Origin of the sequence: Hyphomonas sp., from assembly GCF_036964145.1 — a bacterium.
Lineage (GTDB): Bacteria > Pseudomonadota > Alphaproteobacteria > Caulobacterales > Hyphomonadaceae > Hyphomonas.
Map to the genome: position 1 here is coordinate 598,547 of NZ_JBALUC010000001.1, position 55,166 is coordinate 653,712.

At 61.4% G+C, this 55,166-nt stretch carries 57 protein-coding genes and 1 other RNA gene (2 of these 58 running past the window's edge); 38 read left to right on the plus strand and 20 right to left on the minus strand.

What is annotated here, in order from left to right; genetic code table 11:
• Positions 1-227: the 5' end (the start) of an NUDIX domain-containing protein gene (locus V7660_RS02940; RefSeq protein WP_335601631.1), read on the minus strand. Its footprint begins 247 nt before the window's first position; the window shows 227 of its 474 coding nt (coding positions 1-227); its start codon is at positions 225-227; its stop codon lies off the left edge, out of view.
• Positions 228-488: 261 nt separating this feature from the next.
• On the opposite strand from V7660_RS02940, the gene V7660_RS02945 reads away from it, so the two are divergent.
• From V7660_RS02945 to V7660_RS02960, 4 genes are all read left to right on the plus strand, one after another.
• Positions 489-1,478 (plus strand): calcium/sodium antiporter, encoded by a 990-nt coding sequence (locus V7660_RS02945; RefSeq protein ID WP_335601632.1) that lies wholly within the window; start codon positions 489-491, stop codon positions 1,476-1,478.
• Positions 1,475-2,227 carry an SDR family oxidoreductase gene (locus V7660_RS02950; protein WP_335601633.1) on the plus strand — a complete coding sequence of 251 codons (753 nt, stop codon included), beginning with the start codon at positions 1,475-1,477 and terminating at the stop codon, positions 2,225-2,227. Before V7660_RS02945 ends, V7660_RS02950 begins: the two co-directional genes overlap by 4 nt.
• Positions 2,227-3,249, plus strand: a complete 1,023-nt coding sequence (locus tag V7660_RS02955) for a threonine aldolase family protein (protein WP_335601634.1) — start codon at positions 2,227-2,229, stop codon at positions 3,247-3,249. The genes V7660_RS02950 and V7660_RS02955 overlap by 1 nt, the downstream gene beginning before the upstream one ends.
• A gap of 95 nt (positions 3,250-3,344) precedes the next feature.
• The gene (locus tag V7660_RS02960) at positions 3,345-4,007 is read left to right on the plus strand and encodes a DUF2959 domain-containing protein (protein WP_335601635.1); all 663 of its coding nucleotides are present in this window, start codon (positions 3,345-3,347) and stop codon (positions 4,005-4,007) included.
• Positions 4,008-4,140: 133 nt separating this feature from the next.
• On the opposite strand, the gene V7660_RS02965 is transcribed toward V7660_RS02960, so the two are convergent.
• Positions 4,141-4,533 (minus strand): hypothetical protein, encoded by a 393-nt coding sequence (locus V7660_RS02965; protein WP_335601636.1) that lies wholly within the window; start codon positions 4,531-4,533, stop codon positions 4,141-4,143.
• Positions 4,534-4,715: 182 nt separating this feature from the next.
• On the opposite strand from V7660_RS02965, the gene V7660_RS02970 reads away from it, so the two are divergent.
• Positions 4,716-5,762 (plus strand): DUF4380 domain-containing protein, encoded by a 1,047-nt coding sequence (locus tag V7660_RS02970; protein WP_335601637.1) that lies wholly within the window; start codon positions 4,716-4,718, stop codon positions 5,760-5,762.
• Between the two features lie 105 nt (positions 5,763-5,867).
• Here V7660_RS02970 and rnpB read toward each other — a convergent pair.
• An RNA gene (gene rnpB / locus V7660_RS02975) (RNase P RNA component class A) lies at positions 5,868-6,240 on the minus strand.
• Positions 6,241-6,302: 62 nt separating this feature from the next.
• Positions 6,303-6,929: a TetR/AcrR family transcriptional regulator gene (locus V7660_RS02980; protein WP_335601638.1), complete on the minus strand. Its 627-nt coding sequence runs from the start codon at positions 6,927-6,929 to the stop codon at positions 6,303-6,305.
• Positions 6,930-7,011: 82 nt separating this feature from the next.
• Here V7660_RS02980 and V7660_RS02985 point away from each other — a divergent pair, with 82 nt between their 5' ends.
• The 3 genes from V7660_RS02985 to V7660_RS02995 are packed head-to-tail and all read left to right on the plus strand — an operon-like array spanning position 7,012 to position 10,312.
• Positions 7,012-8,538, plus strand: coding sequence for an amidohydrolase family protein (locus V7660_RS02985; RefSeq protein ID WP_335601639.1), 1,527 nt, complete (start codon positions 7,012-7,014; stop codon positions 8,536-8,538).
• Between the two features lie 57 nt (positions 8,539-8,595).
• Positions 8,596-9,774 carry an acyl-CoA dehydrogenase family protein gene (locus V7660_RS02990; protein ID WP_335601640.1) on the plus strand — a complete coding sequence of 393 codons (1,179 nt, stop codon included), beginning with the start codon at positions 8,596-8,598 and terminating at the stop codon, positions 9,772-9,774.
• A 55-nt stretch (positions 9,775-9,829) separates the two neighbouring features.
• Positions 9,830-10,312 (plus strand): hypothetical protein, encoded by a 483-nt coding sequence (locus V7660_RS02995; protein WP_335601641.1) that lies wholly within the window; start codon positions 9,830-9,832, stop codon positions 10,310-10,312.
• A gap of 13 nt (positions 10,313-10,325) precedes the next feature.
• Here the strand turns inward: V7660_RS02995 and V7660_RS03000 are convergent, their stop codons facing one another.
• Entirely contained in the window at positions 10,326-10,865 is a 540-nt protein-coding gene (locus tag V7660_RS03000; protein WP_335601642.1) for a low molecular weight protein tyrosine phosphatase family protein, read from the minus strand.
• 169 nt (positions 10,866-11,034) lie between these two features.
• On the opposite strand from V7660_RS03000, the gene V7660_RS03005 reads away from it, so the two are divergent.
• Positions 11,035-11,970: a YhjD/YihY/BrkB family envelope integrity protein gene (locus V7660_RS03005; protein ID WP_335601643.1), complete on the plus strand. Its 936-nt coding sequence runs from the start codon at positions 11,035-11,037 to the stop codon at positions 11,968-11,970.
• On the opposite strand, the gene V7660_RS03010 is transcribed toward V7660_RS03005, so the two are convergent.
• Together V7660_RS03010 and V7660_RS03015 are read right to left on the minus strand one after the other, a co-directional pair.
• Positions 11,958-12,707 (minus strand): peptidoglycan recognition protein family protein, encoded by a 750-nt coding sequence (locus tag V7660_RS03010; protein WP_335601644.1) that lies wholly within the window; start codon positions 12,705-12,707, stop codon positions 11,958-11,960. The genes V7660_RS03005 and V7660_RS03010 overlap by 13 nt on opposite strands.
• The gene (locus tag V7660_RS03015) at positions 12,707-13,609 is read right to left on the minus strand and encodes a DMT family transporter (protein WP_335601645.1); all 903 of its coding nucleotides are present in this window, start codon (positions 13,607-13,609) and stop codon (positions 12,707-12,709) included. The genes V7660_RS03010 and V7660_RS03015 overlap by 1 nt, the downstream gene beginning before the upstream one ends.
• A gap of 227 nt (positions 13,610-13,836) precedes the next feature.
• Between V7660_RS03015 and V7660_RS03020 the strand changes: the two genes are divergently transcribed.
• From V7660_RS03020 to V7660_RS03045, 6 genes are all read left to right on the plus strand, one after another.
• Complete coding sequence (locus V7660_RS03020) at positions 13,837-14,556, plus strand: hypothetical protein (RefSeq protein ID WP_335601646.1); 720 nt, start codon at positions 13,837-13,839, stop codon at positions 14,554-14,556.
• Entirely contained in the window at positions 14,553-15,179 is a 627-nt protein-coding gene (locus V7660_RS03025) for a class I SAM-dependent methyltransferase (protein ID WP_335601647.1), read from the plus strand. Before V7660_RS03020 ends, V7660_RS03025 begins: the two co-directional genes overlap by 4 nt.
• A gap of 9 nt (positions 15,180-15,188) precedes the next feature.
• Positions 15,189-16,052, plus strand: a complete 864-nt coding sequence (locus V7660_RS03030; protein ID WP_335601648.1) for a heme-dependent oxidative N-demethylase family protein — start codon at positions 15,189-15,191, stop codon at positions 16,050-16,052.
• Positions 16,049-16,486, plus strand: a complete 438-nt coding sequence (locus V7660_RS03035) for an EVE domain-containing protein (protein WP_335601649.1) — start codon at positions 16,049-16,051, stop codon at positions 16,484-16,486. The genes V7660_RS03030 and V7660_RS03035 overlap by 4 nt, the downstream gene beginning before the upstream one ends.
• 136 nt (positions 16,487-16,622) lie before the next feature.
• Positions 16,623-19,355: a glycoside hydrolase family 3 C-terminal domain-containing protein gene (locus V7660_RS03040; RefSeq protein ID WP_335601650.1), complete on the plus strand. Its 2,733-nt coding sequence runs from the start codon at positions 16,623-16,625 to the stop codon at positions 19,353-19,355.
• A 404-nt stretch (positions 19,356-19,759) separates the two neighbouring features.
• Positions 19,760-20,344, plus strand: a complete 585-nt coding sequence (locus V7660_RS03045) for a TetR/AcrR family transcriptional regulator (RefSeq protein ID WP_335601651.1) — start codon at positions 19,760-19,762, stop codon at positions 20,342-20,344.
• An 18-nt stretch (positions 20,345-20,362) separates the two neighbouring features.
• On the opposite strand, the gene V7660_RS03050 is transcribed toward V7660_RS03045, so the two are convergent.
• Entirely contained in the window at positions 20,363-21,025 is a 663-nt protein-coding gene (locus V7660_RS03050; protein ID WP_335601652.1) for a 2OG-Fe(II) oxygenase, read from the minus strand.
• A 34-nt stretch (positions 21,026-21,059) separates the two neighbouring features.
• Positions 21,060-22,241, minus strand: a complete 1,182-nt coding sequence (carA, locus tag V7660_RS03055) for a glutamine-hydrolyzing carbamoyl-phosphate synthase small subunit (RefSeq protein ID WP_442910010.1) — start codon at positions 22,239-22,241, stop codon at positions 21,060-21,062.
• A 128-nt stretch (positions 22,242-22,369) separates the two neighbouring features.
• Between carA and V7660_RS03060 the strand changes: the two genes are divergently transcribed.
• The 5 genes from V7660_RS03060 to rpoD all read left to right on the plus strand — a co-directional run bounded on the left by V7660_RS03060 (position 22,370) and on the right by rpoD (position 28,153).
• Positions 22,370-22,882, plus strand: coding sequence for a GatB/YqeY domain-containing protein (locus V7660_RS03060; protein WP_335601654.1), 513 nt, complete (start codon positions 22,370-22,372; stop codon positions 22,880-22,882).
• Positions 22,883-22,975: 93 nt separating this feature from the next.
• Entirely contained in the window at positions 22,976-23,758 is a 783-nt protein-coding gene (locus V7660_RS03065) for a PRC-barrel domain-containing protein (RefSeq protein ID WP_335601655.1), read from the plus strand.
• Between the two features lie 121 nt (positions 23,759-23,879).
• Positions 23,880-25,787, plus strand: coding sequence for a DNA primase (gene dnaG / locus V7660_RS03070; RefSeq protein ID WP_335601656.1), 1,908 nt, complete (start codon positions 23,880-23,882; stop codon positions 25,785-25,787).
• 74 nt (positions 25,788-25,861) lie between these two features.
• Entirely contained in the window at positions 25,862-26,131 is a 270-nt protein-coding gene (locus V7660_RS03075) for a hypothetical protein (RefSeq protein ID WP_335601657.1), read from the plus strand.
• Positions 26,132-26,197: 66 nt separating this feature from the next.
• Entirely contained in the window at positions 26,198-28,153 is a 1,956-nt protein-coding gene (gene rpoD, locus V7660_RS03080; RefSeq protein ID WP_335601658.1) for an RNA polymerase sigma factor RpoD, read from the plus strand.
• A gap of 79 nt (positions 28,154-28,232) precedes the next feature.
• Here the strand turns inward: rpoD and V7660_RS03085 are convergent, their stop codons facing one another.
• Both V7660_RS03085 and ypfJ read right to left on the minus strand, forming a co-directional pair.
• Positions 28,233-29,522: an O-acetylhomoserine aminocarboxypropyltransferase/cysteine synthase family protein gene (locus V7660_RS03085; protein ID WP_335601659.1), complete on the minus strand. Its 1,290-nt coding sequence runs from the start codon at positions 29,520-29,522 to the stop codon at positions 28,233-28,235.
• A gap of 58 nt (positions 29,523-29,580) precedes the next feature.
• The gene (gene ypfJ / locus V7660_RS03090) at positions 29,581-30,420 is read right to left on the minus strand and encodes a KPN_02809 family neutral zinc metallopeptidase (protein ID WP_335601660.1); all 840 of its coding nucleotides are present in this window, start codon (positions 30,418-30,420) and stop codon (positions 29,581-29,583) included.
• Between the two features lie 123 nt (positions 30,421-30,543).
• Between ypfJ and V7660_RS03095 the strand changes: the two genes are divergently transcribed.
• On the plus strand, positions 30,544-30,957 hold the full coding sequence (locus V7660_RS03095; protein WP_335601661.1) for a secondary thiamine-phosphate synthase enzyme YjbQ: 414 nt from the start codon (positions 30,544-30,546) through the stop codon (positions 30,955-30,957).
• A gap of 6 nt (positions 30,958-30,963) precedes the next feature.
• Here V7660_RS03095 and V7660_RS03100 read toward each other — a convergent pair whose 3' ends face one another.
• On the minus strand, positions 30,964-32,301 hold the full coding sequence (locus V7660_RS03100) for a hypothetical protein (protein WP_335601662.1): 1,338 nt from the start codon (positions 32,299-32,301) through the stop codon (positions 30,964-30,966).
• Positions 32,302-32,576: 275 nt separating this feature from the next.
• Between V7660_RS03100 and panD the strand changes: the two genes are divergently transcribed.
• Positions 32,577-32,933: an aspartate 1-decarboxylase gene (panD, locus tag V7660_RS03105; protein WP_335601663.1), complete on the plus strand. Its 357-nt coding sequence runs from the start codon at positions 32,577-32,579 to the stop codon at positions 32,931-32,933.
• Positions 32,934-32,959: 26 nt separating this feature from the next.
• Here panD and V7660_RS03110 read toward each other — a convergent pair whose 3' ends face one another.
• From V7660_RS03110 to lgt, 3 genes are all read right to left on the minus strand, one after another.
• Entirely contained in the window at positions 32,960-33,943 is a 984-nt protein-coding gene (locus tag V7660_RS03110; protein WP_442910020.1) for an LLM class flavin-dependent oxidoreductase, read from the minus strand.
• 93 nt (positions 33,944-34,036) lie between these two features.
• Positions 34,037-35,083, minus strand: a complete 1,047-nt coding sequence (locus V7660_RS03115; protein ID WP_335601665.1) for a class I SAM-dependent methyltransferase — start codon at positions 35,081-35,083, stop codon at positions 34,037-34,039.
• A gap of 7 nt (positions 35,084-35,090) precedes the next feature.
• The gene (gene lgt, locus V7660_RS03120; RefSeq protein WP_335601666.1) at positions 35,091-36,047 is read right to left on the minus strand and encodes a prolipoprotein diacylglyceryl transferase; all 957 of its coding nucleotides are present in this window, start codon (positions 36,045-36,047) and stop codon (positions 35,091-35,093) included.
• Positions 36,048-36,131: 84 nt separating this feature from the next.
• Here lgt and V7660_RS03125 point away from each other — a divergent pair, with 84 nt between their 5' ends.
• The 13 genes from V7660_RS03125 to ctrA all read left to right on the plus strand — a co-directional run bounded on the left by V7660_RS03125 (position 36,132) and on the right by ctrA (position 45,299).
• Positions 36,132-36,383 (plus strand): accessory factor UbiK family protein, encoded by a 252-nt coding sequence (locus V7660_RS03125; protein WP_206991251.1) that lies wholly within the window; start codon positions 36,132-36,134, stop codon positions 36,381-36,383.
• A 129-nt stretch (positions 36,384-36,512) separates the two neighbouring features.
• On the plus strand, positions 36,513-37,016 hold the full coding sequence (locus V7660_RS03130; protein ID WP_335601667.1) for a YbjN domain-containing protein: 504 nt from the start codon (positions 36,513-36,515) through the stop codon (positions 37,014-37,016).
• 10 nt (positions 37,017-37,026) lie between these two features.
• The gene (gene proC, locus V7660_RS03135) at positions 37,027-37,836 is read left to right on the plus strand and encodes a pyrroline-5-carboxylate reductase (RefSeq protein WP_335601668.1); all 810 of its coding nucleotides are present in this window, start codon (positions 37,027-37,029) and stop codon (positions 37,834-37,836) included.
• A gap of 14 nt (positions 37,837-37,850) precedes the next feature.
• Positions 37,851-38,489: a hypothetical protein gene (locus V7660_RS03140; protein ID WP_335601669.1), complete on the plus strand. Its 639-nt coding sequence runs from the start codon at positions 37,851-37,853 to the stop codon at positions 38,487-38,489.
• A complete protein-coding gene (locus V7660_RS03145) occupies positions 38,490-39,572 on the plus strand; it encodes a phosphotransferase (RefSeq protein WP_335601670.1) in 1,083 nt (360 codons plus the stop codon).
• 210 nt (positions 39,573-39,782) lie between these two features.
• Positions 39,783-40,055 carry a CtrA inhibitor SciP gene (sciP, locus tag V7660_RS03150; protein WP_335602043.1) on the plus strand — a complete coding sequence of 91 codons (273 nt, stop codon included), beginning with the start codon at positions 39,783-39,785 and terminating at the stop codon, positions 40,053-40,055.
• Positions 40,056-40,161: 106 nt separating this feature from the next.
• Positions 40,162-40,839: a hypothetical protein gene (locus V7660_RS03155; RefSeq protein WP_335601671.1), complete on the plus strand. Its 678-nt coding sequence runs from the start codon at positions 40,162-40,164 to the stop codon at positions 40,837-40,839.
• A complete protein-coding gene (locus V7660_RS03160; protein ID WP_335601672.1) occupies positions 40,836-41,765 on the plus strand; it encodes a FliG C-terminal domain-containing protein in 930 nt (309 codons plus the stop codon). The genes V7660_RS03155 and V7660_RS03160 overlap by 4 nt, the downstream gene beginning before the upstream one ends.
• Positions 41,762-42,166, plus strand: coding sequence for a hypothetical protein (locus tag V7660_RS03165; RefSeq protein ID WP_335601673.1), 405 nt, complete (start codon positions 41,762-41,764; stop codon positions 42,164-42,166). Before V7660_RS03160 ends, V7660_RS03165 begins: the two co-directional genes overlap by 4 nt.
• Positions 42,163-42,429 carry a flagellar motor switch protein FliN gene (fliN, locus tag V7660_RS03170; protein WP_335601674.1) on the plus strand — a complete coding sequence of 89 codons (267 nt, stop codon included), beginning with the start codon at positions 42,163-42,165 and terminating at the stop codon, positions 42,427-42,429. Before V7660_RS03165 ends, fliN begins: the two co-directional genes overlap by 4 nt.
• 172 nt (positions 42,430-42,601) lie before the next feature.
• The gene (locus tag V7660_RS03175) at positions 42,602-43,606 is read left to right on the plus strand and encodes a flagellar biosynthesis protein FlhF-like protein (RefSeq protein ID WP_335601675.1); all 1,005 of its coding nucleotides are present in this window, start codon (positions 42,602-42,604) and stop codon (positions 43,604-43,606) included.
• 4 nt (positions 43,607-43,610) lie between these two features.
• Positions 43,611-44,450: a nucleotide-binding protein gene (locus tag V7660_RS03180; protein WP_335601676.1), complete on the plus strand. Its 840-nt coding sequence runs from the start codon at positions 43,611-43,613 to the stop codon at positions 44,448-44,450.
• A 135-nt stretch (positions 44,451-44,585) separates the two neighbouring features.
• Entirely contained in the window at positions 44,586-45,299 is a 714-nt protein-coding gene (gene ctrA, locus V7660_RS03185) for a response regulator transcription factor CtrA (RefSeq protein WP_335601677.1), read from the plus strand.
• Between the two features lie 67 nt (positions 45,300-45,366).
• Here the strand turns inward: ctrA and V7660_RS03190 are convergent, their stop codons facing one another.
• From V7660_RS03190 to V7660_RS03200, 3 genes are read right to left on the minus strand one after another with little or no spacing between them, the layout of a single operon-like run.
• Positions 45,367-45,777, minus strand: a complete 411-nt coding sequence (locus V7660_RS03190; protein WP_335601678.1) for a GtrA family protein — start codon at positions 45,775-45,777, stop codon at positions 45,367-45,369.
• Positions 45,774-47,270 (minus strand): UbiA family prenyltransferase, encoded by a 1,497-nt coding sequence (locus V7660_RS03195; protein WP_335601679.1) that lies wholly within the window; start codon positions 47,268-47,270, stop codon positions 45,774-45,776. Before V7660_RS03195 ends, V7660_RS03190 begins: the two co-directional genes overlap by 4 nt.
• 31 nt (positions 47,271-47,301) lie before the next feature.
• Entirely contained in the window at positions 47,302-48,984 is a 1,683-nt protein-coding gene (locus tag V7660_RS03200) for a hypothetical protein (RefSeq protein ID WP_335601680.1), read from the minus strand.
• 253 nt (positions 48,985-49,237) lie between these two features.
• On the opposite strand from V7660_RS03200, the gene recR reads away from it, so the two are divergent.
• Positions 49,238-49,843, plus strand: a complete 606-nt coding sequence (gene recR / locus V7660_RS03205) for a recombination mediator RecR (protein WP_335601681.1) — start codon at positions 49,238-49,240, stop codon at positions 49,841-49,843.
• 6 nt (positions 49,844-49,849) lie between these two features.
• On the opposite strand, the gene V7660_RS03210 is transcribed toward recR, so the two are convergent.
• A complete protein-coding gene (locus V7660_RS03210) occupies positions 49,850-50,992 on the minus strand; it encodes a PQQ-dependent sugar dehydrogenase (RefSeq protein WP_335601682.1) in 1,143 nt (380 codons plus the stop codon).
• Between the two features lie 119 nt (positions 50,993-51,111).
• Positions 51,112-54,051: a TonB-dependent receptor gene (locus V7660_RS03215; RefSeq protein ID WP_335601683.1), complete on the minus strand. Its 2,940-nt coding sequence runs from the start codon at positions 54,049-54,051 to the stop codon at positions 51,112-51,114.
• Between the two features lie 213 nt (positions 54,052-54,264).
• On the opposite strand from V7660_RS03215, the gene queC reads away from it, so the two are divergent.
• The gene (gene queC / locus V7660_RS03220; RefSeq protein ID WP_335601684.1) at positions 54,265-54,972 is read left to right on the plus strand and encodes a 7-cyano-7-deazaguanine synthase QueC; all 708 of its coding nucleotides are present in this window, start codon (positions 54,265-54,267) and stop codon (positions 54,970-54,972) included.
• A gap of 131 nt (positions 54,973-55,103) precedes the next feature.
• Positions 55,104-55,166, plus strand: partial view of a 6-carboxytetrahydropterin synthase gene (locus tag V7660_RS03225; RefSeq protein ID WP_335601685.1) — the 5' end (the start) only. 357 nt of this gene lie beyond the right edge of the window; 63 of the gene's 420 nt are visible here — the first part of the coding sequence; it begins with the start codon at positions 55,104-55,106; its stop codon lies beyond the right edge, outside the window.

Genomic DNA, 55,166 nt, shown 5'->3' on the forward strand with positions numbered 1-55,166 from the left:
CCGTTCAGCAGGATCCCGCCTTCTTCCTCCACTTCCCGGCGGAGCGACTCGATGCAGGGCTCGCCCCGCTCCACACCGCCGCCGGGCATGTGCCAGCCGGAGATGTAGGTATGCCGGACCAGCAGGATCTGGCCGTCCGAATTCTCGACAAGGCCGCGCACGCCCAAAGTCATGGGTCGGCGCAGGCGGGCATAGGCGTGGAAAAGCCGGGTTCTGAGGGAAGGCATGCTGCCTCCTAACGTGGCGAGAGGTGGGCGTTCAATCTGAAAATTTCCGCAAATTGACGTCAAACTTCCTGTCGTTTGAGGCTCGCCAAGCCGTGCAACGCGCGCTATGAGCTGTGCAAAGCGTGGAAATGCTCAAGAAAACAACAGCGAGACGGCCTCATGATCCATCCTTCTCTGATTGCCATTGCCGCCATTGTGGTCGTGTTCGGCATCCTGAATTTCATTGAATACAAGCGACTCGACTAGAAGCGAGCCCGGCGAATGCCTGAACTAACCCTGATCGCCGCCCTGATCGGGGGGCTTGTCATTATGGCGTTTGCGGGGGACTTCCTTGTAAACGGCGCAGTCGCCGTGGCCCGGCGCCTTGGCGTCTCCCCTCTCATCGCCGGTATCTTCATTGTCGGGTTCGGCACGTCGGCGCCCGAAATGGTGGTGTCGCTGAATGCGGCGCTGGAAGACCGGGCCGGTCTCGCGCTCGGCAATATTGTCGGCTCCAACATTGCGAACATCTTCCTCGTGCTGGGCATCCCGGCGCTGATCATGCCCTTCGTGGCCGGGGGTCACGGACAGGGCCGCGCGCTGACGGCGATGCTGGTTGCCACGGCGGTGTGGATCGTGCTGACCGGGCTGGGACCGCTCAACACGCTGGGCGGCATTCTCTTCCTCGCCATCCTCGTCGCCTATTGCGTGATCACTTTCTACATGGCCCGCAAGGCGGTGGCGACGGGCGAAGATCCGGGCGTCGAGCTGGAAGAGGCGCCGAAGCTGAGCCTGCCGCGCTCGCTCGCCTATATCGTGCTCGGCATTGGCGGCCTGGTTCTGGGCGCGCATCTGATCATTGCCGGCGGTGTCGGCATCGCGGAATTCTATGGTGTGCCGCAGGAATGGATCGGCCTGACCCTGCTGGCGATCGGCACATCGCTGCCGGAGATCGGCGCGGCCGTGGCCGCGGCCCTGCGCCGGCATGGCGAAGTCGCCATCGGCAATGTCCTCGGCTCCAACGTGTTCAACATTCTCGGCGCGGGCGGCATCATCTCGCTCTTCGGGCCGATTGAGATTGCGCCGACTTTCACCCATTATGACCATTGGGTCATGGCCTTTGCCGCGCTGCTGATCGGCGGGTTCATTCTGACCCGCGCGCGGCTGGGCCGCATGATGGGGATACTGATGCTGCTAATCTATGCCGTCTACATCTACGGACTGGTGAACGGGTTCAATCTGCTCGGCCTGTTCCAGACCGCTCCGGCATGAGGCCGGGCGCGGCGCTCGTCACCGGCGCCGGTGCGCGGCTGGGCCGGGCCATGGCCGAAGCGCTGGGCGCAGATGGCTGGTTGGTCATCGTGCATTACAATTCCTCCGCAGACGGCGCTGAAGAGACCGCCGAAGCCATTCGCGCGGCAGGCGGCGAGGCGATCACGCTGCAGGCCGATCTGTCGGACGAGGCTGCGACGGGCGATCTGATCCTGCATGCCGCCGAGAAAATCGGCCAGCCGGTGACCTTGCTGGTCAATTCCGCCTCCGTCTTCGAAGAGGACAGCGTTACCAGCCATACCCGTGCGAGCTGGGACACGCACATGACTGCCAATCTCCGCGCGCCGGTGCATCTGGCCCAGGCATTCGCGGATGCTCTGCCGAAAGGGGAGAAGGGTCTGGTCGTGAACATGATCGACCAGCGCGTCTGGAAGCTGACGCCGAACTTCTTCACCTACACGCTGTCCAAGGCCGCGCTCTGGCAGGCAACGCAAACACTGGCCCAGGCATTGGCGCCGGACATTCGTGTCAATGGCATCGGGCCCGGTCCGACGCTGCGGTCGAAGCATCAGAGCGAAGACGAGTTTGCCGCCGAAAAGCGCGCAACGCTGACGCAGGAAGGCTCCAGCCCGGACGAGATCGTCAAGGCGCTGCGCTATCTCGTGTCCGCCAGCAGTGTGACCGGTCAGATGATCGCCAGCGATGGCGGCCAGCATCTGATGTGGCAGACCCCGGACACACAGACCTGATGAATTTCTCCTCTGACACATCCGCCCCGGCGCATCCGAAAGTGCTGGAAGCCGTGCTTGCCGCAAATACCGGGCTGGAGGCGAGCTATGGGAATGATGCGATTACACGCCGTCTGCGGACGCATCTGGCTGATGTGTTCGGGACGGAGGATTTCGATTATTGGCTGACTGCGTCCGGCACCGCATCGAATGCGCTGGCGCTGTCCTGCTTCTGCCCACCGACCGGCGCTGTGCTCTGCCATGCCGGAGCGCACATTGCCGTGGATGAGCGCGGCGCGCCGGAATTCTTCTCGGGGGGCGGCAAGCTACAGCTCTTGCGCGGCCCGGATGGCAAGATTGGCGCGGCGCAACTGGACGAGGCTTTGGCGCGCATCAATCATGATTTCGTGCACGAAACGCCGGCGCATGTCCTGTCGCTGACTAACCTCACAGAGAATGGCACGGCCTATAGCGTGGCTGAAGTTACAGATTACGCCGCGAAGGCGCATGCGGCGGGTCTGAGGGTTCATATGGATGGCGCGCGGCTGGGCAATGCGCTGGTTGCGACCGGCGCGAGCGCGGCCGAGATGAGCTGGCAGGCGGGCGTCGATGTGCTGACCTTCGGCCTGACCAAGACCGGCGCGATGGGCTGTGAGATCATCCTCCTGTTCGGCAAGGCCCGTGAAAAGAAGCGTGAGCTGGAAGCGCGGGCCAAGCGTTCCGGCCATATGCCGCCGAAGATGCGCTATCTGGCGGCGCAGGCCGAAGCGATGCTGGCAGGCGGGCTTTGGCTGGAGCTGGCCGCGCACGCAAATGCGATGGCCCGGCGCATGGCCGATGGCCTGCAGGGGCAAGGCGTCGAGCTGGCATTCGAGCCGCAGGGCAATGAAGTCTTTGCGATGCTGAGCGATGCCCAGGCCAAAGCCCTGCGTGCGGCTGGCGCGGTCTTCTATCCCTGGATGGGCGGCAGCCAGCGGCTGGTCTGTTCCTGGGCGACGACGACCGATGAGGTCGATGCCTTTCTGGACGCACTGAAGAGCTAGTTTCAAACCTTTTTGCCCCGGTAACTGGACGCGCCGTGCGACGCACGGCAAAGAAGGGGCGATTGAATTCACGGGGAAGGGGTTTCGTGTCCATCATGTCCAGTCGCATCCGCGCTGCAATGCTTGCAGCAGCTCTCGCCACCTCCACATTGTCAGCCTGCTCGACGGCCTATTATGGCGCGATGGAGCAGTTCGGCTACCAGAAGCGCGACCTGCTGGTGTCCCGCGTCAATGATGCGGCTGAGGCGCAGGACGATGCAAAGGTGCAGTTCACCAGCGCGCTGGAGGCCTTCAGGTCCGTGGTGGCGGTCGATGGCGGGGAACTGGAAGCATCTTACGATTCCCTGTCGCGCGCTTATGAACGCTCCGAGGAAAAAGCCCATCATGTGCGCGAGCGCATCAAGGACATGAAGACTGTTTCCCGCGACCTGTTCGTGGAGTGGCGCAAGGAACTGGAAGAATATTCCGACCCAGGCCTGCGCCGGGCCTCGGCCGAGCAGCTGGAAGCGACGCGCGACCGCTATGCCGTTCTGGTCGAAAAGATGGACCGGGCCGCCGCATCGATGGATCCGGTTCTGGCCGTGTTCAAGGATCGTGTCCTGTTCCTGAAGCACAATCTGAATGCCCGCGCGATTGCGGCGCTGGGCGACGAGACGCGCAATATCGAAACGGATGTGGCCGCGCTGATCGAGGAGATGGAGCGTTCCATCGCCGAAGCCGATGCCTTTATCCAGGAGATGCAGGCCGGCGCGGTCTAGGCGGTTTCGCTTCACATTTCCTGACCGGATGGGCCGGAAAGGCCCCCTGGGTGCATCCTGCAACGAAAGCTGCACGTGCGACGCCGGAAAAGGCGCTTTTTTTGGGAACCGAATTGTGGGGCGCGAGTTCTATTCACGTCTCTGGCAGGGGCAAGCTCACCGAAGTCTGCTCATTCCGGCCTCGGCCGGAATCTGGAATTGAGGGGACAACAAGTTCAATTCCAGGCCTCGGGTGCATCCGGGGCGAGCGGATGCCGGCCGCTGCCGGAGCGATTCCCGACATGGCCATCTGAAATGCGCGCGACGGCGTGAAGGCGAGCGGGTCATGGCCCGCTGCGCCCGGCACATCGCCAATCGCGGCAAGATGGACCTCGCCGGTTGGCGTGATGCGGACCAGCATCTGCCGCGCATCCCGCCGGACATGGCGGACATAGAAGGTCAGCATGACGATCTGCAGCCAGATCCAGACCCGGTAGGGTTGGAGATGCGGCGGCAGGTTTCGCAAGGTGGCGAAGGCGTCATTCATGCCCTCATTATACGCGCCCCTTTGGGGGTGTCGGATAAGTTTTCTCCCGCATCTGTCGTGGCCGCAGGATGCGCCGGGTTTCTTGTGGGATACGCCGCTTGAGATTGTGACCGGCCAGCGCCGCGGCTATACCGGGCGGGCAGCAGGGCATCCGTCCCTGCACTTCGGGAGGCGCATCAGGCATGACCATGAAGCAAACCGTATTGGGCGTGCTCGCACTGGCCCTGACCGGCTGTGCGACGCAGGCGCTCCCAGAGGCGGCTGAGCCCAGCTTCCATACGCTGGAAGCCAGGGGCGTCGCCGCCACCATCACCTCCTCATTCGGTGGACGGGTCGCTGGGTTCGGCCTGGTCGGCAAGGATGATCTCATCAAGTTCGACGCGGCGCTGGCGGCCAGCCAGCCCGCACCCGCACTCGACACCGATCTATCGGCGGCGGCCTATTACGGTCATTCCTTCTGGGCCGGGCCGCAAAGCGAGTGGTGGGTGCATCAGGATCTCTTGCCCGAGATGCGAGGCGAGATGTGGCCGCCGGACCCCTACCTCACCCTGCAGGCCATGAAGGCAGATTCAGGGGCAGGCAGCCTGACCCTGTCGGGCGCAGCGAGCCCGTATACCGGGCTGGCCATGACCCAGCGCTACGACATACTGCCGTCCGGCTGCCTGCGCGTCAGCGCCGAGGCGGTAAATACGCGGGACGAGGCGGTGGCGTGGGACATCTGGTTCAATACGCGCGTCGAGTCGGATTCCTGGGTTGCCGTGCCGGTGGCAGGCGAAGACTCGATCCGGCTGGGCATGGTGGACCTGACCGTGCTTGAGGCGCCGGATATCCGGGTGACGGACGGGATAGCGCTGGCCGATCCGTCCCTCGAAAAAGGGGTTGCAGGGCGCCAGGGCAAAGCCTTCATGGATCCGTCCGAAGGCTGGCTGGCCGCGATCCGGGATGGCCAGGTGTTTGTCATCATGTTCGATCTGTTGCCAGCAGATGCCATCCATCCGGAGCAGGGACAGGTGGAACTCTATTTCACTCAGAAGGCAGAGGATCCCGCCACCAGCATGATCGAGATGGAAACGCATGCGGCCTACAAGACGCTCGCGCCGGGCGAGGCGATGCAGGCCGAGCAATACTGGGCGGCGCTGCCTTATGAGGGCGCGATGGAGGCCGGGGCGGTGTCGGACTTTGTCCGGGACCGGATGCAGGGCGGGAATTTCTGTCTGACGGGGGACTGAGCGGGTCTCTGCTCTAGGGGGGCGAAGCCCTTGCTTGCGCTGCGGGCCTTTTCTTCCTTCATTCGATCCTCGATCGAATGATGACGCGCAGCGTCACCGGAAGAAAAGACCAGACGGCCTGTAAGCCGGGTTCTGTTCGCCGTGTTGCCACGGTCTGGCAGCCATTCCTCTGGGATGCCTGTTGCCAGGCACCTCACGCGACACACCCGGGGCACGGGCGTGAAACAGCCCATATGTGCCCCCTATTCGGTCTTGCTCCGGGCGGGGTTTACCGTGCCAGTCCTGTCGCCAGGCCTGCGGTGGGCTCTTACCCCACCCTTTCACCCTTACCTCTCCCGAAGGGGAGGCGGTTTGCTTTCTGTGGCACTTTCCCTCGGCTCACGCCGGGCGGCCGTTAGCCGTCGCCCTGTTTCCCTGGAGCCCGGACTTTCCTCCAGTACGCAGTTACCCGCGTACCAGCGGCTGCCCGGCCGTCTGGTCTAGGGAGGATATAAGCGTGGAATCCGGAAATAGCCAGTGGGGCGTGGGAGTAGCTGCCGGCTAGCGCCGCACCGAGCGGGCGAGCAGGTCTGTCAGGATCTGGTCGATCTCGGCTTGCGGCATTTCGCTGAAATTCAGAGGGCGGTCGGCCCGGCCTGACACCATGAGGTCAGCCAGCCCGTGGGCCATCGCCCAGGACGCCATGACGTCTTTCATCGCCTCCCGGTCGGCATGGGGGTCGGCGCCGACGAGGCCCTGAACGCCGGTCACCAGCTTGTTGAAGGCCGCAAAGGATGCCCTGGCGAGGTGTTCCGCCGTCCGGTCGGGTTTCTCGGAGGTAAACATCAGGCGGAACAGGGCCGGGTTAGCCAAAGCGAAATCGATATAGCCAAGACCGGCCGCGACCTGGCGGGACAAGGCATCCTCGGCCGCCATCTGCTGGCGTGCCTCCTGCGCCGCAACCAGCCGGTCGAAGCCGGTTGTTGCGAGCGCCGTGAGCAGGCCGCGGGCATCGGTGAAATGATGTGCCGGGGCGCCATGACTGACGCCCGCCCGTTTGGCGACGGCGCGCAAGGAGAAGGCTTCAATGCCGTTTTCCGACAGTTCCAGTTCGGCCGCCCGCAGCAATTCCGAGGCGAGATCGCCATGATGATAGGGTTTGCGGGGAGCTTTTTCGGAAGAGGCCATGCGTCTTGATAGCATAAAACTTGACACCGTCTAGATGTGAGGGCAAAGAGCATGTAGACAGTGACTAGATGGGGCTGGCGAAATGAGAAAATGGATTGTCCGGATTGGATTGGGCGTCGTGGCCGTCATGATGATCGGCGCGGTCTCCTCCTACCTGTTCATCGACCGCGAACTGACGCGGATGTATGGCGGGCTGACCGAACCGGCCAATCCTGTGGTGGCCGATGCTGGCACGCGGGACTATGCGCTGGTCAATGTGAGCGTGCTTGCGCCGGAAGGGGATCGCTTTCTCCCGGACCGGATCGTGGTGATCAGGGACGGACAGATACGCGCGATTGGCAATACGACTACAAGTCCTGGAGAGATTCCAACACTTGATGGGCGCGGCATGTATCTCGTGCCGGGGTTTACGGACTCGCATGTCCATCTCTGGGAAAGCGAGAACGACCTTCTGCTCTATGTCGCCAATGGCGTGACGCAGGTGCGGGACATGAACAGCCTGCCGGTCAATCTGCGCTGGAGGGACGAGATCGAGGAGGGCCGGATCGGGCCGGACATTTTTGCGGTCGCGCCGCAATTTGCGACCTTCGGTCCGATGGAGGGCGCGTTTGTCGGCTGGGTGCAACACAAGACCATTGTGCGGACGGCGGATCAGGTTGATGCTGCGGTAAAGGATTATGTGGCGGAAGGGTATGACGCTCTGAAGGCGAGCAGTTATCTGGACCGCGATGGCTATATCGCGCTCAGCGCCGCCGCAGCGGAGCACAATATCCCGCTGGTCGGGCATTTGCCGATGGCCATCGGTCTGGAGGATCTGTGGGCGTCGAACCAGAGCGAGGTCGCGCATGTCGAGGAATTCGTCAAAGCGCTCGACCGGGAGTTTGGCGGCTACAGCGCTGATACGGCGGAAGACTTCCTGGCCTTTGTCCGGGAACGGAGCGACGGCGTTGCGGATCGCATGATCGCGCACGACATCTCGGTGACGTCCACGCTGGAACTGGTCGACAGTTTCCATCGGCAGAAATTTGACCTGAACACGGAATTGACCGCGGCGAAACTGACCTACGAGAATCCCGGCATTTCCGAAGGCACCATCATCACGTCGCGCGGCATGGGCTGGCTGCCACAGGTCAACATCTATCGCTGGCCGGAGGGGCTGGATGCCGAGCGGCAGGCGCGGAGCCGCCTCTATTGGCAAGCCTATGCCGAGGCGCAGCATATCCTGTTCGAGGCATTCCTTGCGCGCGGAGTGCCGATCCTGGCCGGGACGGATGCCAATGTGCCCGTCCGGGTGCCGGGCTTCTCCCTGCATGAAGAAATGGAGGCCCTGCAGGCGGCTGGCATGAGCCCTGCGGAAATCCTCGCTTCCGCCACAACACTTCCCGCCAAATTCATGGCGTCCGGCACGGGAGAGATTGCCGAGGGCCGCAAGGCCAACCTTGTCCTGCTGCGAGACAATCCGCTGAAAGATATTGGCGCGACGGAGTCCATCGAAATGGTGATTGTCGGGGGCCGCGCTCTGGACCGGCAAGACCTCGATGCGCTGCTGGACTCGGTTAGGACGGCGAACGACAATAGCCGAACCGTGCCGATCCCGGTCGCTGAATGAGGCCATCGCGCCACGTCAGGACTGGGCAAGCGAAGGCGGGCTGGGGTAGCGTGAGCCATGACTGAGATCACGACGTACGAGACCTTGCAGGCGGCGCTGGACGCGCTGGCACCGGAACTGGCCGACCGGGCGGCAGAGATGGAAGACGCGCGGCGGCTGCCGGCGGACCTTGCCGGGAAGATGGCAGCGGCGGGCGCGTTCCGCATGATGACGCCCAAGGCCTATGGCGGGCTGGAACTCACGGCACGGGAATTCGTCGAGGGCGTCGCGCAGGTGGCGGAAGCCAATGCCAGCGCAGGCTGGTGTTCGATGATTGCCTGCACCACGTCGATGAATGCGGCCTATATGGCGCCGGAGGTGGCGGCGGAGATATACAGCGCGCCCCTGACGATCACGGGCGGCGTGTTCGCACCGATGGGCCGGGCTGAGGTGGAGGGCGATGGCTATCGCGTCACCGGGCGCTGGCAATGGGGCTCAGGCTCAGCTAATTGCAGCTGGCTGGCGGGCGGCTGCATGGTGTTCGAGAATGGCGAGCTGAAGCGCCTGCCCTCCGGCGCGCCAGACCAGCGCATGATGGTCTTCCCGGCCAGCGAGGCGACCCTTCACGACACATGGCACGTCATGGGCCTGAAGGGCACGGGCAGCGGCGACATTTCGGTCGAGAACATTCTTGTGCCGCGCGCGCGCTCGGTTTCTCTTATCACGGATGTTCCCCGCGAGGCCGGGCCGCTCTACACCTTCCCGGCCTTTGGCCTGTTGTCGCTTGGCGTCTCGGCCGTGGCGATGGGCAATGCGCGGGCAAGCCTTGACGCGTTCAAGGAACTGGCCTCGGCCAAGAGAAGCCAGGGCAGCAAGAAGACGCTCGCGGAACGTCAGACCATTCAGGCGAATTTTGCCGAAGCCGAAGCGAGCTGGCGCGCGGCGGGGGCCTATCTCCTGGCCGAACTGGACGAGACCTGGGCCATTGCGAACCGCGTGAAGCCGGGCGAGGGCATCCCGGTGGAGCGGCGCGCGGCGCTGCGCATGGCCTGTACGCACATGACGCGGACCGGGGCGGATATCTGCCGTACCCTGTATGATCTTGGCGGCGGGGCGGCCCTGTTTGAGTCCTCTGACCTGCAGCGTCGCTTTCGCGATGCGCATGCGATGACGCAGCATATCGTGACGGCGCCGGCGACATGGGAGTTGACCGGACGGCTCCTGCTCGACCTGCCGACGGATGCGGGCATGGTCTGAGCCGATCAGGCAATCGGGCCGGGGAACCGGGTCGGACGCGGGGCGTTTCGTCGGGATGATGAAACCTGCTGCCGCCTTCGCCCTGTCGCTCGCCCTCGCCACCGCCTGTTCGCCCGCGGACCCGCCGCAAGCAGCGCCGGACCCTGCCGCCGATGAACCGGATATCCGGTTGGAGGCGGTGACGGCGGACAGTGTGAACCAGCTGGAGGGGGAATTGCGCTGCAGTTTCAAATGGGACCATGACAACACGGTATTGTTGATGGCGGCCGCAAATGTTGGCGACATGGCCCAGGCCAGCGCTGCCATTACGCTGGATGGCATGGGACGCAAACTGGCCGGTCGGGGAGAGGGGGGCTTCGGCGCCCTTGAGAAGACCGGCGGCGTGTTTTCCGGCGAGAACGTCACCGTTACGATCACGCCCGGCGAGGAGGTCGCGGGAGAGATGAGCGAGAGCGTTGTTCAGGCCGCCACACTGAACGTGCAGCGGCCCGAAGGCGGCCCACAGACCTATGACGGCGTCTGGACCTGCGGTCCGTAATACTCGGGTGACCTTACGCCCCGAAGATCAGGGGCTCTGCCGCCGTGCGGAGCCGGGTGACCAGATCGTCTGCCATGAATTGGTAGTCGTCCGGGATGCCCAGCACGTGCAGGCGCTTGAAGCGGAGGTCCTGACGGAAATCGGCTTTCAGGCGCGCGGCATGCTTGTCCTCCATGACGAGGATCAGGTCGGCCCAGCGAATGTCTTCCAGCGAGACCTGCCGCCGTGCGCTGCGGGCGGTGCCGGCAGAGCGCGTGGCGACGCCGTCGATTTCAGCAAAGATCGCCTCGCCGGTGGGGCTGCGCCACTGGTTCTTCGAGCAGACGAACAGCACCTTTACCGGGTCGGCCTCGGCCATCAGCTTCTCCCATTCGCGGCGGGGCCACAGCTTGCCGAGCTGTTGTGCGCGGCGAAGTTTCACGCTCCGCCCATAAAGGTGTTTCCATTGCTTCTCAACGCCATAGCGGTCGATCCGCTGGCTGCGGGAAAGGTGGGAGTCCGGGCGCAGGCGATCGATACGCCGACGCGCCCCACGATCCTGTGGGTGTGTCATGATGCTTGGTCCTCATATTCTGCGGGTCAGCAGCCGCGGCAATACGAGGAGTGAGGCGCATATACCCCGGATTGGGGGGTGGCGGCAAGTATTCCGGGCGAATGCCAAAAGGAAATATTGGGTTGGGCGCGCGAATTGCCCCATATAGATAAGGTGCAATGGAGACCGCATGCTGAGTTGGATCAAGAAGCTGCCCGTCCCCCAGCCGGTGCGCCATTGGGTGATCTCGCCGCTCTGGTGCGCCATCGTGCGCCTGTCCAAGCCGGAAGTGAGGATCGTGACCGGGGGCATCAGTTTCTATGCGCTGTTTTCGATCTTCCCGATCATCTATCTGACGCTGACCCTGTTGTTCGCGCTGCTGCCGGCTGATCTCAGCCGCCAGTTGGGTGATACAGTGGACCAGGTTCTGGTCTCGGCTGTGGCGCCGCTCAGCAAGGCGGATCTGGATGTGATCCATGAATCGACGCCGCAGGGCGTGACCTTCCGGGCATTGCTGGCGGTGCTGGTGGTCTTCTACACGGCGAGTTCCGGTGCCAAGGCCGCGATCACCGGCATCCGCATGGTGGCCGGCAGCGAGCGGCGCACGCGGATCATCCGCTTCCAGGGCGTCTCGATCCTGATGACGGCGCTGCTGATCCTGTCAGTCTGGATTCTCGGCGCGTTGCAGATGATCTTGTCGCTGATTACCGAGCGCGAAGGCTATGTTGCCTATGATGTAGCGCAGACGATTTCCGACATTGCCTCGACCCTCTGGCTCGGGAAAGGGATTGCGTGTTTCGCGGTGTTCTACCTGATCATCGCGCTTTCCCTGCATGGCCGCGTCAAGGGGCACCGGGCGAAAGCGATGGGCGCGGCGGCCGGGGCGCTGGCCTGGCTGGTCGCGACCTGGGGCTATCACCTCTACCTGAAATTCAGCGCGCTCGACACATTCTACGGCGCGCTGGCTTCGGTCATCCTCGGTTTCATCTGGTTGTCAGTCTCGGTCTCGGCGCTTCTCTTCGGCGCGGCGCTGGCGGTCGAATGGGCCGCGCGGATGCAGCGCGAGGAAGTGATTGAAGAAGCTGACGAAGAAGAACTGGACGCCGAAGTCACTCAGGCCGTGTAGAGCGCGTGAATGACGCCGATGCGGCGCAGCGTGTCGAGGCCCGCCTGTCCGGTGACGAGGTCCGTCAGCCAGCGGCGCTGGAACGCGGTGACCACTTTCTCGCAGGTCTCGCCATAGATGTCGGTGACGTCAAAACCGTAGCCGATCTCTGACAGCATGGTCTGCATCCGCCAGACGCTGGAGCCGGAGGCACCGCGTTCCAGCCCCTTGCCGATGATCTCCTGTGTCGTACCCTCGATCTGCGGCCAGTGGCCGATGCCGGCGCGGGCGAGCCGTTCCCACGGGAAATGCTCTCCGGGGTCCTGCTTGCGCAGGGGCGCGATGTCGGAATGGCCGAGAATACGTGTGGCCGGAATCTCATGGCGGGAGAGAATGTCGTGGATCAGGTCCAGCAGGGCATGGATCTGAGGGCGCGGATAGGGCGGCAGGCTGCCATCAGGCAGGGGGTAGTCATGCCCGCCATTGACGATCTCGATGCCGATGGAGCGGGAGTTGAGGTCCTGCTGGCTCTGCCAGCTGGAGACGCCCGCATGCCAGGCGCGTTTGTCCTCATCGACCAGCTGCGTGATGCGGCCATCTTCCCAGACCATGTAATGGGCGGAGACTTCGGCGACGGGATCGCACATGCGCTCCAATGCCTCTTCGCCGGTTGCCATGCCGGTATAGTGCAGCACCAGCATGTCGAGCGTGTGCTTGCGCTCATTGAAGTTCGGGCTTTCGGCGCGGGTGATGTCCATCAGCTGCCTCCTGACCCGATCTTCTTGACGATGGCCGCGTCCGGCAGCGTCCGGTTCTGACGCACGGCGATGACGAAAACGCCGGACAGGGAGATCACCGAGCCGAGTATCAGGCGTGCGGTGATGGGTTCATTCAGCAGGGCGATGCCGAAGACCACGCCCCAGACCGGGGTCATCAAGGTGAGCGGCGAAAGTAGGGAAATGTCGTATTTCTTGATCAGCGTATAGAAGCCGCCATGACCGAAGATCGACACGCCGACCACGGCAAACAACCAGGCCACACCCAGCTTCCATCCGCCGTTTGCCAGCGCCTCCAGCTGACCCGTCTCGACCAGGCTGGACGTGATCAGGAGGGGCGCGAAGCTGAACAGGCCAACCCAGGCCTGCAGGCGCAGCGCCTTGATCGGCGCCATACGCTTCATCAGGATGCCGCCCACCGAGCCGACAAAGGCGGCGATCGTGATGTAGATGAGGCCGATGGAGATGGTGAAGCTCGCCGGGTCGAATGCGATCAGCACGACGCCGGCAAAGGACAGCATGATGCCGAGACCGCGCCGCCAGCCAATGGTTTCGCCAAGGAACGCCATGCTCATCAGCGTCGAGAAGGGCGCGCCGAGCTGGCCTGTGATGGAGGCTGCGGACGCTTCTGCGTTCTGCAAGCCCATGAAGAGGAGAGAAAAGTGCACCGCGCCAATGAACATGGCGATCAGGAACAGCATTTTCAGGTCTTCGGGCTTCGGCCTCAGGAATGCGAGCAGCAGCAAGGCGACCCCGGCAAAGCGGATGCCGGCGAAGAAGATCGGCGGCACGCCCAAATCCGCAACCACCCAGCGGGTGATGACAATATTGAGGCCCCAGACAAGGCACACGGCGAACAGAAGGACGAAATCGCGAAAGGACATATCTTCGCCGTTAGCAGGATTTATCCGGGCTGGGCAGGGGCTTTGAACTTTCTCTTGCCACGCAGCCAATCGCAGGGGAAATCGCCTTATTCAGCTTGGGGTCAGATGCGGCCTGCGAGGGAACCGAGTGCTGCGGGATGCGCTAAACAATCGTTAAGAAGCTGTTATAGTCATTAGCAGGTGGAAGGCGGGGCCGATCCGGACCTGTTATCAGGAGGTGTGGTTGTATGGGACTGATCTGGTGGATTTTGCCAGCAATTGCGGCTGTGATCGGCCTGATGCTGCTGTTTGCAGGCTTCGGGAAACTTGCGCGACTGAAAGCCGGTTCCGGCGCGGTGCGGCTAACCTTTGGCGCCGGGTTCCTCGCCCTCGCAGGCGTCGTGGCCTTTGCCGGTCTCAATTTGCAGACCTACAAGCGCCTGACCAAGGAACGCTACGCCGCGAATGTAAAATTCGAAGCGGTTGAGGGCGAAGAGAACGCCTACACGCTGGATCTGACCTTTTCCGATGGTCGCAAGCTGGTCGAAGCCAATGGCGCCCAGCCCGTGTTGCGCGGCAATGAATTCGAGATCGGCGCCCAGGTCATCAAGTTCAAACCTGTGGCCAACATGCTGGGCTATGACTCGATCTACCGGCTCGATTTCATCGAAGGCCGTCTGTCCCGCCGGTTCACGCCGGATGCGGTGACCGAGGCGACGACGAATGGCATCGCGCTGGCGACCAATCCGGGCCTCGACGTGCACCGGCTGGCCCAGGAGCAGGGGGGCCGGTTCGGGATTGATGCGCAATATGGGTCGGCTTCCTACCAGCCCATGGGTGACCGGTTCGAATATGTCGTGAACATCACGCAGGATGCGCTGATCGCCCGGCCAACCGAGGCGACCAAGACTCTGATCCAGAAACAGCGCTATCCGGGATACAGCATGACCGAGGAGCCGGGACAGTGAATCCGTGGGACCGCTACGTCGTACCGCATCTGGTGTCGTGCGCCTGCAGCACCAAGCCGATCATGAAACAGCGCGAGAAAGTCGTTCCGCAAGCGGAAGGGCAGGTGCTGGAGATTGGCGCCGGCTCGGGCACGAATTTCGCCATCTATGATGGCAACAAGGTGGACCATCTCTATGCGCTGGAGCCCTCAGAGGTGATGGTGGGCAAGGCCCGCCGCGAGGCAGGGCGCCTTGGTATCGGCCATCATATCGATTTCCTGCAGACCGGTGCGGAATCCATTCCGCTGGAAGATGATTCCATCGACACCGCCGTGATTACTTTCGTGCTCTGCACCATTCCCGATTGGGAATCCTCGCTGAAGGAAGTGCGCCGTGTGCTGAAGCCCGGCGGAAAGATCCTGTTCTCCGAGCATGGGCTGGCGCCGGATGAAGGTGTCGCCCAATGGCAGCGCCGGATCGAACCGATCTGGAAACCCCTGGCGGGTGGCTGCCATTTGACGCGCGATACCGAAGCGATGTTTGCCTCGGCCGGCTTCCGGCTGGATGAGGCAGAGACGATGTATTTGCCGTCAACGCCCAAAGTGGCTGGCTTTGTCAGCTGGGGTAGCGCGGTTCCGGTCTGACACGCGGCGATGCGGACGCCGCCCTACCTGCCATTCCTTGACGGTCCGCCCGGCATCGCGCCAGGGCTGAAGCCGATTGCGCCGGAGGCGTGGTTGCTGCCGGACACAGAGGCCGCGGCATGGCTGGCCCCCAAGCGCGAGCTGATGCGATCGCGTCGCTCAGACGTCTTTGCAGCCCACGAAGCAGACGCCGAAATGACCGAGGCGGCGACGATTGTATTGGCAGCAACTGGTCCGGCAGTTGGCGAATGGTCCACCCCGCTGGAAGCGGCTTCCGCGATGGTTTCGGATGATCTCTGCATCATGGTGCGCGACGCTGAGGGGCTGTGGAGACTGAAGGCTGCAAGCCTCTGCACGCCAACCTATTGGAGCCTCGCCGAGAAGTTTGGCAAGCCGCTTGGCGGACTTCACGCGCCTGTACCGGGTGGGGACCCTGGCCTTGCGGCGCGTATCTCCCGCATCTTTGATGGGCTTAGGCCCGGGCTCGTGCTGGAACGCTGCAATTGGTCGGTCCAGCCAGGGGATGAGCGGTTCACGCCCAGCTCTGCACCCCTGAAAGCACGCGCGCATGCGATGCAAGAGGCGGACGCGCTGGACCAGCTGCACCTGCGTGTCGAGCGCCAGACGATCCGGAAATTGCCGCAGACTGGCGCGCTGCTCTTTACCATCCGTATCGTGATTGATCCCTTGTCCGCGGGGCTCTCCACGCCGCGTCATGTGGAGGCCTTTGCGGCCGCGTGGCAGGGCGTTGATCCGGCGATGCACCGCTACAAGGGCTGGGCCGCTTATGACCGGCTGGTGGGCGCTGCACTGGACGCGCGCCGGAATCCCGTTACTTCCGAAGGCAGCACAAATACGAGGCAGGATAAATGAAATACTGGCTGTTCAAATCCGAACCCGACGCCTGGAGCTGGGACGAGCAGAAGGCCAAGGGCGATGAAGGCGAGGAATGGTCCGGCATCCGCAACTACCAGGCCCGCAATTTCATGCGCGACATGAAGATCGGTGACCGCGCCTTCTTTTATCACTCCAACAAGGGGCTGGAGGTCGTTGGTGTTGTGGAGGTCTCTGCCGAGAGCGCGCCGGATTCCACGACCGATGATGAACGCTGGGATTGCGTCTACCTGCGCGCGCTGGCGGACATGCCCAAGCCGGTGAAGCTGAAGGATGTGAAGGCCAATCCGAAACTGGAAGAGATGAGCCTTGTCACCTCGTTCCGCCTGTCCGTCCAGCCGGTCAAGCCAAATGAATGGAAGGAAGTCTGCCGCATGGGCGGGCTCGATCCGAAGACGCTGAAGCCGGTCTGATTCCGGGTCAGATTGCCGGGCTCAAAAAAGCCTAAAAAGCGTCTGGCGCAAAAAATGTTAGCGTGCAACAATGCGCCTCAATAGGGGGCGACTGCGCATGATCGCGGCCCCTGAGAAACGTCACAGGGAGAGCGACATGGCTATGCGTCAGCATGGAATTCTGAACAAATTCAACCTATTGGGAGCTGCTGCGTCGGTTGCGCTGCTGGCTGGCTGCGCGAGTTTGCAGGCGGAAGAGGCGCCGGCTGAGCTGGCGGAGGCCACGGCCAATGCCGCGCCGCAGACTCCGCCCTATCTGGACGCGTCCCTGAGCCCCGAAGCGCGCGCGAAAGATCTCGTCAGCCGCATGACGCTGGAAGAGAAAGCCGCGCAAATGTATGACAAGGCCGCCGGCATTCCGCGCCTTGGCATGCACGAATACAATTGGTGGAACGAGGCCCTGCACGGGGTGGCCCGCGCCGGCCATGCGACGGTTTTCCCGCAGGCCATCGGCCTTGCCTCGACCTGGGATGAGGACCTGATGCTGGAGATCGCCACGACGATTTCCGACGAGGGCCGCGCCAAGCATCATTATTACGCCTCCGAAGACGTCTATGCCATGTATGGCGGGCTGACCTTCTGGTCGCCGAACATCAACATCTTCCGCGATCCGCGCTGGGGCAGGGGGCAGGAAACTTATGGCGAGGACCCGTTCCTGACGGGCCGCATGGCGGTGAATTTCGTCAACGGCATCCAGGGCGATGACGACAAATACCTCAAGGCCATCGCGACGGTGAAACACTACGCGGTTCATTCCGGTCCCGAGCCGTCGCGCCACCGCGACGACTATCACGCCACCGATGCCGATCTCTGGGAGACCTATCTGCCGGCCTTCAAGATGGCGTTCGACGAAACCGATGTCGGCTCCGTCATGTGTGCCTATAACGCCGTCTGGGGCGCGCCAGCCTGTGGCAGCGAGCGCCTGATGGTGGATCTGCTGCGGGATGAATTGAAATTCGACGGATATGTCGTCTCCGATTGCGGCGCGATTGGCGATTTCTACTACGATGAAGAGAAAAAGGCCGCAGGCGAAGCGCCTTATGCGGCGCATGATTATGTCGATACGCGCGCCGAAGCCGCGGCCCTGTCTGTGAAGATGGGTACGGACCTCAATTGCGGCGATGGCGAGGGCAACAAGATGGATGCCCTGCCGGACGCCGTGGCGCAGGGCCTGATCGACGAAGCCACCATCGACCAGGCGGTGGAGCGGCTCTACACCGCGCTGTTCCGCCTCGGCATGTATGATGATCCTTCCCTGGTGCCGTGGGCCGATACGCCAATCGACATCGTGGCGAATGACGACCACATCGCCCTGTCCGAACAGGCCGCGCGGCAGTCGCTGGTCCTGTTGAAGAATGACGGCATCCTGCCGCTGGCACCGGAGACCAAGGTCGCCATGATCGGTCCGAATGCCGACAATTGGTGGACGCTGGTGGCAAACTATTATGGCCGCCCGACCCAGCCCGTCACGGCGCTGGAAGGCGTGAAGGCCAAGATCGGCGCGGAGAATGTCACCTATGCGGTCGGCTCGACCATCGCAGGCGACAATTACTCCAATTACAAGCCAATTCCGGCGGCCGCTCTGTTTCATGAGGGTGCCGACGGCACTCTCGTGCCGGGCGTGAAGGCCGCTTACTATCCGAACAAGACACTCGAAGGCGAGCCGACGCTGGAACAGGTCGAAGAGAAGATCGACTTTTACTGGGACCGCACGCCGAGCACGGACGGCCTGAATGACGAATTCAGTGCGACCTGGGATGGTGTGATCGTCCCGGAGACCGATGGCGTCTACCGCTTCCAGCCCTCGCGCTGGAGCGAGGTCGAGATCAATGGCGAGCCCGTTGGCGAGATGGACGGCATCGAGATGCAGGCGGGTGAGGCCTATTCGGTCCATATGGTGCTGAAATTCGACAGCGGCTGGCCGCGCGACCAGCTGGACAAGTACGCCTATCTCAACTGGACCGACGTATCCCGCGACCTGAAGGCCGAAGCCATGACGGCGGCAGAAGATGCAGATGTGATCCTCTTCTTCGGCGGCATTGATGCCAATCTCGAAGGCGAGGAAATGGGCGTTGAACTCGACGGCTTCCTGGGCGGCGATCGTACACACATCAATCTGCCGGAAAGTCAGGAGACGCTGCTGAAAGCGCTGCAGGCCACGGGCAAGCCCGTCGTGATGGTGAACTTCTCCGGCTCGGCCATGGGGCTGAACTGGGAGAATGAGAATTTGCCGGCCATCGTGCAGGCCTTCTATCCCGGCGAACAGGCAGGCAAGGCCATCGCAGACCTGCTCTGGGGCGAATTCAGCCCGTCGGGCCGCCTGCCGGTCACGTTCTACAAGTCAGTCGATGATTTGCCGGACTTTGGCGACTATTCCATGGCGAACCGGACCTACAAATACTATGAGGGCGAACCGCTCTATCCGTTCGGCCACGGCCTCTCCTATACGAGCTTCGCCTATAGCGGCCTGTCAGTGCCGGAGGCGCATGACGCCGCCAAGCCTCTGCCGATCAGCGTGACGGTGACGAATACGGGCGACATGCCGGGCCGGGAAGTGGTGCAGGCCTATATCCAGCACAAAGACCGGGCGCATGCCGCCGTGCCGCGGATCGAACTGGTGGCGTTTGAAGTGGTCGAGCTGGCCCCCGGCGAGCGTCAAACGATTCGTTTTGATCTCTCTCCGGAGCGGATCGGCTATTATGATACGGACGGTAACTTCATGACGCCTGAGGACAGCGAAGCCGTGTTGACCCTGGGCAGTGGTCAGCCGGGTTATGTTGACGAAGATTCGATTGAGGAAAGTAATGTCCGCTTCGTTTCAAGCGAATAATCATATTTCGCAACGCATTACATAGTTAAGCTGGGCCTGCCTTCGAGCAGGCCCATTTTATTTACATGGAATTTGAACGAGGTTTTCTTGAGAATGACTTGCAGGAAATGCGCTGTTCTGTAATGATTACTACAGATTTGGCTTGGGGGCCGTTTGGAGTAGCTGGGAGTTCTGAGTGCGGAAAGTAATCACCTGCGCCCGCAAATGGAAAGACGGTTACGGTGGCTGGCAGTCTGCCCGTCTCCGTAACCGTCTCGCGTCCCACTTTGGCAATGCGGTAATGGAATGCCACCCAGCCTGGTATCTAGTTGGTGGTACCTTTTCAGGAACGAAGCGTTCCCGAATATCCACATTGGTGTTTTTACATACCACTGGTATGTTAGATCGACAACCGAAAAGCTAGCATGGCCAATCGTCGAGCAAAAAAGGCAAGCGAAACCCGAGCCGCGATCCTTCACGCGGCACGGCAGCGCTTTACCCATGAAGGCTTTGAGGCAAGCCTTTCCAGCATTGTGGAAGATGCCGGCATCACCAAGGGCGCCCTGTTCCACCATTTCGAAAACAAGCAGGCCCTCTATCATGAGGTCTGGCAAGAACTTCAAAGCGAAATGAACCGGGATACCCAGCAGGCGGCGCTGGAGGGCCGGTCCCTGGACGATCCGTACGCAGCCATGCTGGCCGGGGCGCGGCAATATCTGGAATGGGCCACGCGGCCCGATTATCAGAGAATTGTCCTGATTGACGGACGGGCAGCACTGGGGATCGACTGGTATGAAGCCGATTTTGCCCTCAGCCAGAGAAGTGTGCGTGTCGGCGTAGAATATCTCGTCCAGAAAGGGCACATCGCCCCGGAAAATGCCGCCTCAGCCGCTGTCATCATGCAGGGCGCGCTCAATGGGGCCGGCGTGGCGCTGAGCCGGAAAGTTCCCGGCGTGTCGGTCGATACCATCTACAAGACAATTGAGCGTCTGTTGCGGAAATTGTCCTGATCCGCCCCCGCGTGCCAATCAGTCAATCGGGATGGCATGTCCGTCAATTGCGGGATTGACCCGCCACCAGCCCGCAATGGCAAAGCGGAGGCAGGCGGTCGGCTGGACTTCGTGCGGAATGGTTTCCGACAGCATGAATACCACGCCGCCGCCTTCAGGCACGATGCTGGCGACGGGGGCATCGCTTGCGGCAGCGCCTTCTGGCCAGACCACCAGCGCCCCGCCATCTTCCGGGCCCCAGTCTTCATTCAGATAGACCACAATGGAGACGATACGGTTGCGGGCCCCCTCAAAACTGTCGAGATGGCGGTCATAGAAGCCGCCTTCGGGATAGACCGCATAACATGCCTCGAATTCGAACAAGCCCAGCAGGAGCGCGCGATTGAGGGATTCCCGCCAGCCTTCGGCCCAGTCCGCGAAGGCGATTTGGGCAGGGCTGGCACCGCTCAGCCAAGTAATGCGGGTCTTGCGGATGGAGCGGTCGACCTGGAAGCCGTCATCCCGGCCAATGCCGGCCGGGGCGAGGACGGCGTCAGCGTCCAGCGCCTGAATCTCGTTGCGCAGCGCGGTCAGCAGGGCCTCCGGCAACAGGCTAGGCTGCCACGACCAGCCCTTGCTGGTCAGATCTCCGGCCACGCAGCCGAGACGGTTGTCACCCGTCAGGGGGAGGGGGGCGATCATGCCTGGGTCGATTGTAAGGGCGCGCAGGCCCGGATCAGGCCTTGTGGTCCGCCATCAGGTCCGCGAAGCGCTGGAACAGGTAGAAACTGTCCTGCGGGCCGGGACTGGCCTCGGGATGGTGCTGCACGGAGATGATCGGGCGGTCCTTCACGGCGAGACCGGAATTGGTGCCGTCAAACAGGGAGCGATGGCTCTCTTCCACGTCCTCCGGCAGCGTTGCCGGGTCGACGGTGAAGCCATGATTCATGGACACGATCTCGACCTTGCCGGTGACGAGGTCTTTCACCGGATGGTTGGCGCCATGATGGCCCTGGCTCATCTTCATCGTCTTGGCGCCGAGTGCGAGGGCGAGCAGCTGGTGGCCGAGGCAGATGCCGAGGATCGGCAGGCCCTTGTCGATGACCGCGCGGATCATGTCGCCGGAGCGGGCAATCGTCGCCGCCGGGTCGCCCGGACCATTGGAAAAGACCACGCCATCGGGATTGAGGGCGAAAATCTCGTCTGCCGAGGCATCGCCATTGACGATGCTGGCGCGGATGCCCGCTTGGGCCAGATTACGCAGGATGTTCTTTTTTACACCGAAATCGACCACCACGACATGATGCTTGGTATCAACCATGTCGCTATAGCCGCCGGAAATTTGCCAGAGGCGCTGGGCGTTCTCGAAGGGGGCCTCCGTATCGACATCTGCCGCGAGGTCGGCCGTTTCCAGACCGTTCCAGGCGCGGGCGGTCTCGATCAGCGCGTCCAAGTCGATATTGCCATCCGGCTTGTGGCAGATGGCAGCCTTCTGCATGCCTTTATCACGCACGATCCGTGTGATGGCGCGGGTGTCGACGCCCGACAGGGCAACAATGTTGCGGCGGGTCAGCCAGTTGCCGAATTCCTCGCCGGAGCGCCAGTTCGAAGCCGCCGTGATCGGCTCGCGGAAAATCGTGCCACAGGCGCCATTTGCGCCCGGCACCGAAGATTCCTCGTGATCATCCGGGTTTGCACCCACATTTCCGACATGCGGAAAGGTAAACAGCACGATCTGGGATGAATAGGAGGGGTCGGTCAGGATCTCCTGATAGCCGGTAATCGCTGTATTGAAACACAATTCCCCGACATGAACCCCCTCGGCGCCGGCGCCTTTCCCCAGGAAAATAGTGCCGTCTGCCAAGGCAATAGCTCCCGTCGCAGTTGAGCTGGCTTGCTTTTTGCTGTGTTCGGACATATTTGGCTTGCCTTCCGGGATCATTGTCAGACGGTTAACTCTCCCCCGACATTTTTCCGGGTAATGGGACTGAGTCCCTGCAACGTCAAGCATAGTCGAACGTTGCTGGTGTGAAAGGCGTATTTTGAATGGGCCAGGAAGATAAATCTGACATGATGTCGCTGAAAGCGCGTGTGGCTCAGGCATTGAATGCCGAGCGCGAAAAGGACGAGGGCTGTACCACCCGCCTGTCGACCTTGCGCCTGATAGATGCGGCTATTCGTGACCGGGATGTGTGCGCCCGTGGACGCGGCGACAGTGAAGGCTGTCCGGATGCCGATGTGCGCAATGTGCTCGATACCATGATTGCGCAGCGCGAGACCGCTGCGCGCGAGCATGATGATGCCGGCCGGATCGAGGATGCGATCCGGGAACGCGAGGAAATCGAAATTATCCGGAAATTCCTTCCGGAGCCGCTCGGGACGAAGGCGCTGGAAGCCGCTGTGGAAGAAGTGGTGGATGACCTCGGCGCCACGAAACTGAAAGACATTGGCCGGTGCATGTCGGCGCTGAAACAGCGTTATCCCGGCAAGATCGAATCCGGTACGGCAGGCAAGGTGATGCGCAAGGCGCTGACCGGCCAGAAGGCCGCCGCCAAGTAAGCAGCGACACGCTGGTTAATTCTGCGAAAGGTTGGAACAAAGCCCTTGATCGGTCCGTTGGTTGTACGTTGATTACAACGAAAGGACTTTGAAATGAAACGGCTTTTTCTAACTACGAGTACGGCTGCCCTGATGATGGGTGTGGTCGCCTGTTCCGGCGCTGATACCCATACCCAGACGGCAGATACCGATACGACGGCGATGACCGAAACCGCCACCTATGATCGTGATTACGAGAATGACGATGCGGCCTATGGCGACGCAGCTGTGGAAACCCGTACCGGCAACGCCCAGATGGCTGACATGGATCGTGACGATTATGTCCTGACCTCCGGCGAATTCCTGACTTCCGACCTGATTGGTGAAGAAGTAGTGGATTCGAATGGCGAGGAAGTCGGCGAGATTGAAGATGTGATGCTGGCCTCTGGCGGCGAACAGCCCATGCTGATTATCCGTGACGGCTTTGCTGGCGAACTGCACGCTGTCTCGTTTGACCAGGCTACGATCTGGTTTGACGAGGAAGGCGAACCGGCTGCCCGCATGGATCTGACCGAAGAGATGCTGGATGACCTCCAGGAGTTCGAGCAGAACGGCATGAACGACTATCGTCTGGCTTCCGAGCTGACCGGCACGAACGTCAATCTGGCCTTCAACGACAAGGACGTGCGTGTCACCGACCTGATCGTGAAGACTGATGGCCAGGCCAAATATGCGGTCGTCTCTGATGGCATCGTGGAAGCTGTAACTGACCAACGCTTCCTCATCGATCCCGCCAAGATCATGGTGGCCCAAGGCGACAGCGATGGTGAAGTCGTGATCGACCTCACCGAACAGGAATTCAACTCCGCAATGGGGTTCACGGCTGACATCGACTAAGCCAATTCCATAGCAGCAAGATCTGGCCCCGCTCGCGCGGGGCCTTTTTTGTGCTTTTCCACCGCCCAGATGGGCAGGGGAGCGTTTCCCCAATTCCCCAATGGGGCTACACTCGGCCCATATGAGTTCGCCCATTCGCATTCCCGATGGTTTCGTTGATGAACTGAAGGCCCGCATCCGGCCTTCGGACGTGATCGGCCGCAAGGTGAAGCTGACCAAGAAGGGCAAGGAATGGGTCGGCCTGTCGCCGTTTACCGCGGAGAAGACACCAAGCTTCTACGTCAACGACCAGAAACGCATCTTCAAATGCTTCTCCTCCGGCATGGGCGGAGACGTCATCAGCTTCGTCATGGAGACCGAGCGGCTGTCCTTCATGGAGGCGGTCGAGAAGCTCGCCGAAGAGGCAGGCATGGAATTGCCGAAGTCCGATCCGCGCGCTGCCGAAGCCTATGATCATCGCAAACGGTTGCAGGAAGTCTGCGAGGCAGCAGCGTCGTACTTCGAAGAACGGTTGCAATCGTCTGAAGGGGCCGCTGCGCGCGAGTATCTTGAGGGCAGGGGATTGAAGCCTGCTGCCTGGAAGCGCCACAGGCTCGGCTATGCGCCGGATGATTGGCGCAAGACGAGCGCGCACCTGAAAGCGGAAGGCTTCACGCCTGCCGAAATCCTTGAAGCGGGTCTGACCAAGGAAAGCGACAAGGGCGGCGAGCCCTATGATGCCTTCCGGGGGCGCCTGATGTTTCCGATCCCGGACAGCCGGGGCGGAATCATTGCCTTTGGGGGGCGCGGGCTGACGTCGGATGCCAAGCCGAAATATCTCAATTCCGGCGATACACCGCTCTTCCACAAATCCCGTGTACTGTACCGCTACAAGGCGGCGCGTGAGGCGCTGGGGCATGGTGAGGGCGGCGGCCTGATTGTCTGCGAAGGCTATATGGATGCCATCGCATTGACTGAGGCCGGCTTCGGGCAGGCTGTGGCTCCGCTGGGCACGGCGCTGACCGAGGACCAGATCAGCTTGCTCTGGCGCGCCGGCCCCGAACCCGTTCTCTGCTTCGATGGCGACCGGGCGGGGCTTGGCGCGGCCTATCGCGCCGTCGACCGCGCCCTGCCGCATGTCGAGCCGGGCCGGTCCCTGTTCTTTGTCCTGTTACCAGATGGCATGGACCCGGATGACCTCATCCGTGAGCGCGGCCCGATGGCGATGGGCGAGGCGCTGGACGGGCGAATCGCCCTGTCGGAACTGCTTTGGCTGCGCGAGCGCGATGCCGAGCCGCTGGACACGCCGGAACGTCAGGCCGGGCTGGAAGCGCGGCTGATGCAGGCCGCAGCCCAGATCAAGCATCCCGGCGTGAAGGCCGCTTATGAGCGCGACTTGCGTGCCCGCATGAAGGATCATTTCTGGCAAATTCGTCAGGCCAAGCGTCAGACATCATTTACCAAGGGCAAGCCCGGCGGACGGGGGCAGGGCGGCGCCTCCCCCTATGGCGGCATTACGGCAACGGGCCCGCAAACCGGCGGCCGGCAGAGCCCCGGCGTGATGTTGCTGATGCAGGCCATTGCCAGCCCGGGTATCCTGTCCGGCATGGAAGAAACGCTGATTGCCGCCGATTTCCGCAATGCGATGTCCAACCGGCTACGCGACCTAATCGTGGATTTCCTGATTGAAAACAGGGAGCTTACTTTCGAGGCCGTGCTGGCACTGTTGGCGCGGGAAGGGCATGAGCGCGAGGTGTCCCATATCGATATGAGCCAGGTGTCGCGGATCAATGTCGAGGATCCGGCCTATCGCTCCTGGAAAGCTGCGATCGAAGTGTTCATTCCGGTCGATACGGCCCCATCTGCGGATGATGAGGTGCGACGTCTCAAACTGAAACGCCGCCTCGTGGCCGAGAAGCGCAAGGCCTATGAGGAGCGCGTTCTGGTCGACCAGCAGGAAAAGGCGATGGGCAAGGCCAATATCGGGGATTTCTGGAAACGGTTCGAGGAGAAGAACCCCTGGTTCAAGCCGGATGGCTCCAACAAGTAGGCAATGCGGCCGGAAACGCAGGGAAACCTATTGACCGCAACGCATTCCGTGCCCATTTACTGTAGGCAGGGAACATGCGCGCTGCCAAACTGCTCAAACACTATCCTGATATGCCTCTGAACGCGGTCATCGAACCCGAGGCAAAGGACTGGCCAACGGCCATAGAGCAATTTCTGGAAGACGGACGTTCACACGAGCCTGCTCTTGACCGTGGCATGGATGCTGCGTGCGAGGGATCGACCCCGCCGTCACGCATGTGGCACAGGCGTCATATGCTCGTCGAGAACCGAACGGTCCCGTGGGACCGCATGAACGAGGCAGCAGGAACAGTCAGCGAAAGCTAACAGGCAGGTATTATTTTGGGAGAGTTCCCGGCAGGCGCCGTCGGGGTCCTCACAGGAGAGATTTGAATGGCAACAGCCACCAAGAAAAAGAACGTCTCCGGCGATGGCGATCGCGAAGACGACAAGGACAATGAAAACGGTCTGGTCGATTTCAACGCGACCGACGTCAAGAAGGTCCTGAAGCGCGCTCAGAAGCGCGGCTTCATTACCCATGATGAAATCAACGCCCTGCTTCCCAATGATGAGATGACCTCTGACCAGATCGAGGACGTGATGTCCCAGATCTCCGAGCAAGGCATTGCGGTGGTTGAGAGCGAAGAAGAGGCCGAAGCCGAAGGCAAGGCCCTCACCAAGATCGAAGACAAGAAAGTCGTTGCCAAGAAGGGCAATGCGCGCGGCTCTGACCGTACCGATGACCCGGTCCGCATGTATCTGCGCGAAATGGGTGCCGTCGAGCTGCTGTCGCGTGAAGGCGAGATCGCGATTGCCAAGCGCATCGAGGCTGGCCGGGACGCGATGATCCGCGGCCTGTGCGAAAGCCCGCTGACCTTCGAAGCCATGATGGTGTGGCGCGACGAGCTTGTGAACGAGCGCATCCTGCTGCGCGACCTGATCGACCTTGAGGCGACGTATGGCGCGGAAAACCCGCCGCCTGAGCCAAAGCCCAAGGAAGAGGAAGACGAAGCCGACGAAGCCAAGGCCGAAGGCGAAGAGTCGTCTGATGATGATGACGATGAGGACGAGGATGATGCTGCGGCAATGTCCATGTCCGCCATGGAAGCCGAACTGCGCGATGGTGTTCTGGCCAAGCTGGACGAGATCGCCGACGATTTTGCGAAATACCGCAAGCTGCAGGACAAGCTCGTCAACCGCCGGCTCGAAGGCAAGGACCTGACGCCGAAGGCTCAGGAAGAGTATGACTCGCTGTCGAACTCGATCGTCGAAAACCTTAAGACGATCCACATCAACAATGCCCGGATCGAAGCGCTGGTCGAACAGCTCTATGCCATCAACAAGAAGCTGATGGGTATGGAAGGCAAGCTGATGCGCATGGGCGATGCCTATGGCGTGCCGCGCAAGGAATTCCTCGAGAACTATTTCGGCCGCGAACTGGAGCCCGACTGGCTGGACACGGTCAAGGGCCTGTCGGCCAAGTGGAAGCGCTTTGCCGAGGGCAAGGAAGCCGAGATCACCGAGTCCCGCGACAACATTTCCGAGATCGCGCAGGAAATCGGTATCCCGATTGATGATTTCCGCCGCATCGTGCAGACGGTGCAGAAGGGCGAGCGCGAAGCGCGCATCGCCAAGAAGGAAATGGTCGAGGCCAACCTGCGCCTCGTGATTTCCATTGCGAAGAAGTATACAAACCGCGGCCTGCAATTCCTCGATCTCATCCAGGAAGGCAATATCGGCCTGATGAAGGCGGTCGATAAATTCGAATACCGCCGCGGTTACAAATTCTCGACCTATGCCACATGGTGGATTCGTCAGGCCATAACGCGGTCGATTGCCGACCAGGCCCGCACGATCCGTATCCCGGTGCACATGATAGAGACGATCAACAAGATCATCCGTACTCAGCGCCAAATGCTGCACGAAATCGGCCGCGAGCCGACCCCGGAAGAGCTGGCCGAAAAGCTGGGACTGCCGCTGGAAAAAATCCGCAAGGTCCTGAAGATCGCGAAAGAGCCGATCTCGCTGGAAACCCCGATTGGCGACGACGAGGATTCAAACCTCGGCGACTTCATCGAGGACAAGATGGCGCTCCTGCCCGTCGACGCCGCGATCCAGTCGAACCTCCGCGAAACGACCACCCGTGTGCTTGCCTCGCTCACGCCGCGTGAAGAACGCGTGCTGCGCATGCGCTTTGGTATCGGTATGAACACGGATCACACGCTGGAAGAAGTCGGCCAGCAATTCTCGGTGACCCGCGAACGTATCCGCCAGATCGAGGCGAAAGCGCTCCGCAAACTGAAGCATCCGAGCCGCAGCCGCAAACTGCGCAGCTTCCTGGATACGTAAGGCGCAAGCGCCGATCCAAGTTTGAAAAAGGCGGCCCGTCGAGGCCGCCTTTTTTGTTTCTGCAAGTGTCGCGAGGTGATTAGCCCGCCGCTCTCAGCGCCTGATCCAGATCCGCGATCAGGTCGTCGGCATCTTCGATGCCGATGGAGAGGCGGACCGTGTTGGGCGCGGCGCCAGCGGCGATCTGCTGTTCTTCGGTCAATTGGCGGTGCGTGGTCGAGGCGGGGTGGATGACCAGGCTGCGCGCGTCGCCGAGGTTTGCGACATGGCTGAACAGGTTCAGGCCGCCGACAAATTTTGTGCAGGCTTCATAGCCGCCTTTCAGCTGGACCGTGAACAGCGCTCCGGCGCCCTTCGGGCAGATTTTCGGGATGCGATCCTTGTAGGGCGAGGAGTCCAGCCCGGCATAGGTGACACCGGAAACCGCATCATGGCCTTCCAGCCAGGCGGCGATCTTCTTTGCATTGGCGACATGCTTGTCCATCCGCATGGAGAGCGTCTCGATGCCCATCAGCGTATAGTGCGCCGCTTGCGGGTTCAGCGTCATGCCGAGGTCGCGCAGGCCCACGGCGATGCCGTGGAACATGAAGGCGGCCGGGCCGAACGTCTCGTGGAATTTCAGGCCGTGATAGGCCGGTTCCGGCTGGGAGAGGGACGGGAATTTGTCAGAGGCCGACCAGTCAAACTTGCCAGAATCGACAATCGCGCCGCCGGTCACCGTGCCATTGCCGGTCATATATTTCGTCAGGGAGTGGACGACCAGGGTCGCGCCATGCTCGATCGGGCGGCAGAGATAGGGGGTGGCCGTCGTATTATCGACGATCAGGGGAATGTCCGCGCCATCTGCGATTTCGGCAATCGCGTCGAGGTCCGTGATATAACCGCCCGGATTGGCGATGGTCTCGCAGAAGATGGCGCGCGTATCGTCGTCAATCGCGGCCTTCACGGCGTCGAGGTCATCAAAGTCCACGAAGGTGGCCGACCAGCCGAAGCGTTTGAACGTCTGGCTGAACTGGGTGATCGTACCGCCATAGAGGCGGGTCGAGGCAACAATGTTGCGCCCCGGCGCCATCAGCGGGAAGAGGGCCATGATCTGCGCCGCATGGCCGGAGGAGCAGCAGACTGCGCCCGCGCCGCCTTCGAGCGCGGCAATCCGGTCGCCCAGCGCCGCGACCGTAGGATTGGTCAGGCGGGAATAGATGTAGCCGACTTCCTGCAAGCCGAAGAGTGCGGCGGCGTGGTCAGCGTCGCGGAAGACATAGGCTGTGGTCTGGTAGATCGGCACCTGGCGCGCGCCGGTGGCCGGGTCCGGGTTTGCGCCCGCGTGAATTTGCAGGGTGTCGAACCCCATTGGCTTGCCGTCGGTCATGTCGGCCTCTCCCTCTCATGATGTCATTCTGCCCCCTCAGGCCCGTTCGGGCAGGGGATTAGTTGAACGTATCACACTGGCGGGGGTCCCCGCTCTCATAACCTCGGGTCAGCCATTCCATGCGCTGTTCGGCCGAGCCATGCGTAAAGGCTTCGGGGGTCACGCGGCCCTGGGAGCGTTTCTGTAGCATATCGTCACCGATGGCATTGGCCGTCTTCAGGCCTTCTTCCATATCGCCCCGTTCCAGCGCGACCTGGCCATTCGAGGCAGCGGAAGCGCGCGCGGCCCAGACACCGGCATAGCAGTCCGCTTGCAGCTCCAGCGCAACGGAATATTTGTTGGCTTCGGCCTGGTTGCGGGCTTGCTGCTGCGCCTTGCGGACCTGTTGCGAGGCGCCGGTCAGCGTCTGTACATGGTGGCCGAATTCATGCGCGATGACATAGGCGCGTGCGAAATCCGCGCCGGACGCGCCAAGCTGGGTTTCCATCTGCTGCCAGAAGGAGAGATCGAGATAGATGGTCTGGTCGGCCGGGCAGTAGAAGGGCCCCATCGCGGCCTGGCCATAGCCGCAGCCGGTGCCCGTGCCTTGCGTGTAGATGACGGTATTCGGCTTCTTGTAGCCGTCGAGCAGTTCGGCCCAGACATCGTTCACATTGGTGCCGACCACATCGACGAACTGGCCGGCTTCATCTTCGGGCGTGCCGACTTCGCCGGATTGCTGTTGGCCGGAAGACATGCCGCTACCGGCTTCAAGCAGGGGCTGGGGATCAATGCCGAGGAAATAGGACACAACCAGCGCGATCAGGACGAAGCCGATACCGCCGCCGGCGAGCTTGCCGCCGCTCATGCCGCGTCTGTCCTCGACGTTTCCGCCTCTGCGTCCACCTTTCCAGCGCATGTCCCACTCCGTTCTTGCCAGTTAATGCAGGTTAATTCTGAAATACAGGGCGGGGCCCGACCCGTCACCCATGAAACTCATCTAGTGATTGCCCGCCGGGGCGGAGGAAGGTAATCGGAGGGCATGCAGACCCAACTCACCATCCCGACCCAGGGTTCCGGCCTCTATGAGTTCACCCGCGAGGTGGAGGACTTTGTGGCAGGGCAGGGCGACGGCCTGCTGACCCTGTTCTGCCAGCACACATCCTGTTCGCTGCTGGTGCAGGAGAATGCCGATCCGGACGTACAGCGCGATCTGCAGGCTTTCTTCCGCCGCCTCGCGCCGCCCGCCAACGACCCGTCCATGAGCTATCTGGTTCATCGCACCGAGGGGCCGGACGACATGCCGGCCCATATCAAGGCGGCCCTGACGCAGACTTCGCTCTCGATCCCCGTTTCCGGCGGGCGTATGGCACTCGGCACGTGGCAGGGCATTTACCTGTTCGAGCATCGGGATGCCCCGCACACGCGCCGCGTGGTGGCGCATCTTCTCGGCTGAGGCGGATCAGCCGCCGAGCGCTTTCCAGCGGATCATGGCTTCGCAGGTATTTTCGCCCTGGAAGGCGGCCTTGGCGCTGCCATTGAACTGGTCAGAGACCGACGCCGCCCAGACCGCTGCAGCGGCGTCATAGGAGGTGAAGCCGATTTCGGACAGGCCGCGTTCGATCCGGTTGCAGATCAGACCGGCCACGTCCGGGTCGGCCGTATTGTTCAAATATGAAATGCGGTCGGCCAGATCGAGGCGAGAAAAGACATAATCGTAGACGGTGAGATCCTCGCCCACATCGAACGCCAGAATATCCCCGGACGTGACACCCGTATAATCCGGAAAGCCTGCATCGGAGACACCGGCGGTGAAGATCGACGGGATGGGCTGGTCAAGATAGACGGCCCATTGGCCGATGGCGCCCTTGCCGCGCGTATCCTTGATGTCGTCCGTGTCAGGCAATTGGGCCGACACAACGAGGATCGGCTTGTCGCTCCAGGCCTTCACGGAAAAGGCGCTGACCGATTGCTCCGTGATCGACTGACCGAACAGGGTGCTGGTCGAATTGTTCAGGAAGTTGGAGGCTTCCATCATCAGCGGTGCGTTGAAGTAGGTCACCAGTGTGGAGGTCGGTGCAATCAAATTCGCCGCCGTGGTCAGCGCGCCCATCACATTCGCGCTGGCAGAGGATTCCTTTTCATCCGACAACTGAAGGCGAAAGCGCGCCTCGATGGTCGTGTTCGGGCCGACCTTGAAATAGGGCGTGGCATAGACCGAAATACTCTCATTCGTCGTCCAGCTCTCACCTTCGCGATTGTTGGAGGAAAAGGTAGACGAGAACAGCGCATTGGTTGCCGTGATGTCGGGCTTGGCAACGTCGAACTCGGCGATCAGTGTGCGGGTGATGCTGCGCGATGACATCATGCGGGAGAACCAGCCCCGGCTTTCCTTGTCATAATTGCGCGCCTCGACTTCCTGGCTGCGGACACCGGAGGTGACCCCCTCCATGTCATAGGCGTCGGGCTTCAGCGTGACGATCTGGATACGGGTATAGCGGTCCTGCAACATGTCTCCGAACTCGGAATAAACGGCCGACTCGTCAATCGCGACGTCAATGTAGGGGAGGTAGTCCTTGGCCGGCACGGCGCCGGTGCTGGCGCGGCCGGTATGACGGCGTACGGTCGGGGTCGGCGCGCCGAGGAAATCATCATCACTCGGATTGGGAATGCCGCGCACGGGGCCATTCGGGGCCTGCCCGGTTGCGGGGGGCGGAGAGGCCGGGGCCGGTTCCGGACTTGAGGCGCACCCCGCCAAGATCATGGCGATCACAATACCGCCTGCAGACACCTGTTTCATGCCGTTCATCCCCTTTGTCTCTCCCCAGCGTTAAAGATTGTTAACAGACGGATTCGCGCAAAGCGAGCCATTTTGAGACAGATTTCGCGGGTGAAGCGTATGTGAGCGGCACCATGACCTGACCTCGCGGGAAGGAGAGCCGGCAACGTCCAATACCGTCTTTACTCACATTTGCTGCGATGCAATAAGCGCCTTGCGCAAGGCCGTGGGCCTTCCTATATGCTCATTGTGAGCATAATTAAGCGCTCATAAAATAAATCCGGGAGGATACATCCTTGTTGCTCAACATGCTGAAAGCCAAACTGCATTCTGCAACCGTCACGCAGTGCGACCTTCACTATGAAGGCTCGGTCTCGATTGACCAGGACCTGCTCGACGCTTCGGGTATCCTGCCGAATGAACGCGTGGATATCTGGAACGTCACCAATGGCGCCCGCATCCAGACCTATGCCCTTGAAGCGCCGCGTGGCTCCCGGACCATCGGTGTTAACGGCGCCGCTGCCCGCCACTTTGCGGCTGGCGACAAGGTCATCATCGCAGCCTTTGCCGGCGTCGACGCCGACAAGGCACGCCAGCATGCCCCGACTGTTGTGCTGCTGGGCGACAATAACGAGATCAAGCGTCCCGTCTGATCCGGGCTGACCCGTACCCATTAAATTCAGCCTTTCAGGACTTTCGAGATGATCTCGAAGGAGCGCAGGCGCTTGTCCGGATCATACATGTCGGACACGATCATCAACTCGTCGGCGTTTGTGCGCGCAAGCAAGGCGTCGACGCCGCGTTTCACCGTGTCCCGGTCACCGATGATGCTGAAATTCAGCATGTGGGAAGCGCGCAGTTTCTCTTCCGGCGTCCAGTATGTGTCGATGTCGTCGATGGGCGGCTGAGTCAGCTTGCGGTCGCCGCGCACGAGGTTCGCGAACGACATCTGCTGTGAGGTCGCGAGAAATTTCGCTTCCTCATTCGTTTCCGCCGCAATGATGTTCACCCCGATCAGGGCATAGGGGGTCTTCTGCTGGTCTGATGGCTGGAAGTTGGCGCGATAGGTAGCCAGCGCATCATCCAGCGCCTGGGGGGCGAAATGGGAGGCAAAGCCATAGGGCAGGCCATAGGCGGCTGCGACCTGCGCGCCGAACAGGCTGGAGCCGAGGATCCAGAGCGGGACATTCGAATTGGAGCCGGGCACGGCCTCAATCTTCTGGCCGGGTTCGACCGGGCCGAGAAAGGCCTGCAGTTCCAGAACATCCTCTGGGAAACGATCGGCGCTGGTCGGGTCGCGGCGCAGGGCCCGCAGGGTCATCTGGTCCGTGCCGGGGGCGCGGCCAAGGCCGAGGTCGATTCGGCCTGGATAGAGCGCCTCCAGCGTGCCGAACTGTTCGGCGATGATATAGGGCGCGTGATTGGGCAGCATGATGCCGCCTGCGCCGACGCGGAGGGTCTTTGTGCCGGCCGCGATGTGCGACACGACAAGCGAAGTCGCCGCCGTGGTGACGGCTTTCATATTGTGGTGCTCGGCCACCCAGAGCCGCTTGTAGCCAAGGGCCTCGGCGTGCTGGCCAAGCCGGCGGGCATCATTCAGGGCGTCTGCGCGGGTAAAGCCCTCGCGCACGCGTCCGAGTTCCAGGATCGAAAGTTCAGCCACATCAAGGCCCCTTGCATTGCGTTCCCAAGACATGGGGACCGCGCCGCCAAAGCCAAGCCTGTCTTTCGCAGCGGAAGGCTCGCAAGAGTTTTTCTAGAACCCAACCGGCGCGGGCAGGCCGCTACTCGACAGGCAGATCGCCTTGAAGCGGCTACCCATGTCTTTCGGGTCGATCAGCCGCTGGGCATTGTTGAAGATCGCGTCGGCATGGTCCGGGTTGGCCTCGACCAGCTGGTTGAGACGAGCCTGCGCCCCGAGCCCCATCAGGAACATGCCCTGCGGTGTCGGGCCCGCCACATCCAGCCCCATGCGGGCCGCGAGCCGTTTCAGGCGACCGAAATCAACGTCCACGGTCAAATCGGTCTCGCCCGGCTGGGCGAGGGGGGAGACCTGCTCGCCCTGGCTGAAGGCGCGGAGGCTGTCGCCCGGCGTGGCATCGGCGGGGCCGTAATCGATGAACAGCGCGCGCATCGGCGCGGGGCGGGTGAGAAGGTCTGCAATCAGCAGGTCGAAGCCGATCTGGACCTCGACGGCTTCGGAGGTTTCAGCCGCGCCATCGGGGGCGCGCTGCTCGTCGGCGGCGAGACCGAAGGCCAGCGCCCCGTCAGCATCCAGCCCGACCACGCATTCGCGCCACTGATCCTCCGCCTTGCGGAACTGGCGGGCGGGCAGGCAGTCGAGATATTCATTCGCGACCAAGATCATCGGCCCGGCGGGCACATTGCCGAGCGTATCCGCAAAGGACGGCGTGTAATCGTTGAGGCGCTCGGCCTGCACCTTGCGCAATTCCGGGCTCGGCTCGACGAGGGTGAGTTTGGCGGCATCGGCAAACTCGCGGCTGCCCGCGACATAGGCGAGGCGCAGGGCGTCCGCCATCAGCGTGCCATGCCCCGGACCGATTTCAACGAGATGGAAGTCGGACGGTGCGCCCATGGCCCGCCATTCATGCACGACCCACAGGCCGATCAGTTCGCCGAATACCTGGCTGACTTCCGGCGCCGTGATGAAATCCGTGCCGAGGCCGGGGCGCGTGGCGTAGTAGCCCTGGCTGGCGTCATGCAGGGCGAGTTGCATGTAAGTTGAAACCGGGATGGGGCCGCCGGTTTCGATCAGGCGGATGATGCGTTCCTTGAGGGTCATGGGCAGATCAGTCCGCAGTCGCAGGCTTTTTCTTCAGCGCATTCCAGACCAGCCAGATGCCGCCGATCCACATCGGGATGGAAAGCAGCTGGCCCATCGTGATCCAGTCCGGCAGGCTGGTCGCGAAACTGTCCGGCATACGGAAATTTTCGACGATGGTGCGGCCCGCAGCATACATCAGCAGGAACAGGCCGGCGACGAGGCCGGGGCGTTTCAGCGCGCCGAAGCGCCAGATCAGGACCGATAGCACAAGCAGCGGCAGCCAGCCTTCCAGCACACTTTCATACAGCTGGCTCGGATGGCGTGCTGTCTCGAAGCCTGTGCTGACCCATTCGCCGGTTTCCCAATTATAGGCAGGCGGCGTGGAGCCGCGCACATAGCCTTCCGGGAAGACCATGCCGATGGGCGCGTCGGTGTGGCGGCCATAGAGTTCGGCGTTCACGAAATTGGCGAGGCGGACGAGGCCGATGCCGATTGGCGCGACCACGCCGGCAATGTCGCCGATGGAAAGCAGTGACACTTTGCGACGGCGCGCGAACAGGATGAGCGCGATTGTAACGCCCAGAATGCCGCCATGAAACGCCATGCCGCCATCCCAGATCTTGAAGATGGTCAGCGGGTTCGCTGCGATCACGTCGAACTGGTAGGGCACCATGTAGAACAGGACATAGCCGAAGCGTCCGCCGAGAATGATGCCGACAATGATCCAGAACATGATGTCGTCGAGCTGGTCCTTGGTCAGCGGGCTTCTGCCGCCGAACAGGCGTGGGCGCCGGATCATGGCGCTGGCATACCACCAGGCGAGCGCGATGCCGGCCATGTAACCAAGCGCGTACCAGCGCAAATGGAAGGTTCCGAGCCCGAGGAAGCCGAGGTCAATCGACACCAGCGCCGGGCTGACATCCGGAAAGGTCAGCGCCGCGGCGGGCAGAAGGGGTGCGGCGAAGCTCATCATATCCAGCATGCAGCGTCTTTTCCCTGTATGGATAAGGACCTATCTGTTAGGGGAACCAAACCTGTCCGCCCGATGCCGCGAAGGAGTAGCCGCATGGCCACAACAAATCCACTGCTAGATGACATTGCCGGCCTGATGACCGGTGCAATGGGCGCTGCGCGGGCCGCAAGCGAAGAAGCGAAGACCGCAGCCCAGGCCCGCGTGAAGGGCCTGATCGCCGATATGGACCTGGCGGGCCGCGACGAAGTCGAGGCACTGAAGACGCTTGCCACGGCGGCGCTGGAGCGTGTCGAAGCGCTGGAAGCACGTGTGGCAGAGCTCGAAACGGCCGCAAAATCCAAATAGCGCAACCCACAGACTTTATCTGCCTACCTGTTGATCAGGGTGGACGCGGCCGCGTCGCCGCGTTTCAACGGGGATGGCCATTGGGCACGAATCCTGTGTCCATGACCTCAGAAAGAAGGGGAGACTTTCATGAGCCTTGATCTTTCACGCGAAGAATTCGAAGGGATTGATCCGCTCGACCGCGTCGAAGAGGCGCTCGAAATCGCAGGGTGGCAACACGAACGCGATGAAGAGGGGACAATCCAGGCCGTGGCCGAGACCCGCTGGGGCGATATGGGCGCATTGTTTGCGTTCCGTCCCGAGCCTGCGGCGATCCACTTTTCTGTCACACTCGACATCAAGCCGGTTGCCGACAAGCGCCGCCAGCTGTCCGAGCTGATTATCATGGCGAATGAGCGTCTCTGGCTCGGCCATTTCGATTACTGGGCCGACGAAGGCGTCGTGATCTTCCGCTATACCTTCTCCATGATGGACCGGGACGAAGCCTCTCTGGGCGAAATCCGCTCCACCATCGCGGCAGCTGTGAGCGCCGTGGACCGGTTCGTGCCAGCCTTCAACTTCCTGATCTGGGCCGGCAAGAGCCCGCGCGAGGCCATCGACGCGGTCATGTTCGAAACCCAGGGCGAAGCCTGAGTCCCGGCGCGTGGCGGGGGCACAATCGATTGTCCTGATCGGGGCTGGCCGCATGGGCGGCGCCCTCGCATCAGGTTGGCTGTCCGGTCGGGCAAAGCCGAACCTTTCCATCGTCGCGCCGCGCCCGACCCCGCAAGTTCGGGAATGGGCCGAGGCGGGCCAGATCACGCTGAACCCCGAGCCCGCTCCCGCCGATATTGTCGTTCTGGGCATCAAGCCCCAGCAATTCGCCCGCGCCGCAGAAGGCGTGAAGGAATTCATCGGCGAGAAGACTCTGGTCGTGTCCGTCATGGGCGGCGTCAAGCTGAGCCAGCTCGAAGACCGGCTCGGCACGCCGCATGTCATCCGCGCGATGCCGAACACGCCGGGCTCCATCGGCAAGGGCGTCACGCTGCTGTCGGCGGCCCCGTCTCTGGACGCGGCTGACATCGAAGCCGCCCGCAAGCTGCTCACCCCGCTCGGCCTCGTGGAAGGCCCGATGGACGAAAAGACCATGGTTGCCGCGACCGGCATTTCCGGCTGCGGCCCGGCTTATGTCTTCCTGCTGGCAGAAGTGATGGCAGAGGCCGGTGAGGCCGAAGGCGTACCCAAGGATATGGCCGCGCGCCTTGCCATCGAGACGATCATTGGCGCGGCGGCCCTGATGGAGCAATCCGGACAGACCCCGAACGAGCTCAGAAAAATGGTCACTTCCCCCGGCGGCATCACCCAGGCCGCCCTTGACATCCTCATGGATGACGGTGGGATGCCTATCTTGATGAGGAAGGCCCTGCGCGCCGCTGTTACCCGCGACCGGGAGCTTTCCAGAGAGCCGGATTAGAGGATCAGGACCAGATGACGACGCAGGCAGGCATACTTGATAAAGGCCTGCTCGTCGCCCTGGGTCTCGCCGCCGAGACGCCCTGGGCCGATCTGACGCTTGCCGACATTGCAGGCGCTGCCGACATTCCTCTGTCCGAGTTTCATGGTCTTGCCGGCAAGGATGACCTTTCCGCACATGCCGACCCCTATTTCGACAAGGCCATGTCGGAGGAGGGGGTATCGCGCGACGAAAGCCCGCGTGAACGCCTGTTCGATGTCATCATGCTGCGCTTCGAGGCGATGGAAGAATATCGCGCCGGCCTCATGTCCCTGATGGCCTATCGCGACCGCACACCCTCGCTCTTGCTCACTCTGCCGCTGGCGCGCAAGCGCAGCGCCGACTGGGCACTCGTATCGGCCGGGCTCGACAATCGCTCCGGCGCACCGGTGGGCCTCAAATCCGTCGCCATCGGCTATGTGATCGCCAAGGCAGAACGTGCCTGGCGCAAGGAAACCAGCGGAGATTTCGCACGCACAATGGCCGCGCTCGACAAGGGCCTGCGCGACGCCGAAGACCGGATGGAGCAGCTGCAGCGCTTCACCGGCTGGGGAAAAAATAAAACACGGCAGGACAACACTGCCGACGAGGAAACGAAACCGGAGGAAACATGAATGAGCCGACCAGGCCTCGACGCGGACCCGCTCTCACTCGGAGCGGAATGGTTCAATGCGCTATTTGAAGAAATCGGTATTGATGCCGAAGTCGCCAGCCTCACCGCGAAATCCATCGGGACCGGCCAGATCGGCGAGAATGTCCGTTTCGTGTTCGATTATGCCCGCAAGGGTGCGAATGCGCCGGCGACGCTGGTTGGCAAGTTTCCGTCCGACAGCCCTGAAAGCCTGATGACAGCCAAGCTGCTTGGTCATTATGAGCGCGAAGTGAAATTCTATCGCACCTTCCCGAAAGTGGCGGGTGTGATCACACCGGCGGCGTTCTACACCGACTATGATGCGGACACGAACCGGTTCGCCCTGATCATGGAAGACATGGCGCCGTCCGAACAGGGCGACCAGTTGCAGGGCTGCAGCGTGGCCGAAGCCGAGCGGGCGCTGTCGGCGGCCGCTGTACTGCATGCGGCGCACTGGAATGACCCGTCGCTCGACAATTATGCCTGGTTGCAGGGCAGTGAATTGGCCCCGCCGCCCGCCCTTGGTCCGGAAGCAGTGTCCGGCCTGTGGCAGGGATTCAAGGAGCGGTATGGTAAAAGGCTGGAGGCTGCCGACATCCTTGTCGGTGATGCCTATGCGGCCGCGTTGCCAGCCTGGAGCGAGGGCTATGATGGCCCGCACGCGCTGACGCACAATGATTTCCGGCTCGACAATATGCTGTTCGGCGCCGAGTCCGCCCCCAAGCCGCTGGCCGTCGTGGACTGGCAAACGGCTGGCAAGGGCGCTCCTGCGGGGGATGTTGCCTATTTCATCGGGGCGGGCCTGACCCGCGAGGACCGGCCCAGGCATGAACAGGCCTTGCTTCGCTACTATCATGCCCGGCTGACGGAAGAGGGCATCACCGATTATTCGTTCGATGAACTCTACCGGCATTATCGCTGGTTCAGTTTCTACGGGATGTCGGTGGCCTTCGGGGCGGCGATGCTGGTGAAACAGACCGAGCGGGGCGACGAGATGTTCCTCACCATGCTGCGTCGTCATGCGGCCCAGGCGCGGGAGAATGACGCGCTGGCATTGCTGGCGTAATCCGGTCGTAAATTATATTTTCTGTAATGAATCCAGCTGATTCCCGGCGATTGTCCCGGCCCGGTACAGCTTTACAAACATTCTTCTAACCGGGGGAGTGAAACTGACGAGGTCACTTATGCCTCGGCTTAAAACCCACACTGTATGTTGGACGACATGGCGCCCGGAGAAGCCGGGCAGTCCTGTCACGACAACAAGAATGGTGTGGACATGGAACAGCACAATGCACGTAACCTCAGCGTCCCGGGCCCGGATGGCCAGATGCTGACCCTGGCGGATCTTCCGTCACCCAACATTTCCCGTTGGGTTACCCGTCGCAAGGCTGAAGTCGTTGCAGCAGTTTCCGGCGGTCTTCTGACCCGCAAGGCAGCCTGCGATCGCTACAGCCTGAGCGATGAGGAATTCGAGACCTGGGAGAAGCTTTACTCCCGTCACGGAACCAAGGGTCTGCGGACCACCCGTCTGCAGCAATATCGCCGTTAGGACGCTTTACGGTTAACGGAATCCTTTCCGTTAAACACAAATTTACACGCCAGCGCCTATCAATGGTCCTGAATGCCGGAAATGTACCCGGCGCCGGGAGTTGCTGATGGACCACAGGCTTGCGAAATTCCAAGGCAGCGCGATGCTCTCCACACGAGCAGTCGCGCTGTTTGCGCTTGTGATCGCAGGCGTGCTGGGCAGCTGGCGCGCCAGCGACCTGTTTACCCAGCCGGTTGAGGCCTGGGTGCCGGGCTCAGCCGTCGAGACCTCCCTCATGGGCATCCTCGAACCGGTTGCCGGCAAGGGAAACATACGCCTGTCGGTGATGGGCACTGGCGGCTCTGGCCGGTCGGTCCTGATCCTGCTGGCCTCCGATGCGAGCGAGACCGCCCCCACCCTGCAACGCCTCGCAACGTCGGCCATCCTGCTATCGCCGGAAGCCGGTGACCAATTGATCATCGAACAGGCCGATTTTGCCCGCGGCGTCGCCGGGCGCCCCGATGCGACCGGCTGGACAGAGCTTGGTCTCTATGCGCTGCTCTGCGGCCTGCTGGCCTGGGTCGGGTTTCGCGCCCCGCTTGAGATCGCGCAGGAAGGGAAGGGCGCTGGTGCGCCTGCCGAGCGAAAGCCCGCGCGCGTCGATACGGCAGATATCATCTCTGCGCCCAAGCCCCGTCCTGTTCGCCAGCCAGACCCGGATGCCGCGTCGCTGGTCCGAAAGGACCCGGCCCGCACAGCCTCGATCCTGCGCAGTTGGATGCGCGGAGAGGGAGACGCCGCATGAGCGCGCTGGCGATTGCCCGTCCGAGCGGCGCGACTGGTCTCGCCAAGTCCGCTCGCCTGATGCGTGCGCTTGGCCCGGAAGCCGCGCCCGTCTGGAATGAACTGAGCCCGCAGGAAGCCCGCGCTTTGTCGGCGGCAATGGACGCGCTCGATGACGATCTTCGCGATGAAGCAGACACGCTGACGAGCTACAAACAGGCGCATGAGCGCACCGGCGCGCAGGCCGCGTCAGAGGCGCCGGTCTGGGCAAAAGTGTCCGACCTGGAAACGCGCGACCTGTTGCAACTGGCACAGGGACAACACCCACAAGCGCTTGCCCTGATGCTGTCGCGCCTGGACGGGAAGGCCTCTGCACGCCTTCTGAAAGCCATTGAGAAACCTGTTGCCGTCGATGTGATGCAACGCCTGCTGCATCTCGGGCCTGCCCATGCCAGTGCCATCGCTGCGCTTGAAGCCTCCGTATCGGCCTGGATGACAAGTGCTGCGCCAGCCGCGCGCACCGGGGGCCATGAAGGCGTCGCCCGCATTTTCGACCGGATGGACAGCCGCGCCGAACAGAGCCTCTTGTCTGCGCTCGAATCCGCCGTGCCGGGAGCCGGCGAGCGGGTCCGCGCGCTGATGTTCACCTTTGATGATCTCACTCATCTGGACGCCGGCGGCCTGCAGACCCTGCTGTCGGCCGCGGACCGGACGCGCCTGACCTATGCGCTGAAGGGCGCACGCGAGGAAACCCGCGCGGCGTTCTTCCGCAACATGACGCAACGCGCCGGCGAATTGCTGCGCGAGGAAATCGACATGCTCGGCGCGGTGCGCCGCAGCGAGATCGAGACCGCCCGGATGGAACTGGTCGATCTGGCCCGCACCCTGATCGAGCGCGGAGACATTCGCGCCGGACGCCCGCAGGATGAGGACGAACTCGTCGAATGAACCATCGCGCCGTCAAATCCGTGACACCTTTCGACTTCCGCAGCGATTTCAGCGCAAGCGCGCCGGCCCCGGTCGAGATCGACCCGCCGGTGAAGCTGACCACGCCGGAATTGCTGGACATGCTGGCCGAAGCCCGGGCCGAGGGCGCCGCCTCCTTGCGGACGGAAGAGGCCCGCGCGGAGACCGAACGCTTGCAAGGCGTCACGAATGCGCTCAACGAGGCGCTCGCCAATCTGGTGGCGCTGACCGGCCATCTGGAGGCCTGCGCGTATGACGAGGGTTTCAGTGACCGGGCCCATGCGTTAATAAGGGCTACAGCCCGCACCATTCTCGACGGGCAGGGCGATCTGTTCGATGCCCAGCAATCCCTGAAGCGTGTTGCACCTGAAGGAAAGCCATGACTGATTCTGCCAATCCCGCGCTGAAGAAAAGCCTGATGGATGTGCCTGTCCGGGTGGATGTGGTTCTCGGCGAAATGCGCATGCCGATCGAGGAATTGATGGCGATGGCCGAAGGCGACATCGTGGCGCTGGAGCGCCATACCGATGAGCCGGTCGATATCTATCTGTCAGATCGCCTGATGGCGCGGGGCAAGCTGGTTATTGCCGATGGCCAATTGGGCGTGACTCTGTCGGAAATCGTCGACGATCGCGCCGCTGCCTGACCTTCAGGCAAATATCATTAAATCCCTGCAACGCCGCCCAATTCCTAACGGAAGAAAGGAAGTTGTTAACCTTTCACGGTGTTAACTGCCTCCAACGGAAGCATGTCCTGCCGGCCTATTGGGGTGGCAATCGGCGGGGTGATCAACACAAAGGGAACATGCAGACATGCGCATGAAGATGTTCGCCGCGGAGTCCCTCGAGGCCGCCAAAGCGATGATTTTTGCCGAAATGGGAGCTGACGCCGTCATCCTGTCCGAACGGGAGATCGAGGGTGGGGTGGAAGTTCGCGCGGCAACCGACAAACTCGGAGGCGGCGTGGTTCCAAGCGAGCCGCTGTTCCTGCGAGAGGCGCGTGGCGCCGGACATGGCCGCGGATCCGAAAACCCCCTCTACAGTCGTGTGCGCGACGCCCTGCTATGGCATGGTGCCCCCAAACGCTTTGCCGAGCGTGTGGCGCATGAAGGCGCTGGCCAGAACGCCATTCCGGGCGACTCGCCAGAAGAATCGATTGCCGCTGGACTTGAGCGCATCGTGACCTGTGACCCCATCGCGGCGCGTATGGAAAAAGATATCATCCTGATTGGCCCTCCGGGGCATGGCCGCACTGCAACCGCGGCCAAGCTGACCCGCCGCGCGGCTGTGGCCCGTACGGCCATCCTGCCGGTGGCAGCTGACCTCGACGGCACGGCCGGCGGCGCACAGCTGGCCGCCTATCTGGAGCAGGAGCGGGGTCAGATCCGCACCGCCACCACGCCGGATGCCCTGTTCGACATGCTGCGCGCCGCGCGCGACGCCGGACATCGCTGCGTCATCGACCTGCCCTCGATCAATCCATTCGACCAGGACGACATGGACAGCCTGCAGGACCTGATCCAGGTCGTGCGCGCCGAGCCCGTGCTCGTCATGTCGGCCGAAGGCCATCCCGAAGATCAGGCAGATGCAGCCCGCATCTTTGCCCGCGCGGGCATTCGCCGCGCCATTCTCACAAAACTCGATATCGCCCGCAGACGGGGAGGGGCCATCTCCGCCCTGTCCTCGGCGGGCATCGCCTTCTCACACCTTGCCGTTACGCCTTTCATCGGCGGCGGACTGGTGCCGGCAGCGCCTTCCCGGTTGGCTGCCTTGTTGATGGAAGACGCCCCAGGCGATGTCATCGCCCTGAAAGGAGCTGCGTAGACTTATGAGCTTCATGCTTCGAAAATCGCAGGAACGGCCGTCCCAACGCCCGACTCCGCGCGTCGCGCCAGCCTCGATCATTGCCGTTGCCAGTGGCAAGGGCGGTGTTGGCAAGACCTTCATGGCCATCACGCTGGCCTCCGCATTCGCACAGGCTGGCAAGCGCACGCTGCTGGTGGATGGCGACCTTGGCCTGGCCAATGTCGACGTCCAGTTGGGCATCGCGCCGGAAACAGATCTCGCCGCGGTGATCGCCGGTTGGGTCGAACTGGATGATGCCGTGACGCCGGTTGATGGCGGCGCGGCAGATGGCGGCTTTGATGTGCTGCCGGGCCGATCCGGCTCCGGTGCGCTGGCTGAGCTGGCCCCTGAAGAAGTTGCCCGCCTCGCCGCGGGCCTGTCTGCTTTGGCGCTGCAATACGATCAGGTGGTTGTCGATCTCGGCGCCGGGATCGAGGCGAACTGCATGCGTCTCGCGCGGGCCGCCGACAAGGCGCTCATGGTGATTACCGACGAGCCAACCTCGATGACGGATGCGTATGCGTTCATCAAGGTCCTGCGCGGCTATGCGCCAAACGTGGAGCCCGTCATCTGTATCAACCAGGCCGAGTCCCGGGCCGCAGGGCAGCGCACCTATGAAGCGATTGCCCGCGCCTGTCAGACATTCCTCGGCTTCCGGCCTCATCTTGCAGGGACTGTGATGCGGGATCCGAAGGTGCGTGATGCGATCCGCTGCCAGAAGACGCTGATCTCCACAGACCAGCAGGCACAGCCGATCCAGGACGCGATCGCCATTTCACAGATGCTGATTGGTAGCCGCCAGGGTGCTGATCTTGGCTATTAATCTGTGTGAAGAAAGTAGAAGTTTTGGGGGCGGATCGTACGGCTTGTTAACCTTCGTTAAAGGAACAGCCCGTAGGATTCACATTGACAGGAAATGCGGCTAGCTTGGTCGTAATATTGATTCGGGAGACGAGAGATGCGCGTCCTGCTGATTGAAGACGATAGTGCGGTGGCTCGTTCCATCGAGTTGATGCTGAAGGCTGCAGGCTTCAACATCTACACCACCGACCTCGGCGAAGAGGGCGTGGATCTTGGCAAAGTGTATGAGTACGACATGATCGTGCTCGACCTCTCTCTGCCTGATATTTCCGGGTACGAAGTGCTCAAGCAGCTGCGCATGGGCCGTGTGAACACGCCTGTGATGATCCTTTCCGGCAATCCGGACATCGAAGCGAAAGTGAAGACGCTCGGCTACGGCGCCGATGACTATCTCACCAAGCCGTTCAACAAGGACGAGCTGATCGCCCGCATCACCGCCATCGTGCGCCGCTCCAAAGGCCATGCCGAGAGCGTGATCCGCACGGGCGAAATCATCGTCAATCTGGACGCCAAAACGGTAGAAGTGGACGAAGAGCGCGTTCACCTGACCGGCAAGGAATATCAGATGTTCGAACTGCTCTCCCTCCGGAAGGGCACGACGCTGACCAAGGAAATGTTCCTGAACCACCTCTATGGCGGTATGGACGAGCCGGAACTGAAGATCATCGACGTCTTCATCTGCAAACTGCGCAAGAAGCTGCAGAATGCCACCAACGGCAATCACTATATCGAGACGGTCTGGGGCCGCGGCTATGTGCTGCGTGATCCACGCCCAAGTTCGAAGACGGCGGAAGTCGAAGAGGCGGCCTGACGCCCAGAGTTTTGAAGCTTTAAGAGTGCTTCCCGAACCCCGACCGAAAGGTCGGGGTTTTGTTTTATCAGCCTTGGCGGTTGTTGAAGGTCACGTGGCGATGGCCCAGATAATTAACTACCGCGCCTGTTGCAATCCCGGCCGCATGGGCGCCCGGTTCAACGAACCATGACCAATCGCCCGGCCACGGCAGTAGGTTTTTCAGAGCGACAGCCACTCCGATGGTAAACAGGGCGGCAAACAGATTGACCCCGATGAAATCCCTGATCTGAAGCAGCAATCTGCGCTGGGTCGGGCCAAAGACGAGGTATTTGTAGCTGAGGAAGCCAAACACCATGCCAATCATCGTTGCGACCGCCACGGCGAGGGGAAATGACATAAAGCCTGATAATGGAAATCGTGCGAGCCAGTTGATCGCCGCTGCCGTCCCACCAGCAAGGATATAACGTACTTTCTCGTCGTTCAGAAGATACCTCATAGCGATGGGAGTCCAAACCAGGCCATGATGAAACAGACCCCTAGCATGGCGACGGCGATCTGGCATTGCCTGTCCTTGACGGAAAATACGATGGGATCATCGTCCAGTTCGTTCCGCAGGCAAACAGACCAGAGCCGGCTCACGATAATAAAAATCAGCGGAGGGAAACCCCACAGCCATTCCACTTGGCCTTTGAAGCTGAGTCGGAAAGCGTCTGAGGATATATACAACACCATGATGACTACGGCTGCCATGCCAGCTGACATGCCGGCTGCGAGTACGAGCGGGAGGTCTTCGGTGCGATAGCCACGACCGTTGATCTTCGTTTCCCCCTTGTTCAGGACACGAGCGATCTCGGTATGTCGCTTCGCCAGAGCAAGCGACAGAAAGAAGAACATCGAGAAGACGAATAACCACGGAGAGGGTTGGGATTCCGATGCCACGGTGCCGATTCCGAGCCTCAGAGTGAACAGGCTGGTCAGCACAAGCGCGTCATGGAAGACCAGCTGTTTAAGCCTTAGGGAGTATGCCAGAGTCAGAACCAGATAGACTCCGAGCACCAATGCCACAGACGGGCTGACGGCAACCGCCAGGCCAAAGCCGGCTGCCAGAGCGGCTGCGGCGCCGATAAAGCCCGATACGATCGAGAGATTCCCGCTCGCGAGGGGACGTTTGCGCTTGGACCAGTGCTTCCGATCGTCTGCAACATCCCATGTGTCGTTGATGATATAGGTAGCGGATGCGACCAGCCCCATGGCGAAAAACGTCATGATAAGACCAGGCCAGATACCTGGAATGAAGATCTGACCCGACAAGATCGCCGGAATGAAGATCAGGCTGTTCTTCAGCCATTGGTGGGGCCGCATGGCCTTTACGAGGGGTTTGAGGGTGGGTGACCGGGGAAGGACGTCTGTCACAGTTGCCGTTTTCTTCGCTTTGCGCAGGGTGGAGGAGGAGGCATTCACCACAATGGCGTTTCGTGCGACTTTCCAAACCGGGAGATCAGCGGAACTGTCGCCAGCATAGTCAAAACCATCCGGGAAGAGCTCCTTGAGCCGGTTTGCCTTTGTCTTGCCTTTCAAATTGATGATCCCGTCTGAACCGATGACATCCACGGGGAAGGCTAAATTGTCGGCCACCTTCTGTGCGATTGTGTTATCCGCAGCTGTTGCAATGCATACTTTGCGGCCAGCATTGCTAGCTGATTGACCAAGGGCAACAATATCTGAATTCAGCGGCAAATACTGCGCATCAAGATCAACCGCCCGTCCCAATTTCTGCTTTAGAGCCGCGCGACCTTTGGTGAGCCATGCCACCAGCTTGAATATATTCAGGGGTGACTGCTTCAGAAAGACCAGTGCCTGTTCGTGAAGTGTATCGGTCTTGAGCAGAGTATGGTCCAGATCGAGAACAAGTGGCACGCCTGCGCTTCCGGAATCCTCTGGGGGCTGAAAACTCCCAGGGAGGTCAGGGGTGAGGGGGGGATTTTTCATTGCTCAGGTTATCCTTCAGGAGCAGACCCATTCAGGGTAGTTCGCAGATCACGCCGCCGGTGCGATCGGGACCATAGGCAGCTATTTTTTGAGTGGAAACACAGTCTGTGCGGGTGAGCTCATCCACAATCTGGATGCTCAAGCCCGCATTGCGCATCAGCTTCGACCGGGACAAGGCGAGGTCGAACTCGATTTCGTAGTCCACACCCTCAGCGCGCATCTGGTGGATCTGATCCATCGCCTCAACGCTGCGATTTCCTGTCAGGTAGACCGATGTCAGCGCAACCATGCTCGCATTCAGTCCCAGGATAAGGACAATAACGAAGCCGATCGTCTTGAATGCGCGGTCAGGAGCCCCAATGCTTGCCAGAGCCACGCACAATGGTACCAGCCAGAGATACGGAACATATCGTGCCCACCAACTCTCGGGGAATATCGCCGCCAGAAAAAAGAGGGCGGCGGCTACGATCAAGGGCACGATCACCAATTTCCGACGTCGAAATATCCAGGCAGCAGCAAGCCCAGCGAGCGTGGCAAGAAAGACCCCTGCCGAAAACAGGGGGCCAAAGCCAGCGATCCGCACGTCCGGTCCGCCGGAAGTGCGGATCTCCGAAGGGGATACCATGAACGGAAGCTTTAAGGATGGAAGCTGCTCGAATCCCGAATGCGTTTCCGCAAAAAGCGAAAACAAGAACGCTTCCAAATGGTTCATGCCTTCGAGGAACTCAGGCGTATTCCCTTGCATGATATCGCGCGTGTCTTCAGCGCCCATCAGAGGATAAAAAGGGTGTCCGTAATTCAGGATATTGCTGGCATACGGAGAAAATCCGATAATGCAGATTCCAGCCACGCCGGCAGCCACAAGATAGCTGGCGGTTTTAATGGCATCATCGCGTCCATTCACGATCCATGCGGCAATACATACGTAGGCACACAAGGCGACCATTATGGGAACCGCTGAGAACTTTAGATTCAGGGTAAGTATCATTAGCGGAATCGTGTAGAGCAAGACCTTGCGATCCTTCATGTGGATGGCGAGGACTGCCAGCATTACCAGGCTGACGATGAGCGAAGCCATCAGGCCATCATTCATGCGGGTAAATAATTGTACCAAAGTCACGGGATTTGCTGCGGCGATGCTACCAATGAGGAGTGAGGCCAGAATTCCATACCCGACGCGCGACAAAACTCCGATTGCCAGAAAGCCGCTTCCCGCAAGCAGGACAAGATTAACGCCTTTGCTGTTCTCGAGTGGAAGGCCTGCCGCGTGTTCTATCGCATTTACTAGCCAGGATCCCATTGGGTAGTGACTGACCCATATGGCAGGCTGCATGTCAGGGGTATGTGGAAGGGAAGGGACGTCTTCGTAAAAGGGGTTCCATCCTGACACGAGCAACTCCACGGCATGAAAATGGTAGGATTGTCCATCAATACTCGTGTCGATAATCAGGCCGCTCGTCAGGACTGACAACAGAAGCACCGCCATCACAGCGCCAGCCACGATGTATTTGTCCCTGCGATCGGCCTGGTTGCGGGAGGCGATCCAGATGGCTGCGCCGATTGAAATCAGGAGAATCCCTACACTCGAAAGCTGGCCCAGCGATCCGCCTGCGATCATGAACAGACTTCCGATTATGAACGTCCATGCCGCTGAAAGGACCAGACCGAGCCCAATCGGCAGAGAATACGTGTCTACAAATGATTTGATGGTCATTTTGTCCTGCTTAACATCGTCTGGTTGTGCTGGGATGCAATTTGAATTGGAACACTTTCATTGCTAAGCAATTGTTGTTCCATCCAGCAAGCGGTTCGGTACCTGCCGGGCTAAGTCTTTTGGGTTGTGATCTTTGTGCAGCTGATGCGAATTCGGTGTGGAGCCTAGTCAAAGCTCGAAATCGCACGATTAAGACCAGCGCTTTATCATGTCCTTGCTTGCCAGCGCGCCCGAATAGCTGGCATTGGAAGCCATGTCCCAGAATTCTGCCGGTCCTGAAATCCTTCGCCTGATTGAGCTGATCTCGCGCCTGCCGGGCCTCGGGCCCCGGTCTGCGCGGCGCGTTGCCCTGTTCCTGTTAAAGCGTCGCGACACCTTGCTGAAACCGCTGGCCGACGCGCTGGCGGAGGCGGGCGAGAAGATCGAGCGGTGCAAGGTTTGCGGGAATTTCGACACGGTCCAGCCCTGCGCGGTGTGTCAGGCCGACGGGCGCGATGATGCGCTTGTCTGCGTGGTGGAGGATGTGCCGGATCTCTGGGCACTGGAGCGAGGCGGTGCATTTCGCGGCCGCTATCATGTGCTTGGCGGGGTTCTGTCCGCCATTGACGGCATCACACCGGACGATCTGAACATTCCGTCCCTTGTCGCGCGTGTCGAGGCTGGCGGCATCCGCGAAGTGATCCTCGCCTTGAACGCCACGGTCGATGGCCAGACCACGGCGCATTACGTGGCTGAGCTTCTCGAAGGCAAGGGGGTCAGCGTCACGCGGCTTGCGCATGGCGTCCCGGTGGGCGGCGAACTCGACCATCTCGATGATGGCACGCTCGCCGCCGCGCTCCGGTCCCGCCGGGATATCTAGCCGCAGCTATTCCGCTTCGGCTTCGGCAATGTCCACGCGGAAAATGCCGTCAAAATCCTTTGTTGCCACATAGAGGTGACCGTCCGGGCCCTGCACCACGTCGCGGATCGGATACTCACCGTCGAACAGAGATTGCTTGCCGACGACTTCCCCATTCTCCATGTCGATCCGGGTCAATTCGAGGCCGGCCGGGCCGTTCATGCCGCCGGTGAACAGGTCGCCCTTCCAGCCGGGATAGACATCGCTGGTCAGCATGACGAGGCCGGACGGGGCAATTGATGGCACCCAATAGGTCAGGGGCTGGGCCATGCCTTCGGCTTCGGTCTTGTTGGTGATAATTGTGCCGTCATAGTTCACGCCATAGGTGATTTCCGGCCAGCCATAATTCGTGCCCGGCGTGACGCGGTTGAGTTCGTCGCCCCCTTTGGGGCCGTGCTCGGTCTCGTACAGGGTGCCGGTGTCGGCATCATAGTAGAGACCCTGGACGTTGCGGTGACCATAGGACCAGACCGCCGGCGCGCCGGCCTCACCATCGGCAAACGGGTTGTCGGCCGGGATCGACCCATCGGTATTGATGCGGACGATCTTGCCGTGCGTGATCGACGGGTCTTGCGAGTCCTTCATGTATTTGAAGCCCTCGCCAAGCGAGACGAACAAAGTACCGTCATTCGCAAATTGCAGGCGCGAGCCAAAATGGTAGGCTGTGTCACGCCGGTCGGCCCAGAAGATTTCTTCGACATTTTCCAGCGCGCTGGAATCGTTGCTGAGACGGCCCTTGATGACGGCAGCGGCATTCGCGGCGTCATCTCCCTTGGAGTAGGAGATATAGACCATGCGATTGGTCTCGAAGTCCGGATCAAGCACGAGGCCGAGATAGCCGCCCTGTCCCTCGATATAGGCCTCCGGCAGGCCCGTCACGGGCGTCGCTGTGCCCTCTCCGCCAGCCACGAATTTCAAGCCGCCTTCCTTCTCGGTGAAGAGCAGGTCGCCATTCGGCAGGAAGGCGAGGCCCCAGGGCCATTCGGTCTCGGTCACGACGGGGGTAAGTTTCACCTCGAAATCACTCGTGGCGACAGGGGTGGTTTCGGCCGGCCCCCCGCAAGCGGCGATCAACAGGGCGAGCGGAACGAGGGGGGTGAGATGGCGCATCAGGCGTCCTCCGGTTTGGGGCAGGGCAGTCTGGCGGGATCATAGGGCGCGGCCCCGGAATGGCCAAACAAAAAGGGCGGCCCCGAAAGGCCGCCCTCCTGATTGGATAAAGTCCGGGCTTACCAGGACTTTTTGACGGTGATGCCGTACAGGGCCGGCTCCGTCAGGAACGCATTGGTGAACAGGCCGGAGGAATCATCGGTCAGGTACGTACCGGTGATGACTTCCTCATCAGTCAGGTTCTTGGCGAAGACTTCCACGCCCCAACCGCTCTGGTCATTATTGAGCAGGATGGACAGGTTCACGTTGGACCAGGAGTCCAGCTCATCGCGCGACGTGTTCCAGATCCGGCTATAGCTGTCGGACTGCATGTAGTAGTCGCCCCGGATCGTGAGATTCCAATCCGAATTGTTGAGCGCATGGAAGGTGTATTCCGCGGCGAGGTTCAGCGTCATGTCCGGGGCACCCGGCATGGAGTTGCCATCCAGGTTTTTCGCATCGCCTTCGATGGGCTGCAGGGCCGTCGCCGTCTGGGTCTCGCCATTGGAGTCCGTGTAGGTGATTGTTACCCCGCTAAGTCCGAGAGCGGCCTCCGCAAAGGCCCGGTCGGCGGCTGGATCACCGGATCCCCCATCCGTGCTGTTCAGCGCATCATAAAGCGTGGTGCCGAACTGGTTGTTACACAGCTGCAGCGTGGCGCCGGTGAAGGCCGGGTTGCCAGCAATGGCTCCCAGCACTGTGGCATAGCCCTGAGCGGACACGACACAGTTGGAGTAGGAGCTGGAATTCTTCAGCGTGACGAGGTCAGCCCGGCCATTCGACCGGTCGAGCACATCAATGCCGTAGGTGTCCACGACTTCAGCATTCAGCAAGCCAAGATTGGCCGTCAGGAGCCAATTGTCAGCCGGCGTCCAGAGGGCTTCCATTTCGAAACCCTGAAGCTCAGCATCCACGTTGATGTTCACCGACGAGCGGTTGATGATCTGCGTGATCTGATAGCCTTCATAATCATACATGAAGCCCGTCAGGTTCAGTTGGGCCGTGCCACCCGCAAAGGTGTTCTTCGTACCGATTTCGTACGAGTTGATGAATTCCGGATCGAAGGTCTGCGGGAACAGGTTCGCACCTGCAGGCTGTGGCGGGTTGATGCCGCCGCCTTTGTAGCCCTTGGAGTAGAAGCCGTAGATCAGCGTGTCGTCGGTAAAGTCGAGATCGGTGGACCAATCGAAACCGATACGTCCGGTGACTTCCTGGAAGTCGGCCTTCAGGATGCCCTGGGCCTCCCGAGGGTCCGCACCGGCTGGCTGCGGTGTGAACAGGGACGTTGGAATGATCTGCTGTTCCTTCTGGTCGTCCGTATAGCGAAGGCCGAGCGTGAGCTGCAGATCGTCCGTGACGTCATAATAGCCTTCTCCGAAGACGGCGAAGGATTCCAGCTTGTACGGAGACAGGGAGCGGTAATAGTTGCCGCCGTCACCGTCCAGGGAGAGGTCGAACAGGGAGGCGCCCGGAGACGAGGTTGATCCGGTGTCGAGCGGTACATTGCCGCCGAAGAGCGCGCCGCCGGATGCGTTGTTGATTTGCGTCAGCGCGGTCAGCGCGTTCGACAGCACGTAATAGCCATCGGACGGATTGAAAGCGTCGACGGATTCAAAGTCGACCGAGATGGCACCCAGATTGAAGTTGAACCGGCCGTCAAAGTCCGACTGAAGACGAAGTTCATGGCTGGTCTGCTCGCTGTCGGCGCCGGACATGTCGAAAGTCCGGAAAACATTCGATGTGCCGAGTTCAGGATCGGTCACCACGCCGCCCGGGAAGAGCAGCGGATACAGCGGTGCCAGGGCCGGGTTGATGAACGGTCCGGCCGTGGTGTTGAACTCGATGGTCGGCGCGACCTTGTTATAGTCCTCGATGGAAATGATCGAGCTATCGGAATAGCTGCCGAGATAGGTCAGCAGGAGGTTGTCGCCGATGTCAGCTTCAGCTTTCCAGGAGTAGAGCGTCTGCTCGGCCTGGTATTTCGGGTCGAAGGCCGATTCGATCGTGCGCAGATCGGCGATGGCCGGATCGAGATAGGCATCGCCATTCAACAGGCCTGCGAAGATACCGAGACCGCCAGCCAGCGTGGCTTGCGAATTCACACGGTCCTTGGACTGGTCGAGCGGTGCGTCCACACAGCCGACAGAGGTCGCCAGCTGGTCGACGGCTGAGACCGCAATGCCCATGAAGCTGTCGAAACCCGTATCCTTCTTACAGATCTGCTTGCCGGAGCGCAGGCGGGCATCGTCTTCTTCGAAATGCTCGACGGACACCCAGCCGCGGGCCCAGTCGGTGGGCTCGACCGCAAAGGTTGCGCGGAAGCTGTAAAGGTCGCGGTCATCGACATCATTGCCGGTGACCAGATTGTCCACATAGCCGTCGCGGCTCAGATACGAGCCTGCCAGACGCAGGGCAGCATTCTCGCCCACGGGCAGGTTGACCATGCCCTTGCCTTTGAACGTGTTGTAATTGCCATAGGTCAGCTCGGCATCGGCTTGGAATTCGCCCAGGACGGGCTTGGCGGTGATCAGGTTGAACACACCGCCGGTGGCGTTGCGTCCATAAAGCGTACCTTGTGGTCCACGCAGGACCTCGACGCGCTCGACATCATAGAACTCGGCTTCGAAGAGGCGGTTGGCCGTGAGCGGAATGTCGTTCTGGTGGATACCCACGCCGGCATCCCCGGATTGTGCAACCACGTCGGCGCCAATACCACGGATCTTGAAGTTGAACGAAGTGAAGTTGCCCTTGGTGAAGCTGACGTTCGGAATGGACTTCACGAGGTCAGGACCGCCTGCCAGCTGTAGCCGTTCCAGCGCATCTTCGTCGAATGCCGAAACCGCGATCGGAACATCCTGAATGGATTCTTCCGTCTTCTGGGTCGTCACCGTGACTGTTGAAAGGGTCCGGGGTGACTCATCGGCTTCCTCTTGGGCAATGGCGACAGGCGCCGCAAGTCCAACCACGAGGGCGGATGCCCCAGCCAGCCAGACGGATTTCGAGTGTCTGATATTTCGCATGTTTTGTTTCCTCCCCTCGGGCCGCTTTAGTGCGTGCCTCGAGCAATTTTAGCCGAGCCGGCCTCTTGCGGGCCTGCTTCAAGTGTCATCTGAATGCATTCGTGACGGGTCTGTCAACATGACGCTGGGGTAATGAGGGCTTTTAAAATCCGGGTGTCAAAAATGTAACGCCCCTGCTTGGCCGCCTCTCCCATGCCTGTTACAGGCGCAGACATGTCACATTCTTCCACATCCGCGCTTGTCCTGTTTTCCGGGGGGCAGGATTCCACGACCTGTCTGGCTTGGGCGCTTTCCCGATTCGACCGGGTCGAAACCGTCGGCTTCGACTATGGCCAGCGCCACAGGATCGAACTGGAATGCCGCAACACGATCCGGCAGGGATTAGAGGCTCTGGATGCCGACTGGAAGACCCGTCTTGGGCCGGACCATATGCTGGATGCGACGGTGCTGAAATCGCTCGGCGAAACCGCCATGACACATGATGTCAGCATCGAGATGACCGAAGCGGGTCTGCCATCTACCTTCGTGCCGGGCCGCAACCTCCTGTTCCTGACCCTGGCGGGCGCTCTGGCCAGCCGCCGGGGCATTCCGGTTCTGGTCGGCGGCATGTGCGAGACCGACTATTCCGGCTATCCGGACTGCCGGGCCGCGACGATGGCGGCGCAGGCCGAGACCTTGCGGCTGGGCCTGGATGTTCCCATGCAGATAGACACGCCGCTGATGTATATCGACAAGGCAGGGACGTGGGCGCTGGCCGACGAGCTGGGCGGCCAGGCGCTGGTCGATCTGATCGCGGAAGATACTCATACGTGTTACCTCGGCGAGCGGGGCCAGCGGCATGAATGGGGCTATGGTTGTGGGGAATGCCCGGCCTGCGAGCTGCGGGCAAAGGGCTGGGAGCGCTGGAAAACCGGGGCCTGAGACCCTATTTCTCTTGCAGAAGAAACAGCCATATCAACTGGACTTGTCAGGCTTTTTCCAGCAATTGGGGCCCCAATCCGCGCCTCGGGTAATGACTGGGGCCGGCCAGCACGAGACTTGAACGAAATCCGATGACGACACAGACCGACCAGACCAGCACATCCCCCGCGGCGACCAGCCCGGAAGGCCGCGTG

What these genes read in the sequence shown, in the direction of transcription:
- V7660_RS03005 (WP_335601643.1), top strand. Translation starts at nt 11,035, where the DNA reads ATGCTGAGTTGGATCAAGAAGCTGCCCGTCCCCCAGCCGGTGCGCCAT.
- V7660_RS03100 (WP_335601662.1), bottom strand. Translation starts at nt 32,301, where the DNA reads ATGAAACAGGTGTCTGCAGGCGGTATTGTGATCGCCATGATCTTGGCG.
- V7660_RS03195 (WP_335601679.1), bottom strand. Translation starts at nt 47,270, where the DNA reads ATGAAAAATCCCCCCCTCACCCCTGACCTCCCTGGGAGTTTTCAGCCC.
- queC (WP_335601684.1), top strand. Translation starts at nt 54,265, where the DNA reads ATGTCACATTCTTCCACATCCGCGCTTGTCCTGTTTTCCGGGGGGCAG.
- ypfJ (WP_335601660.1), bottom strand. Translation starts at nt 30,420, where the DNA reads ATGCGCTGGAAAGGTGGACGCAGAGGCGGAAACGTCGAGGACAGACGC.
- V7660_RS03140 (WP_335601669.1), top strand. Translation starts at nt 37,851, where the DNA reads ATGACGACGCAGGCAGGCATACTTGATAAAGGCCTGCTCGTCGCCCTG.
- V7660_RS03215 (WP_335601683.1), bottom strand. Translation starts at nt 54,051, where the DNA reads ATGCGAAATATCAGACACTCGAAATCCGTCTGGCTGGCTGGGGCATCC.
- V7660_RS03050 (WP_335601652.1), bottom strand. Translation starts at nt 21,025, where the DNA reads ATGATCGCCCCCCTCCCCCTGACGGGTGACAACCGTCTCGGCTGCGTG.
- V7660_RS03115 (WP_335601665.1), bottom strand. Translation starts at nt 35,083, where the DNA reads ATGACCCTCAAGGAACGCATCATCCGCCTGATCGAAACCGGCGGCCCC.
- sciP (WP_335602043.1), top strand. Translation starts at nt 39,783, where the DNA reads ATGGAACAGCACAATGCACGTAACCTCAGCGTCCCGGGCCCGGATGGC.
- V7660_RS02990 (WP_335601640.1), top strand. Translation starts at nt 8,596, where the DNA reads ATGACTGAGATCACGACGTACGAGACCTTGCAGGCGGCGCTGGACGCG.
- dnaG (WP_335601656.1), top strand. Translation starts at nt 23,880, where the DNA reads ATGAGTTCGCCCATTCGCATTCCCGATGGTTTCGTTGATGAACTGAAG.
- V7660_RS03015 (WP_335601645.1), bottom strand. Translation starts at nt 13,609, where the DNA reads ATGTCCTTTCGCGATTTCGTCCTTCTGTTCGCCGTGTGCCTTGTCTGG.
- V7660_RS03145 (WP_335601670.1), top strand. Translation starts at nt 38,490, where the DNA reads ATGAGCCGACCAGGCCTCGACGCGGACCCGCTCTCACTCGGAGCGGAA.
- V7660_RS03180 (WP_335601676.1), top strand. Translation starts at nt 43,611, where the DNA reads ATGAGCTTCATGCTTCGAAAATCGCAGGAACGGCCGTCCCAACGCCCG.
- V7660_RS03035 (WP_335601649.1), top strand. Translation starts at nt 16,049, where the DNA reads ATGAAATACTGGCTGTTCAAATCCGAACCCGACGCCTGGAGCTGGGAC.
- V7660_RS02955 (WP_335601634.1), top strand. Translation starts at nt 2,227, where the DNA reads ATGAATTTCTCCTCTGACACATCCGCCCCGGCGCATCCGAAAGTGCTG.
- V7660_RS02985 (WP_335601639.1), top strand. Translation starts at nt 7,012, where the DNA reads ATGAGAAAATGGATTGTCCGGATTGGATTGGGCGTCGTGGCCGTCATG.
- V7660_RS03010 (WP_335601644.1), bottom strand. Translation starts at nt 12,707, where the DNA reads ATGGACATCACCCGCGCCGAAAGCCCGAACTTCAATGAGCGCAAGCAC.
- V7660_RS03125 (WP_206991251.1), top strand. Translation starts at nt 36,132, where the DNA reads ATGGCCACAACAAATCCACTGCTAGATGACATTGCCGGCCTGATGACC.
- V7660_RS03200 (WP_335601680.1), bottom strand. Translation starts at nt 48,984, where the DNA reads ATGACCATCAAATCATTTGTAGACACGTATTCTCTGCCGATTGGGCTC.
- V7660_RS03085 (WP_335601659.1), bottom strand. Translation starts at nt 29,522, where the DNA reads ATGACCGACGGCAAGCCAATGGGGTTCGACACCCTGCAAATTCACGCG.
- V7660_RS03190 (WP_335601678.1), bottom strand. Translation starts at nt 45,777, where the DNA reads ATGAGGTATCTTCTGAACGACGAGAAAGTACGTTATATCCTTGCTGGT.
- V7660_RS03040 (WP_335601650.1), top strand. Translation starts at nt 16,623, where the DNA reads ATGGCTATGCGTCAGCATGGAATTCTGAACAAATTCAACCTATTGGGA.
- V7660_RS03160 (WP_335601672.1), top strand. Translation starts at nt 40,836, where the DNA reads ATGAGCGCGCTGGCGATTGCCCGTCCGAGCGGCGCGACTGGTCTCGCC.
- ctrA (WP_335601677.1), top strand. Translation starts at nt 44,586, where the DNA reads ATGCGCGTCCTGCTGATTGAAGACGATAGTGCGGTGGCTCGTTCCATC.
- V7660_RS03075 (WP_335601657.1), top strand. Translation starts at nt 25,862, where the DNA reads ATGCGCGCTGCCAAACTGCTCAAACACTATCCTGATATGCCTCTGAAC.
- V7660_RS02960 (WP_335601635.1), top strand. Translation starts at nt 3,345, where the DNA reads ATGTCCAGTCGCATCCGCGCTGCAATGCTTGCAGCAGCTCTCGCCACC.
- V7660_RS02950 (WP_335601633.1), top strand. Translation starts at nt 1,475, where the DNA reads ATGAGGCCGGGCGCGGCGCTCGTCACCGGCGCCGGTGCGCGGCTGGGC.
- fliN (WP_335601674.1), top strand. Translation starts at nt 42,163, where the DNA reads ATGACTGATTCTGCCAATCCCGCGCTGAAGAAAAGCCTGATGGATGTG.
- V7660_RS03210 (WP_335601682.1), bottom strand. Translation starts at nt 50,992, where the DNA reads ATGCGCCATCTCACCCCCCTCGTTCCGCTCGCCCTGTTGATCGCCGCT.
- V7660_RS02980 (WP_335601638.1), bottom strand. Translation starts at nt 6,929, where the DNA reads ATGGCCTCTTCCGAAAAAGCTCCCCGCAAACCCTATCATCATGGCGAT.
- V7660_RS02965 (WP_335601636.1), bottom strand. Translation starts at nt 4,533, where the DNA reads ATGAATGACGCCTTCGCCACCTTGCGAAACCTGCCGCCGCATCTCCAA.
- V7660_RS03020 (WP_335601646.1), top strand. Translation starts at nt 13,837, where the DNA reads ATGGGACTGATCTGGTGGATTTTGCCAGCAATTGCGGCTGTGATCGGC.
- V7660_RS03155 (WP_335601671.1), top strand. Translation starts at nt 40,162, where the DNA reads ATGGACCACAGGCTTGCGAAATTCCAAGGCAGCGCGATGCTCTCCACA.
- V7660_RS02995 (WP_335601641.1), top strand. Translation starts at nt 9,830, where the DNA reads ATGATGAAACCTGCTGCCGCCTTCGCCCTGTCGCTCGCCCTCGCCACC.
- recR (WP_335601681.1), top strand. Translation starts at nt 49,238, where the DNA reads ATGTCCCAGAATTCTGCCGGTCCTGAAATCCTTCGCCTGATTGAGCTG.
- V7660_RS03175 (WP_335601675.1), top strand. Translation starts at nt 42,602, where the DNA reads ATGAAGATGTTCGCCGCGGAGTCCCTCGAGGCCGCCAAAGCGATGATT.
- V7660_RS03000 (WP_335601642.1), bottom strand. Translation starts at nt 10,865, where the DNA reads ATGACACACCCACAGGATCGTGGGGCGCGTCGGCGTATCGATCGCCTG.
- rpoD (WP_335601658.1), top strand. Translation starts at nt 26,198, where the DNA reads ATGGCAACAGCCACCAAGAAAAAGAACGTCTCCGGCGATGGCGATCGC.
- V7660_RS03030 (WP_335601648.1), top strand. Translation starts at nt 15,189, where the DNA reads ATGCGGACGCCGCCCTACCTGCCATTCCTTGACGGTCCGCCCGGCATC.
- V7660_RS02945 (WP_335601632.1), top strand. Translation starts at nt 489, where the DNA reads ATGCCTGAACTAACCCTGATCGCCGCCCTGATCGGGGGGCTTGTCATT.
- V7660_RS03095 (WP_335601661.1), top strand. Translation starts at nt 30,544, where the DNA reads ATGCAGACCCAACTCACCATCCCGACCCAGGGTTCCGGCCTCTATGAG.
- V7660_RS03165 (WP_335601673.1), top strand. Translation starts at nt 41,762, where the DNA reads ATGAACCATCGCGCCGTCAAATCCGTGACACCTTTCGACTTCCGCAGC.
- V7660_RS03130 (WP_335601667.1), top strand. Translation starts at nt 36,513, where the DNA reads ATGAGCCTTGATCTTTCACGCGAAGAATTCGAAGGGATTGATCCGCTC.
- V7660_RS02970 (WP_335601637.1), top strand. Translation starts at nt 4,716, where the DNA reads ATGACCATGAAGCAAACCGTATTGGGCGTGCTCGCACTGGCCCTGACC.
- V7660_RS03045 (WP_335601651.1), top strand. Translation starts at nt 19,760, where the DNA reads ATGGCCAATCGTCGAGCAAAAAAGGCAAGCGAAACCCGAGCCGCGATC.
- V7660_RS03060 (WP_335601654.1), top strand. Translation starts at nt 22,370, where the DNA reads ATGGGCCAGGAAGATAAATCTGACATGATGTCGCTGAAAGCGCGTGTG.
- lgt (WP_335601666.1), bottom strand. Translation starts at nt 36,047, where the DNA reads ATGCTGGATATGATGAGCTTCGCCGCACCCCTTCTGCCCGCCGCGGCG.
- carA (WP_442910010.1), bottom strand. Translation starts at nt 22,241, where the DNA reads ATGTCCGAACACAGCAAAAAGCAAGCCAGCTCAACTGCGACGGGAGCT.
- V7660_RS03065 (WP_335601655.1), top strand. Translation starts at nt 22,976, where the DNA reads ATGAAACGGCTTTTTCTAACTACGAGTACGGCTGCCCTGATGATGGGT.